The sequence below is a fragment of the Methylobacterium sp. J-118 genome (assembly GCF_057836565.1).
Window position 1 is genome coordinate 1 of record NZ_JBYQFA010000003.1, and the last position, 53631, is coordinate 53631.

The 53631-nt window shown below is 64.0% G+C and carries 62 protein-coding genes, 1 tRNA gene and 5 pseudogenes; 39 read left to right on the forward strand and 29 right to left on the reverse strand.

Going from position 1 to position 53631, the window contains the following annotated elements; genetic code table 11:
• On the reverse strand, positions 1-1618 hold a 1618-nt coding region (locus tag AC3IF3_RS29090), incomplete at its 3' end, for a porin (protein ID WP_489231543.1).
• A 382-nt stretch (positions 1619-2000) separates the two neighbouring features.
• Here AC3IF3_RS29090 and AC3IF3_RS29095 point away from each other — a divergent pair.
• Entirely contained in the window at positions 2001-2387 is a 387-nt protein-coding gene (locus tag AC3IF3_RS29095) for a transposase (protein ID WP_489231485.1), read from the forward strand.
• Positions 2388-2446: 59 nt separating this feature from the next.
• Here the strand turns inward: AC3IF3_RS29095 and AC3IF3_RS29100 are convergent, their stop codons facing one another.
• A complete protein-coding gene (locus AC3IF3_RS29100) occupies positions 2447-4630 on the reverse strand; it encodes a TonB-dependent siderophore receptor (RefSeq protein WP_489231486.1) in 2184 nt (727 codons plus the stop codon).
• A gap of 1502 nt (positions 4631-6132) precedes the next feature.
• Between AC3IF3_RS29100 and AC3IF3_RS29105 the strand changes: the two genes are divergently transcribed.
• The 3 genes from AC3IF3_RS29105 to AC3IF3_RS29115 all read left to right on the forward strand — a co-directional run bounded on the left by AC3IF3_RS29105 (position 6133) and on the right by AC3IF3_RS29115 (position 9520).
• The gene (locus tag AC3IF3_RS29105; protein WP_489231487.1) at positions 6133-6792 is read left to right on the forward strand and encodes a nucleotide-binding protein; all 660 of its coding nucleotides are present in this window, start codon (positions 6133-6135) and stop codon (positions 6790-6792) included.
• A 1172-nt stretch (positions 6793-7964) separates the two neighbouring features.
• Complete coding sequence (locus AC3IF3_RS29110; RefSeq protein ID WP_489231488.1) at positions 7965-8468, forward strand: hypothetical protein; 504 nt, start codon at positions 7965-7967, stop codon at positions 8466-8468.
• A 677-nt stretch (positions 8469-9145) separates the two neighbouring features.
• Entirely contained in the window at positions 9146-9520 is a 375-nt protein-coding gene (locus tag AC3IF3_RS29115) for a hypothetical protein (RefSeq protein ID WP_489231489.1), read from the forward strand.
• A 98-nt stretch (positions 9521-9618) separates the two neighbouring features.
• Here the strand turns inward: AC3IF3_RS29115 and AC3IF3_RS29120 are convergent, their stop codons facing one another.
• Complete coding sequence (locus tag AC3IF3_RS29120; RefSeq protein ID WP_489231490.1) at positions 9619-10212, reverse strand: recombinase family protein; 594 nt, start codon at positions 10210-10212, stop codon at positions 9619-9621.
• A gap of 299 nt (positions 10213-10511) precedes the next feature.
• Between AC3IF3_RS29120 and AC3IF3_RS29125 the strand changes: the two genes are divergently transcribed.
• Positions 10512-10823, forward strand: a complete 312-nt coding sequence (locus tag AC3IF3_RS29125; protein ID WP_489231491.1) for an AbrB/MazE/SpoVT family DNA-binding domain-containing protein — start codon at positions 10512-10514, stop codon at positions 10821-10823.
• On the forward strand, positions 10813-11205 hold the full coding sequence (locus AC3IF3_RS29130) for a PIN domain-containing protein (protein ID WP_489231492.1): 393 nt from the start codon (positions 10813-10815) through the stop codon (positions 11203-11205). The genes AC3IF3_RS29125 and AC3IF3_RS29130 overlap by 11 nt, the downstream gene beginning before the upstream one ends.
• A gap of 382 nt (positions 11206-11587) precedes the next feature.
• Here the strand turns inward: AC3IF3_RS29130 and AC3IF3_RS29135 are convergent, their stop codons facing one another.
• The gene (locus AC3IF3_RS29135) at positions 11588-11788 is read right to left on the reverse strand and encodes a hypothetical protein (protein WP_092046589.1); all 201 of its coding nucleotides are present in this window, start codon (positions 11786-11788) and stop codon (positions 11588-11590) included.
• A 159-nt stretch (positions 11789-11947) separates the two neighbouring features.
• Here AC3IF3_RS29135 and AC3IF3_RS29140 point away from each other — a divergent pair.
• Positions 11948-12814, forward strand: a pseudogene (locus AC3IF3_RS29140) (IS3 family transposase); the annotation flags it as partial.
• A 310-nt stretch (positions 12815-13124) separates the two neighbouring features.
• Here AC3IF3_RS29140 and AC3IF3_RS29145 read toward each other — a convergent pair.
• A complete protein-coding gene (locus AC3IF3_RS29145; RefSeq protein WP_489231493.1) occupies positions 13125-13499 on the reverse strand; it encodes a hypothetical protein in 375 nt (124 codons plus the stop codon).
• A 228-nt stretch (positions 13500-13727) separates the two neighbouring features.
• On the opposite strand from AC3IF3_RS29145, the gene AC3IF3_RS29150 reads away from it, so the two are divergent.
• Positions 13728-15287, forward strand: a complete 1560-nt coding sequence (locus AC3IF3_RS29150; protein WP_489231544.1) for a sensor domain-containing diguanylate cyclase — start codon at positions 13728-13730, stop codon at positions 15285-15287.
• Positions 15288-15314: 27 nt separating this feature from the next.
• Here AC3IF3_RS29150 and AC3IF3_RS29155 read toward each other — a convergent pair whose 3' ends face one another.
• Entirely contained in the window at positions 15315-16448 is a 1134-nt protein-coding gene (locus AC3IF3_RS29155) for an EAL domain-containing protein (protein WP_489231494.1), read from the reverse strand.
• A gap of 210 nt (positions 16449-16658) precedes the next feature.
• Between AC3IF3_RS29155 and AC3IF3_RS29160 the strand changes: the two are divergent.
• Both AC3IF3_RS29160 and AC3IF3_RS29165 read left to right on the forward strand, forming a co-directional pair.
• Positions 16659-17014, forward strand: a pseudogene (locus tag AC3IF3_RS29160) (hypothetical protein); the annotation flags it as partial.
• A 507-nt stretch (positions 17015-17521) separates the two neighbouring features.
• Complete coding sequence (locus tag AC3IF3_RS29165; protein ID WP_489231495.1) at positions 17522-19216, forward strand: methyl-accepting chemotaxis protein; 1695 nt, start codon at positions 17522-17524, stop codon at positions 19214-19216.
• On the opposite strand, the gene AC3IF3_RS29170 is transcribed toward AC3IF3_RS29165, so the two are convergent.
• Positions 19204-19548 (reverse strand): hypothetical protein, encoded by a 345-nt coding sequence (locus tag AC3IF3_RS29170; RefSeq protein WP_489231496.1) that lies wholly within the window; start codon positions 19546-19548, stop codon positions 19204-19206. The genes AC3IF3_RS29165 and AC3IF3_RS29170 overlap by 13 nt on opposite strands.
• 336 nt (positions 19549-19884) lie before the next feature.
• Between AC3IF3_RS29170 and AC3IF3_RS29175 the strand changes: the two genes are divergently transcribed.
• Positions 19885-20238 (forward strand): cupredoxin domain-containing protein, encoded by a 354-nt coding sequence (locus AC3IF3_RS29175; RefSeq protein WP_489220697.1) that lies wholly within the window; start codon positions 19885-19887, stop codon positions 20236-20238.
• Positions 20239-20270: 32 nt separating this feature from the next.
• Here the strand turns inward: AC3IF3_RS29175 and AC3IF3_RS29180 are convergent, their stop codons facing one another.
• Positions 20271-21344, reverse strand: a complete 1074-nt coding sequence (locus AC3IF3_RS29180) for a hypothetical protein (RefSeq protein ID WP_489231497.1) — start codon at positions 21342-21344, stop codon at positions 20271-20273.
• Positions 21345-21589: 245 nt separating this feature from the next.
• On the opposite strand from AC3IF3_RS29180, the gene AC3IF3_RS29185 reads away from it, so the two are divergent.
• Complete coding sequence (locus tag AC3IF3_RS29185) at positions 21590-21880, forward strand: hypothetical protein (RefSeq protein WP_489231498.1); 291 nt, start codon at positions 21590-21592, stop codon at positions 21878-21880.
• Between the two features lie 236 nt (positions 21881-22116).
• Here the strand turns inward: AC3IF3_RS29185 and AC3IF3_RS29190 are convergent, their stop codons facing one another.
• The 3 genes from AC3IF3_RS29190 to AC3IF3_RS29200 form a co-directional block, all read right to left on the reverse strand.
• Positions 22117-22605 (reverse strand): GAF domain-containing protein, encoded by a 489-nt coding sequence (locus tag AC3IF3_RS29190; RefSeq protein ID WP_489220657.1) that lies wholly within the window; start codon positions 22603-22605, stop codon positions 22117-22119.
• 75 nt (positions 22606-22680) lie between these two features.
• A complete protein-coding gene (locus AC3IF3_RS29195) occupies positions 22681-22911 on the reverse strand; it encodes a hypothetical protein (protein WP_489231499.1) in 231 nt (76 codons plus the stop codon).
• 29 nt (positions 22912-22940) lie between these two features.
• Positions 22941-23705, reverse strand: coding sequence for a hypothetical protein (locus tag AC3IF3_RS29200; protein ID WP_489231500.1), 765 nt, complete (start codon positions 23703-23705; stop codon positions 22941-22943).
• A gap of 309 nt (positions 23706-24014) precedes the next feature.
• Between AC3IF3_RS29200 and AC3IF3_RS29205 the strand changes: the two genes are divergently transcribed.
• The 5 genes from AC3IF3_RS29205 (at position 24015) to AC3IF3_RS29225 (ending at position 27188) form a co-directional block, all read left to right on the forward strand.
• Positions 24015-24278 (forward strand): hypothetical protein, encoded by a 264-nt coding sequence (locus AC3IF3_RS29205; RefSeq protein ID WP_489220705.1) that lies wholly within the window; start codon positions 24015-24017, stop codon positions 24276-24278.
• 214 nt (positions 24279-24492) lie between these two features.
• Positions 24493-24753: a hypothetical protein gene (locus tag AC3IF3_RS29210; protein WP_489231501.1), complete on the forward strand. Its 261-nt coding sequence runs from the start codon at positions 24493-24495 to the stop codon at positions 24751-24753.
• A 271-nt stretch (positions 24754-25024) separates the two neighbouring features.
• Positions 25025-25357 (forward strand): integration host factor subunit beta, encoded by a 333-nt coding sequence (locus AC3IF3_RS29215; RefSeq protein ID WP_489231502.1) that lies wholly within the window; start codon positions 25025-25027, stop codon positions 25355-25357.
• 96 nt (positions 25358-25453) lie between these two features.
• The gene (locus tag AC3IF3_RS29220; RefSeq protein ID WP_489231503.1) at positions 25454-26614 is read left to right on the forward strand and encodes a YihY/virulence factor BrkB family protein; all 1161 of its coding nucleotides are present in this window, start codon (positions 25454-25456) and stop codon (positions 26612-26614) included.
• Between the two features lie 319 nt (positions 26615-26933).
• Complete coding sequence (locus AC3IF3_RS29225) at positions 26934-27188, forward strand: hypothetical protein (RefSeq protein ID WP_243970265.1); 255 nt, start codon at positions 26934-26936, stop codon at positions 27186-27188.
• Here AC3IF3_RS29225 and AC3IF3_RS29230 read toward each other — a convergent pair.
• Positions 27185-27490 (reverse strand): hypothetical protein, encoded by a 306-nt coding sequence (locus AC3IF3_RS29230; RefSeq protein ID WP_489231504.1) that lies wholly within the window; start codon positions 27488-27490, stop codon positions 27185-27187. The genes AC3IF3_RS29225 and AC3IF3_RS29230 overlap by 4 nt on opposite strands.
• 336 nt (positions 27491-27826) lie before the next feature.
• Between AC3IF3_RS29230 and AC3IF3_RS29235 the strand changes: the two genes are divergently transcribed.
• From AC3IF3_RS29235 to AC3IF3_RS29270, 8 genes are all read left to right on the forward strand, one after another.
• Positions 27827-29050, forward strand: a complete 1224-nt coding sequence (locus AC3IF3_RS29235) for a flagellin N-terminal helical domain-containing protein (protein WP_489231505.1) — start codon at positions 27827-27829, stop codon at positions 29048-29050.
• Positions 29051-29231: 181 nt separating this feature from the next.
• Positions 29232-29489, forward strand: a complete 258-nt coding sequence (locus AC3IF3_RS29240; protein ID WP_489220714.1) for a hypothetical protein — start codon at positions 29232-29234, stop codon at positions 29487-29489.
• Entirely contained in the window at positions 29486-29650 is a 165-nt protein-coding gene (locus AC3IF3_RS29245; protein ID WP_489231506.1) for a hypothetical protein, read from the forward strand. Before AC3IF3_RS29240 ends, AC3IF3_RS29245 begins: the two co-directional genes overlap by 4 nt.
• Positions 29651-29817: 167 nt before the next feature.
• Positions 29818-30105: a hypothetical protein gene (locus AC3IF3_RS29250; protein WP_489231507.1), complete on the forward strand. Its 288-nt coding sequence runs from the start codon at positions 29818-29820 to the stop codon at positions 30103-30105.
• A 260-nt stretch (positions 30106-30365) separates the two neighbouring features.
• Positions 30366-30767, forward strand: a complete 402-nt coding sequence (locus AC3IF3_RS29255) for a hypothetical protein (protein WP_489231508.1) — start codon at positions 30366-30368, stop codon at positions 30765-30767.
• 6 nt (positions 30768-30773) lie between these two features.
• Positions 30774-31238, forward strand: a complete 465-nt coding sequence (locus tag AC3IF3_RS29260) for a tellurite resistance TerB family protein (RefSeq protein ID WP_489231509.1) — start codon at positions 30774-30776, stop codon at positions 31236-31238.
• A 152-nt stretch (positions 31239-31390) separates the two neighbouring features.
• On the forward strand, positions 31391-31639 hold the full coding sequence (locus AC3IF3_RS29265) for a hypothetical protein (protein WP_243947355.1): 249 nt from the start codon (positions 31391-31393) through the stop codon (positions 31637-31639).
• Between the two features lie 126 nt (positions 31640-31765).
• Positions 31766-34186, forward strand: a complete 2421-nt coding sequence (locus AC3IF3_RS29270; RefSeq protein ID WP_489231510.1) for a PAS domain S-box protein — start codon at positions 31766-31768, stop codon at positions 34184-34186.
• A 96-nt stretch (positions 34187-34282) separates the two neighbouring features.
• On the opposite strand, the gene AC3IF3_RS29275 is transcribed toward AC3IF3_RS29270, so the two are convergent.
• Positions 34283-34645: a CsbD family protein gene (locus tag AC3IF3_RS29275; protein ID WP_489231511.1), complete on the reverse strand. Its 363-nt coding sequence runs from the start codon at positions 34643-34645 to the stop codon at positions 34283-34285.
• Positions 34646-34809: 164 nt separating this feature from the next.
• Here AC3IF3_RS29275 and AC3IF3_RS29280 point away from each other — a divergent pair, with 164 nt between their 5' ends.
• The 6 genes and pseudogenes from AC3IF3_RS29280 to AC3IF3_RS29305 all read left to right on the forward strand — a co-directional run.
• Complete coding sequence (locus tag AC3IF3_RS29280) at positions 34810-35253, forward strand: hypothetical protein (RefSeq protein ID WP_489231512.1); 444 nt, start codon at positions 34810-34812, stop codon at positions 35251-35253.
• A 9-nt stretch (positions 35254-35262) separates the two neighbouring features.
• Positions 35263-35658 (forward strand): phage holin family protein, encoded by a 396-nt coding sequence (locus AC3IF3_RS29285; RefSeq protein WP_489231513.1) that lies wholly within the window; start codon positions 35263-35265, stop codon positions 35656-35658.
• On the forward strand, positions 35655-36074 hold the full coding sequence (locus tag AC3IF3_RS29290; protein ID WP_489231514.1) for a hypothetical protein: 420 nt from the start codon (positions 35655-35657) through the stop codon (positions 36072-36074). Before AC3IF3_RS29285 ends, AC3IF3_RS29290 begins: the two co-directional genes overlap by 4 nt.
• A 220-nt stretch (positions 36075-36294) precedes the next feature.
• Entirely contained in the window at positions 36295-36507 is a 213-nt protein-coding gene (locus AC3IF3_RS29295; RefSeq protein ID WP_489231515.1) for a hypothetical protein, read from the forward strand.
• Positions 36504-36920, forward strand: a pseudogene (locus tag AC3IF3_RS29300) (recombinase family protein); the annotation flags it as partial. The gene AC3IF3_RS29295 and the pseudogene AC3IF3_RS29300, both read left to right, overlap by 4 nt.
• Positions 36818-37168 (forward strand): annotated as a pseudogene (locus AC3IF3_RS29305) (hypothetical protein); the annotation flags it as partial. The pseudogenes AC3IF3_RS29300 and AC3IF3_RS29305, both read left to right, overlap by 103 nt.
• A 35-nt stretch (positions 37169-37203) precedes the next feature.
• Here the strand turns inward: AC3IF3_RS29305 and AC3IF3_RS29310 are convergent.
• From AC3IF3_RS29310 to AC3IF3_RS29330, 5 genes are all read right to left on the reverse strand, one after another.
• The gene (locus AC3IF3_RS29310) at positions 37204-38058 is read right to left on the reverse strand and encodes a BLUF domain-containing protein (RefSeq protein ID WP_489231516.1); all 855 of its coding nucleotides are present in this window, start codon (positions 38056-38058) and stop codon (positions 37204-37206) included.
• A gap of 134 nt (positions 38059-38192) precedes the next feature.
• Positions 38193-40472 (reverse strand): putative bifunctional diguanylate cyclase/phosphodiesterase, encoded by a 2280-nt coding sequence (locus AC3IF3_RS29315; RefSeq protein WP_489231517.1) that lies wholly within the window; start codon positions 40470-40472, stop codon positions 38193-38195.
• Complete coding sequence (locus tag AC3IF3_RS29320; protein ID WP_489231518.1) at positions 40429-40731, reverse strand: hypothetical protein; 303 nt, start codon at positions 40729-40731, stop codon at positions 40429-40431. The genes AC3IF3_RS29315 and AC3IF3_RS29320 overlap by 44 nt, the downstream gene beginning before the upstream one ends.
• A 7-nt stretch (positions 40732-40738) precedes the next feature.
• On the reverse strand, positions 40739-42430 hold the full coding sequence (locus tag AC3IF3_RS29325) for a methyl-accepting chemotaxis protein (protein WP_489231519.1): 1692 nt from the start codon (positions 42428-42430) through the stop codon (positions 40739-40741).
• A 432-nt stretch (positions 42431-42862) separates the two neighbouring features.
• Entirely contained in the window at positions 42863-43654 is a 792-nt protein-coding gene (locus AC3IF3_RS29330) for a helix-turn-helix domain-containing protein (protein WP_489231520.1), read from the reverse strand.
• A gap of 345 nt (positions 43655-43999) precedes the next feature.
• Here AC3IF3_RS29330 and AC3IF3_RS29335 point away from each other — a divergent pair, with 345 nt between their 5' ends.
• The gene (locus AC3IF3_RS29335) at positions 44000-44266 is read left to right on the forward strand and encodes a hypothetical protein (protein WP_489231521.1); all 267 of its coding nucleotides are present in this window, start codon (positions 44000-44002) and stop codon (positions 44264-44266) included.
• A 64-nt stretch (positions 44267-44330) separates the two neighbouring features.
• Here the strand turns inward: AC3IF3_RS29335 and AC3IF3_RS29340 are convergent, their stop codons facing one another.
• A complete protein-coding gene (locus AC3IF3_RS29340) occupies positions 44331-44849 on the reverse strand; it encodes a PAS domain-containing protein (protein WP_489231523.1) in 519 nt (172 codons plus the stop codon).
• A gap of 219 nt (positions 44850-45068) precedes the next feature.
• On the opposite strand from AC3IF3_RS29340, the gene AC3IF3_RS29345 reads away from it, so the two are divergent.
• The 4 genes and pseudogenes from AC3IF3_RS29345 to AC3IF3_RS29360 all read left to right on the forward strand — a co-directional run bounded on the left by AC3IF3_RS29345 (position 45069) and on the right by AC3IF3_RS29360 (position 46259).
• A complete protein-coding gene (locus AC3IF3_RS29345; RefSeq protein WP_489231524.1) occupies positions 45069-45275 on the forward strand; it encodes a hypothetical protein in 207 nt (68 codons plus the stop codon).
• Positions 45276-45331: 56 nt separating this feature from the next.
• Positions 45332-45490: pseudogene (locus AC3IF3_RS29350) on the forward strand (HU family DNA-binding protein); the annotation flags it as partial.
• 260 nt (positions 45491-45750) lie between these two features.
• Complete coding sequence (locus AC3IF3_RS29355; RefSeq protein WP_489231525.1) at positions 45751-45960, forward strand: hypothetical protein; 210 nt, start codon at positions 45751-45753, stop codon at positions 45958-45960.
• Entirely contained in the window at positions 45957-46259 is a 303-nt protein-coding gene (locus tag AC3IF3_RS29360; protein WP_489231526.1) for a hypothetical protein, read from the forward strand. Before AC3IF3_RS29355 ends, AC3IF3_RS29360 begins: the two co-directional genes overlap by 4 nt.
• Before the next feature lie 71 nt (positions 46260-46330).
• On the opposite strand, the gene AC3IF3_RS29365 is transcribed toward AC3IF3_RS29360, so the two are convergent.
• Together AC3IF3_RS29365 and AC3IF3_RS29370 are read right to left on the reverse strand one after the other, a co-directional pair.
• Positions 46331-46654 carry a chemotaxis protein CheB gene (locus AC3IF3_RS29365; protein WP_489231527.1) on the reverse strand — a complete coding sequence of 108 codons (324 nt, stop codon included), beginning with the start codon at positions 46652-46654 and terminating at the stop codon, positions 46331-46333.
• A 59-nt stretch (positions 46655-46713) separates the two neighbouring features.
• Complete coding sequence (locus AC3IF3_RS29370; RefSeq protein WP_489231528.1) at positions 46714-46974, reverse strand: DUF6894 family protein; 261 nt, start codon at positions 46972-46974, stop codon at positions 46714-46716.
• Between the two features lie 348 nt (positions 46975-47322).
• Between AC3IF3_RS29370 and AC3IF3_RS29375 the strand changes: the two genes are divergently transcribed.
• The gene (locus AC3IF3_RS29375; RefSeq protein WP_489231530.1) at positions 47323-48069 is read left to right on the forward strand and encodes a Crp/Fnr family transcriptional regulator; all 747 of its coding nucleotides are present in this window, start codon (positions 47323-47325) and stop codon (positions 48067-48069) included.
• Between the two features lie 73 nt (positions 48070-48142).
• On the opposite strand, the gene AC3IF3_RS29380 is transcribed toward AC3IF3_RS29375, so the two are convergent.
• From AC3IF3_RS29380 to AC3IF3_RS29400, 5 genes are all read right to left on the reverse strand, one after another.
• A complete protein-coding gene (locus AC3IF3_RS29380; protein ID WP_489231532.1) occupies positions 48143-48547 on the reverse strand; it encodes a hypothetical protein in 405 nt (134 codons plus the stop codon).
• Positions 48548-48634: 87 nt separating this feature from the next.
• Complete coding sequence (locus tag AC3IF3_RS29385) at positions 48635-49168, reverse strand: hypothetical protein (RefSeq protein ID WP_489231533.1); 534 nt, start codon at positions 49166-49168, stop codon at positions 48635-48637.
• A gap of 496 nt (positions 49169-49664) precedes the next feature.
• Positions 49665-49799 (reverse strand): hypothetical protein, encoded by a 135-nt coding sequence (locus AC3IF3_RS29390; RefSeq protein ID WP_489231534.1) that lies wholly within the window; start codon positions 49797-49799, stop codon positions 49665-49667.
• 74 nt (positions 49800-49873) lie between these two features.
• A complete protein-coding gene (locus AC3IF3_RS29395) occupies positions 49874-50320 on the reverse strand; it encodes a hypothetical protein (protein WP_489231535.1) in 447 nt (148 codons plus the stop codon).
• Between the two features lie 50 nt (positions 50321-50370).
• A complete protein-coding gene (locus tag AC3IF3_RS29400) occupies positions 50371-50622 on the reverse strand; it encodes a hypothetical protein (RefSeq protein ID WP_489231536.1) in 252 nt (83 codons plus the stop codon).
• 53 nt (positions 50623-50675) lie between these two features.
• Here AC3IF3_RS29400 and AC3IF3_RS29405 point away from each other — a divergent pair, with 53 nt between their 5' ends.
• Entirely contained in the window at positions 50676-50948 is a 273-nt protein-coding gene (locus AC3IF3_RS29405; RefSeq protein WP_489231538.1) for a helix-turn-helix domain-containing protein, read from the forward strand.
• Between the two features lie 23 nt (positions 50949-50971).
• Here AC3IF3_RS29405 and AC3IF3_RS29410 read toward each other — a convergent pair whose 3' ends face one another.
• Positions 50972-51163, reverse strand: a complete 192-nt coding sequence (locus AC3IF3_RS29410; protein WP_489231539.1) for a hypothetical protein — start codon at positions 51161-51163, stop codon at positions 50972-50974.
• 194 nt (positions 51164-51357) lie between these two features.
• Here AC3IF3_RS29410 and AC3IF3_RS29415 point away from each other — a divergent pair, with 194 nt between their 5' ends.
• The gene (locus AC3IF3_RS29415; protein ID WP_489231540.1) at positions 51358-51711 is read left to right on the forward strand and encodes a hypothetical protein; all 354 of its coding nucleotides are present in this window, start codon (positions 51358-51360) and stop codon (positions 51709-51711) included.
• 90 nt (positions 51712-51801) lie between these two features.
• Here AC3IF3_RS29415 and AC3IF3_RS29420 read toward each other — a convergent pair whose 3' ends face one another.
• Both AC3IF3_RS29420 and AC3IF3_RS29425 read right to left on the reverse strand, forming a co-directional pair.
• On the reverse strand, positions 51802-52254 hold the full coding sequence (locus AC3IF3_RS29420; protein WP_489231542.1) for a cupredoxin domain-containing protein: 453 nt from the start codon (positions 52252-52254) through the stop codon (positions 51802-51804).
• Between the two features lie 734 nt (positions 52255-52988).
• Positions 52989-53064 (reverse strand) — tRNA-Cys (locus tag AC3IF3_RS29425).
• Positions 53065-53631 lie beyond the last annotated feature (567 nt).

Here is a 53631-nt window from a genome sequence, read left to right on the forward strand (position 1 = left end):
GGAAGCGGACCTGGGAGACCGAGTCCTGCGTGGCGGTCCGGACCGCGAAGGTGCCGGCGTTGATGCCGGCGATGTTGGCGTAGGCGGTCGGGCTCTTGTCGAGATCGATCGCCCGGCCGTTCTTCAGGCCGATCTGGGTGTAGAAGCCCTCGACGCCGATATCGAGGTCCTTCACCGGCGACCAGATGATGCTCGCGCCGGCCACGAACTGGTAGGTGTCGCGCAGCGCCTGGCTCAGGTTGTAGAACCGGGTGCCGGGGACGCCGACGGCGTTGGAGCCGAACGGGTTGCTGCCGGCCAGACCGCTCACGAGGCTGTAGATCGCACCCTGGGCGAGACGGGCGCTGTTGGAGAAGCTCTGCTCGCCGTAGGAGCCGAAGAACGCCGAGCGCCATTCCGGCGACCAGTAGTGCAGGTACGAGGCGACCGCCGTGAAGCTGGTCGAGGTCTGTAGCTGACCCGTGAACGGATTGACCGTCGCGTCAGCGAAGTACTGGGCGAACTTCTGACCCTGGATCGTCGTGGTGCTCTGCGTGTACGAGCCGGTGTACGAGGAATAACCGGTATAGAGCTGCGCGCCCTCGCCGTAGGCACCCTGCAGGTACAGGGCGTCGCCCGGCGCGATGAACGGGGCGTTGATCTTCAGGCCGCCCTGCACCGCGAAGCCCTGGACGTTGCTGGTATGGGCAGGGGCGACGATGGCGCCCGTGCCGGTGCTGGCGGCGGTCGAGAGGTTGCCGACGTTCAGCTCGTGCGTGGCGGCGGAGAGCTGGGCCGAGCCCCAGGCCTGGTCGAGGCGCACAACGCCGACGAAATCGGGCAGACGCGAGCGCTCGATGCTGTCAATGTTGCCGTAGCGGTTCGGGCCGACGAAGATCGGGGTCGGCTGGTTGGTCACGCCGAAGTTCTGCGTGCTACCCGTGTTCAGCGTGGCGGCCACGTTGAACGGCGAGAAGATCGGGGTCCGGCGGAAGACCGGATCTTCGATCGAGATCGTCGCCGACAGGCCGTTGCCGACCGTCGCCGTGTAGGCGAGCAGGTTGGTGGAGAAGTTGTCCGAACCGGCGGTAGCACCGGCGAACTCGAAGTCGTGGGCGTAGAAGTCGAAGAACGACGACGCGCGACCGGCGGTCAAGCCTGCGAACTGGATGAACGCCTTGTCGACGTTGGCGAACTGCTGGTCGCGGCCGAAGCTGTCGGTGCCGATGCCCGGGTAGGCCTGGCCGATACGCTGCTGGGTGCCGGAGGTGCCGACGCCGGAATAGCCGGTCCGGGCGCCGGCATCCAAGCGCACGAAGGCGCGCAGGGTGCCGTAGGCGGTCTGAGTGCGGGCATCGAGGTTGATGCGCATCCGGCCCTGGTAGCCCGACGTGTCACCGGCAGCGCCGGCCTGGCGGGTGTAGCTGGTCTGGTAGCCACCCTCGAACCGGGCGCGGCCCGAGATACGCAGGCAGGTGTCGGTGCCTGGAATGTAGAAGAAGCCGGCACCGTAGGCGGTGCAGACGCGGACGTACTCGATCGGCACCGCCTTCTTGACCGGGAGGTCGGCGGCGTGCGCGGCGCCCACCGCCGCGAAGGCGGCAGCGGAACCGAGGAGGGAATTCTTCAGGAAATTCATCAGCAACCCCAAAACTTCGAGACCCGTAACTGCGGCCATGCCTGATTTTTCAGGTCACACCGCCCATTCTTGTTTGGGCCCGCGTCTTGGTGGCTGGCTCCAGCAGGCCCGCGTTTAGAAGAACCTTGCTGGTGCAGGACCATGCCGGAATTGCTACGCTCAGCAAAATGATTTCAACTCAGACACAATCGGTTCGAGGAAACTGTGCCGGTTCTGCCACACATTTGACAGTGGCTTTCGATCAACAGCGCTGCTGCGGTAGGCAGCTAGCCGGGTGGCCACATCATCACGGCTCGCCCGGCCCCACGCACCAGCGTTCGCTATTGTCACTTGATTAGAGCCGTTCTAATTCAAACGAGTATCGTCGGATGGAGCGAACCGCATGCTTGATCAGGATGGCTTATTCTGGCTCAGCGATGCGCAGTGGGCTGTCATTGCCCCCCATCTACCAGCCAATCCCGAAAGCCGCAGCGACGATCGACATGCGCTGTCCGGCATAATCCATGTCTCGTTCAGCGGATGTCGCTGGCCGGATTGTCCGAAAGTCTACGGCTCCCCCGGCGGCATCTATCAGCGCTTCAGCCACTGGCGTCACCGCCCGTTCTGGTCGTCCATGCTGAAGGCGCTGTCCAACGCTGGTTGGACAGACGAGGCTCGTGCCCTCGACCCCGTCGCGATGGCGCGAGCTCGACCACGGCGTCGTGGCCTCAGGATTGACCGCAATTGGCGTCCCCAAAGCCAAGCAGGCATTCGATCCAACACCGATTAGCTTCGCCTGCTCTGCGCTGGCTTGACGATCCGCCTCAGGTTCGAACCGTTAGGCTGTCGTCACCACTTGTAGCTGATCTTCGCCAGAACGCGTCGGGCGTCGCCATAAAAGCATGACGTAGCCGACTGGCAGGATGAGACAAAACGCTTATCGGCGATGTTCGTGGCATTCACTTGGAAGCGCCAGTTCTGGTAATCATAGTGTATTTGCGCGTCGAAAAGCACGTATTCTGACACCTTCAGAGTGTTGGGCACATCAGCGAACGAACGCCCCACGTAGCGCACGCCGCCGCCGAAGCCAAAGCCGCGCCAGTCGCCGGTCTGGATCGTGTAGTCAGCGAACAGCGAGGCGAGGTTTTCGGGGATATTGACGGGGGTCTTGCCGATCCGCGTTGGGTCAGCGTCCTTGACCGTGGTGAACCCGAAGTCCGTGAACGAGGCGATGAGGTTGAGGCCGTCGAACAGGTTGGCCACCAGCTGCGCCTCGAAGCCGGTGGAGCGCACCTCGCCGACCTGGGTGTTGAACAGCGTGTTCACCGGGTTGGGGGTGAGCACGTTGTTGCGGTGGATGTCGAAGCCCGCCAGCGTCAGGAAGTAGCCCTGGCCCGGGGGCTCGAACTTCACGCCGCCCTCGATTTGCTCGCCGGTATCGGGCTTGAAGGCCCGGTTGTTAATGTCGGTGCCGATCTCGGGCTGGAACGAGGTCGAGTACATCACGTAGGGCGCGAGACCGAAGTCGAAATTGTAGATTGCCGCCACTCGGTAGGTGAAGGCGCTGTCATTGCGGCCATTGGTATTGGACGGTGTCAAACGATCGTAGACCGTATTCTCAACGAAGTCCTGACGGCCACCGACGACCAGAGTCAGCTCCGGCGTGAGCTTAATCTGGTCCTGGAAGTAGAGGCCGACCTGCTGGAACGAGTCGGCGTTGACCAGGTACGGTGTCGCTGAGACCGTCTGCGGACCGTAGGTCGGCGCGAGGATGTTCAGGTTCGGGCCGGGGAAGCCGGAGGCTTGGTTGTCGTGGACCTGGAAGTTCCGGTACTCCACGCCCATCAGGAAGTCGTGCCGGAAGAAGCCGTCGGAGAACTTGGCCTCGGCCTGAGTATCGACGTCGAGCTGCGCGACCTTGGCGTGGTCCCGGAATAGGTAGCGGGCGAGCTGGGTCTGCTGGGCGTCGGCGTAGCCGAGCTGGCCAATATAGGAGTTCTGGAAGCTCTCGGTAATTCCGTAGCGGGCGTTCTGGCGCACCGCCCAGGTGTCGTCGAAGACGTGCTCAAACTCGTAGCCGATGAAAGCCTGATCGCGCTGGAAGGTGTTGAAGCCGGCGTCACCCACGTTGAGCGAGCGCGGGATGCGTAGACCCTCAGCCTGTGGTCGGACGGTTCCATAATAGGGCAGGAAGTTCGAGGTCACCGCCGTGTTATCGTGCTGGAAGCTCGACAGGATAGTGAGCTTGGTCGACCCGTCCGGCTTATAGGTGAAGGCCGGAGCGATGTAGTAGCTGTCGTCCGGGGCGCCCTGGACCTGCGTGCCGCCGTTGCGGGCGTAGCCGGTCAGGCGGGTGAACCAATGGCCCTCCTGGTCGGCCGGGCCGCCGACGTCGAAGGCGGCGTAGCGCTGATCGAAGGACCCACCGCCGACCTCGATGTAGCCGAATGGGTCCTCGGTTGGGCGCTTGCTGATCTGATTGATCAGGCCGCCGGGATTGCCGGCGCCAAACAGCACGGCCGAGGGACCGCGCAGCACCTCGACCCGCTCCAGCCCGAAGGTGTCAACTCGACTGTAGGCGAAGCCGTAGTTCAGGAGCTGCAGGCCGTTGAGGTAGAGGCCGTAATCGCTGACCACGAAGCCACGCAGCTGAAAGTAGTCGATGCGCGTGTCGGCGCCGAAGGTGCCCGCATAGGTGCCGGCGACGTACTGGGTCGCCTGCGTCAGGGTCTGGGCGTTCTGGGTGTCGATCTGCTGGCGGCCCACCACGGTGATCGATTGCGGGGTCTCGATCAGCGGCGTGTTGGTCTTGGTGGCGGTGGCCGAGCGTCGAGCCACGTAGCCGTCGATCGGACCGGTCGGACTCTCAACGGCGCGCGAGGCTGCAGTGGCCCGGGCAGCCGAGACCGGCCCTCCGCCGCCCTGGCTCTCGACGCTGAGCTCTTGAAGCTGCACGCTGCCCTCGGCCGGCGGGTTGGAGCCGCCGTGGCGCGGCTGCGTCGCCTGCTGGGCTTGCGCGACCTGCATCGCCATCAGTGACACACTAGCGAGGACGAAGACCCGCAAGACTCTGGGCCGGAGAGAAGAGATAATCATATTACGCAAGCCCCAAGCCTACTTTGGGCAGCCGTCCGCTATCGCCGCAGAAGGGTTGCAGCGTGGCCGCCGTGCTGTTTAGAACAATGATAAACTACTGTTTTTGCTAACTTTTCTGACCCACCGTTAAGGTGAAGGTTGCAGGTGAACAAGCCGCCCAAATCATAACGATGGGGGTTGTGGCGCCGCAGTAACAGCAGCTTGTCGCGGCGATGATGCCTGCAGAATGTCAGTCGTGGGTCGAGCGCCCATGCAGACGGCTGGGACAAGTCGACCGACTGCATCCTAGCCTCGCGCACCTCCCGACCGCTCCCCGGCGAATAATCCTGAAGAGGGTTCTCAAGTGGCCCTGAGGAAGCCCTGGTGTGTCCACGGTGTCATCGCTAGGGTGTGTTTCATCCGGTTGAACGTCGGTCACACCAGCCGCAACTCTCCTGGACCGAGCCGGATGCGCTTCACCAAGGCGCGCGACAGGCTTCCGACCATCTCGACCTTCGTTTGAGATGGGACGCTCAACGCCACAGCTGCCGCGTGGCCAAGGGCGAGCGTGCACTTGCTTCGCTTCCCGACCTCGAGCGCAACCACAGCCAAGACGGCCTGCTCACACGCGGCTAAGGCGGCAGCGAGCGCCGGAGGCAGATAGCCGGCAGCGGCCATACGGCGGCGGCGAGCGAGGCTATCGGGCGTAGAGTGCGAGAGCCTGTACGATGCTGCGTGCGGGCAGGCGGCGCCCCCCTCCCCTTGAGGGAAAGGGGCGACCATTGGAACGAGTTGCGCCGCTACGACCACGAAGGGCTGAGCCTTTGTAGGAACTGATCGAGCTGCGCCCCGCCGGGCGTTCAGCAAACCGTCCAGCGTCTGGGCTTGCTCGTCTGAGAGACCGCCGGCAGCATCGGCCTTCCAGACGGCCGCGGCGATTTCGCCCAACCGGTCGGTTGCGGCAGCCTCAACCGCCCCTCGGATGGACGATCTGCCCTGACCACCCGGCCGGTACGTGACCCGCCCTCGTGGCGGGTTTCGTATTTCTAGGTCATCAACTCGCCGCTTATGCAGCATGCCGCATAAGTGGCTTGGCAGTTCTCCTGGCAACCGGCCAAGACGGCTGCCGATGACCGCCCCTTGCCAAAGCCTGCACAATTGCACGGTCGATCCGCGACGAAAATCCCTCTGCGCCAGCTTGCTACTGCTCCTGCAAGGCGATCTCTTGGCTGAGGCCATTGCCCCGAAGCCCAAGAACCCGTTCACGCCTTGGCCCTAACGCCTTTTAGGCCGCATGCCCAAACGCACTCTAGCCCGCGAGCACAAGAAGGCCTGCGTGATTTTGCCCGCCACCCCAAAAGGGCATTTGGCCTTCAGGCCGCTCGGGTTAAGGGTCCGTTGGCTATTTGGGCCTCAGCTCGCTTGGGCGCTGGGGAGGCGCACAACAGGGAGCTAGGGCAATGGCAGTTATTTCCGTTTGCTCAACTAAAGGCGGCGTCGGGAAAACTACCCTCGTGATCTGCCTGGCGGACGCCTATGCGCGTCAGGGCGGCAGCGTGGCCATCATCGACGCGGATCCGAACGGACACGTTTCCTCCTGGCGCGAGCGGGCCGGCGAGGATTGCGGCGTGGACGTCATTGCAGAAGTAACCGAAAAGACCGTCCTCGACCGGATCTCTGACGCCGCCTCGCGCTACAGTCTCGTGTTCGTAGATCTCGAGGGTGCCGCCTCACAGGCGGTCACGTACGCCATCGCCGAAAGTGATCTCGTGCTGATCCCAAGCAAGGTGTCGGGCATGGATCTGCAGGAGGTCTTCCGCACCTACGAGGTCGTGCAGCGTGCGGAGAAGATGCTGCGCCGGCCGATCCCGGCCCGGGCAGTCTTCACTCAAATGTCGCCGTTGGGCAGCCGCGTCGCGCAGCACGCCCGCACGGAAATTCAGGCCGCTAGCATCCCGGTACTTCGGACCGAGATCATTCAGCGAGCGGCCTATCAGAGCATCCATTTCACGGGCGCCACACCGGCCCATCCAGACGGCGACCCCAAAGCCTTGCAAGAAGTCGTCGGCACGCTCGGCGAGCTCCTTGAGGTCTTGGCGGTTCAACAGGAAGCGGCTTGAGCACGATGATGAAGCCCACCTTTCAGCCTGCCCCTCGCCCTCGGCCTCGCATCTCGCCCGAGGACGCGCAGCAGCTTGCCGCGGCAAACGGCGACTTGGGCTTCACGCGGCCCTCGTCCGCACCTGAGGCGCGGGCCGCGGAGCCAATGCCGCCCGCCGACCCAGCCGAGCCGATAGCTTCATCTACCCCGACAGCCCAAGAGCCCAAATCCTCACTTGCCCCTATGAAGGGGACCGCCCTTAAATTCGAAGTGCCAGATACGGTGTGGACAGCACTGCGGCAGGAGGCGCTAAACCGCAGGGTCACAGTAAAATACTTGGTCCTCGAGGCCTTGGCCGCGAAGGGCTACAACGTTGATCTGGCGGCTGTACCTGAAGACGGGAGACGTCTGCGATGATCCAAATGGCCATCGTTGCAGTTCTTGCGGCAGCTCTCAGCGCCGCTACAGCCGGTGCAGGCAGCGCCCCGGGTTCTGGATAATCGCCGTAGCTTTCCTGGACTTTGTGGGCTTACCGGTAGAAGGCCGTGCATCGGCTCCGGCGATCGCTCTTAGCCTCCGAGCCGAAAGCGCCGGGCGATGAGCTCTCGGCCGAGGAGCGGGTCGATAATTCGTCGCTTTCCGACCGTGCGGCGGCACGGATGTGCGAGCTGCAGGCGCAGCGCGCACATCCGCGGTGCGGCCAGTGGCGCGAGATTAATCCTGCAGCTCGAGGGCTAGCGACAGGCCATACCCAGCGGGTGGGAGCTCTTCCGGTGCGAGAAGAGGACTTGCCAGACGGTCGAGCCCCCCGTCATGCTCGGATCTGCCGGATCGGCGCTCGAAACCTACGGTTTTCCGCGACCATTGCGACCAATCGCGACCAATTTTCAAAATGGTCGCAGCGCTAAAAATCGAGCTTCACCAATCGCTTAAGCGATCCCGCGACCATTGCGACCAATTTTGCGCCCGCCTGCGCATAGGAACGTTTTTGCGAAAACGCCCCGTTTTCTCTCTCATTATCACACGAACCTAGAAAATTGGTCGCAATGGTCGCATGAGCTATATAAATATCTAAAAGGAAAAGGGAATTTGGATCGCGACCAATTTTCAGAATGGTCGCAATTGGTCGCAATGGTCGCAACCTCCGGGGTCAGACCGTGAAAAAAATCGTGAGACGATCGACGTCGAAGCTTGATTGCTCGCGCCTACCGGGAAAAGGCCGTGCATCGGCTCGGGAGCGCCTACTCGATCGCCCTCGGGCTCACCGGGCCGAAGGCACCCGGCGGTGGATTCTCGGCCGAGGAGCTGGTTGACATCTCGTCGTTTTCGGCCCGTGCGGCGGCGTGGACGAGTGAGCTGCAGGCGCGGCTCGCCACGGCGTCCAAGGCACGCCTCAATCTCCTTGATGCCGAGCTCGGTCCGGTTGCTTTCCATATCGAGCTCGACGTCAGGACGGACATCCTCGGTCGAGGTGCGGAGAAGGCCGCGCCGAGCACTGGGTCGACGTCCACGCGGAGAATAGCGCTCCATCCGCCAAAATCGAGCGTAGAGGCGAGTGGGCCGATCTGCGCAACTTCTTCTCCCTGCCCGCACGTGGTATGGCGCCTGACGGCCCTCCTAATGGCATCGATGATGGGGCTGGATGACCAGCCCGGCTGGCCGGCCTTATCGACATCCAGCACATGCACGCGGTGATCGTCACCACGACACTGCGGATCCGCGTTACGTGCCGGTAAGCTACCCGACTTTGCCCATTGCTCATGTGAGACAGGCCAAGGCGGCCTGCTGCGGCACAGCGTCAGCGCTGCTCAAGACGCCTAATGGGTTCAAAGGCTCGAGCATCGCGAAAGCGGTATGAAAGGCGGCTCGGCCATGAACTTCACGGTGTCGGCCGACTCAACGGTCGGGGCCACCGTTATCCGGCGGCTTAAGTCGACCCTGCTCCGTGGCTGCAACGCACCGCCGGCACCAACTCGGCCGGGCAAGACACACTTCAGCGCAGGTCATGCACCTGCGGCGGCCCCAACCTGCATCTTGGCCGTATGAGGCGGGTCCCTCCCCAGCCGATCTACTTCGCGGGGCGCAACCACCCGAGTTTTTTCCAGTAAATCAGTTTGAATTTCAGGGCTAACGCCCCCTAACACTCATAAAAAGCACCTAACGACTCTGCTTTCATCCCACATCCTCGATCATGATGTAGTAGGCGGATGGACAGGACGGTATTGTGGAAGGCGTTGCGACAGACCGTCGGACTAGGCCCGCGCGAACAGATCTAGCTGCCTCGCCTCAATGCGAGCTCGCGACCGGGACTTCGGAGCGGGGTGCTTCTGCCTCGACGTAGGGCAGACGGGCAGACCAATGCCTGGCTTGCCATGGAGCACGGCACCGACGATCCAGCAGCCGTCACCGCGATGAAATACGTTGGCGGTGTGAGGTCCGGCCCGCACGATCTCCTGCACGAGCACCTCGTCGACGTCCATGCTGAACACCGCCGTAAGCAGACACGAGAGCCCCAGCGCCTCTACATCGAAGGATTGAAACTCCGCAGCGCGCTGCCGCCAGACCTGGCGCACGGCACCGACGCTGGTGTGGGGGAACGGGTTAGGAGCCGGTTGCGTCGCGGTATCCGCGATGAAGGCCGCGATCGCGTGCCGGTCGGCTATGTCGATGGCCGTGAGCAGAGAAGCGGCGAGCGGGCGTCGGCTAATCGGCATCTGACCCCGGATCATGTGGCATCGCCCTTATAGGCCGCTTCGCCACTCTTCGCTAAGCTCGGAGGCATCGGACTTAGGGAGAGCGCTCAGGCCACAGCCGGTACCTGCTTGCCCTACTGCAGGCATGAGCATCACCGATGCTCGGCTCCGCGCATCGCCGCCTCCACCCGCCGGATCGTCGCTCGGCTGACCCTGAGTTCTCGTGCTACCGCCGAGGCTCCCTGGCCCTCACGCAGAAGCTGCTCTGCCAGCCGTCGTTGCTCCGGGGTGAGGCTCGCTGGTCTCCCGATCGCTTTGCCCTCAGAGCGTGCCCGTGCCAGACCAGCCTGGGTGCGCTCGATCAGAAGGTCACGCTCGAATTCGGCGACTGCGTTGATCACCCCCATCGTCAGCTTGCCGGTCGAGCTGGTGAGGTCGACGCCACCGAGCGCCAAGCAATGCACGCGTACGCCGATGTCAGCCAATCGCGCGACCGTGCCGCCGACATCCATCGCGTTGCGGCCCAACCGGTCGAGCTTGGTCACCACGAGGACATCACCATCCTCGAGCCGATCGAGCAGGCGGACAAAGCCGCGGCGCTGAGAGGTCGTGACGCTGCCCGACACGGTCTCCGTGATCACGCGCTGTGGCTCTACTTGGAAGCCTGCGGCTGCGATCTCCTGGCGTTGATTGTCGGTGGTTTGCCCGAGGGTGGACACGCGCAGGTAGGCGAAGGTGCGAGGCATAGCCAAAATCTGGTCGAAAGTGGTGGCCGAAACTAAATGCTGGCTGAAACCACCGCAAGCCTATGTTTCGGCCAGATCTCGCGCCGCTGGCCGAAACCGTTCGGTTTCGGCCATCCTGCCGGGGGGAGAAAATCCCGCGGCAGGCCGATGAGCTTCCAACACTTACGAAATGCCATATCGCGGTTTTGTGGCAGCTATCGCGGAGCTGCCATCTTTCTGAGTAGCGGCACCTACTGAAGTATGGCTAAATATCCCTCAATCGCCATAGGATGACATCAGGCTGATCGGATCATATTGCCATGAACGCGACTCTATCTAAGATCGACGCGGGTGGTCGACTGATCATCCCAGCCCAGGCGCGAAAAGCCCTCCATCTTGAGTATGGTGGGCCCGTCGTGCTGACACTGGTGGACGGTGAGCTTCGGGTGCGCTCGGTGGCGTCCGCCATGGCCGAGCTTCAAGCCCAAGCTTTCCCCTTCCTGTCCGGCGATAGCGCCTCGGTGAGCGCCTTCCTCGCGGCGCGGCGCGCAGAGGCTGCTAGGGAGGAGGGCATGCCAGTAGACACAGATCAGACTGCCCCATCCTCGAGGGAGCTGGATCGTGGCGCGTAGCGTTCTGGATGCCTCGGCGCTGCTCGCCTACCTGCGCCAGGAGCCCGGATGGGACCAAGTGCTTCAAGCCTTCACCGGCTCCACCACGATGACGACCGTGAACTTCGGCGAGGTGGCTGGGTGGTTGGTCCGCAACGGCGCCGACGAGGCGGCCGTACGGGGTCTACGGACCGGCCTTGTGTTCCCCCTCACGCCGGTCGACGATGATCTTGCCATTCGCGCAGCCCTGTTCGAGCCGCTGACCCGCTCTAAGGGGCTTGGGATCGGAGACCGGCTCTGTCTCGCCTTGGCCGCCCGCTTGGACGCTGTCGCAGTCACCGCCGATGCCGCATGGCAGGAGATCGCTGAGGCTTCCGGCGTCGAGGTGCAGCTCATCCGTTAAGGTTTGCCAACCAAACACGACGTTTGGCCGACAGTAGATTTACCGACGCGTGTTACCGACAGCGGCGGAGCTGTCTGGTTGATTTTCACCCCAACCCGCCGGGCTGTCGGGAAAACGGTCGTTTTTCGCACACAACCGATCGCGCTACCTGCCGTTGCATTCCAATAGGGCTCGCTGACTGGAACTATCCCGCTGGAACGTGGTCGTTCCAATAGGGCAAGCTGAATGGAACGGCCGTGCTGGACCTTGGCGGTCTGAATGGACGTTGTGCCGGTGTGAAATCCCGTCTTGTGCCGATCCACAGCCCTGACGACACGGCAATAAAAAAGGCCAGCCCGAAGGCTGGCCCTGCGTTCCCCTGAGGGGATGCGACGGGAGTGGTTTACTCGGCGGCAGTCATCTCTGCGGTGAAGTGACCACACCAGTCCTCTGACGACACGACCGGCCACAGTCCCTTCGACTCCGGCGCCGGCTGGCTCACAGGCGGGTTGAACCGGCACAGACCGGCATCGCCCTGCGCAGCAGCGCCATTGCCCTTGTGCTCGTCAAAGAACTTGCAGCTGTCGCAGTGCGCGCTGGTCATATCGGTGCTCCTATCTGACAGTCGATCCGCTCTGCTACGAATTAGAACAGATCCAATCTGAGGGGTCAACGACCGCGGCATCGGCGAGTTCCGGCCTTGCTGATGGCTGCCTGTGGATGACAACCAGATCGGAATAGCTATGGAGGCTGTCTCACTCGTCGGCGCGCCCGAAGCGTTCGCGACACTGCACAGCGTGCGGAAGGGTGCCGCGTTCTCGGTCAGCACCGCTCGACACAGCGCAAGTGCGCCGTGGTGGTCGAGAACGAGGCCGCACTGACCACCGCCATCGTCGCGCTGGCTCTCCAGTACGGGCGCTACGGCTACCGTCGGATCACCGCGCTGCTCAGGCGCGATGGCTGGACGGTCAACGTGAAGCGGGTCGAACGGATCTGGCGGCGGGAGGGGCTCAAGGTTCCAGCGCGACAGCCGAAGTGGGCCCGCCTCTGGCTCAACGACGGCTCGTGCGTGCGACTGCGGCCAGAGCGACCCGACCATGTCTGGTCGTACGACTTCGTCGAGCACCGGACGCATAACGATCGCAAGTACCGGATGCTGAATGTCCTCGATGAGTTCACCCGTGAGTGCCTGGCGATCTGCGTATCACGTAAGCTGAAGGCGCACGATGTGATCGATGTCCTCTCGGATCTCTTCAGCCTGCGCGGCGTGCCTGGCCATATCCGCTCGGACAATGGGCCTGAGTTCATCGCTCGATCTGTCCGAGATTGGATCGCAGCGGTCGGCTCAGAGACCGCCTACATCGAGCCTGGCAGTCCGTGGGAGAACGGGTACTGCGAGAGCTTCAACGCGAAGCTGCGGGATGAACTCCTCAGCGGCGAGGTGTTCTACACCCTCAAGGAAGCCAGCGTCGTAATCGAGCAGTGGCGGACGCACTACAACAGCATCCGGCCGCACTCGTCACTCGGCTACTGCCCGCCTGCGCCGGAGGTCGTCATTTGGCTAACCGAACCGAGCGGCTCTGTGCCGTCCGCTCACCCGGCCATCGTCACACGACCGACGATGCACTAACTTCGAACCCGGGCCACCAGATGGGGGCAGGCCACTCAGAGGCTCGAAGCTGCGAGAATGAGGCTGTATTCCGACCGGACGCCTTGAGACTTTCTGCAATTTCCCCTCGGATCTCCTTGGGATATTGCTTTAGCTGTCGACAAAGAAGCCATTCGACAATCAGACCTTGAGCCATGTTGTCAGCGGCCAAGTTGCGGAAAGCCTCAACTAGGTCCTGAAATTCATCGTTCTCTTGCTGTTTGGGCAAAGGCAACCTCCTCGCCGACTCAGTACGGGAGGCTGAGATTACCCATAGTGAGCTCGTCCGTCGTCAGGTCGCGAAGATGGCGCCGATCACGCCAGCTGTGAGCACGATGGTAAAGAACATGGGCGCCGCCCGCTCGGACCACGGCCGCGCTCGGGACAGGATGAAGCTGTAGACCAGACCGTAGGTGATGAGCACGCCTATGCCTTCACCCACCATTGCGTCGCCGAAGAGGTCGTAGCTTCCTGCAATAGGATGATCCCGGCGTAGGTAGATGAGGAGGCCGCCTATCGCGGCGTAGGCCGCGGCTCCAAAGCCAGCCCACCACGGGGCCGTGCCGGTTTTCATCTGGGTCTGATGTCCACGCCACATCAGCGCTAATAGGAACGCGTTGAGGATCGTGGCCGCGGCGATCGGCCGATAGAGGCTGGCGTTGGTCACGGGGCGCTCGGGGGTGCCCGGCAAAGATGGCGAGCGTCGGGTCTGGTGTCGAGGTGTCAGGCTGTTCGCGCCGAACGCACCTGCACCCGCTCAGCCCTCCCGCCACGCATCCCGCTCGGTTCGCATGGCCTCGACGAGGGCGTGCATGTTGCCGGCGTCGATCGCGGTCTCCATCGGCAGGAAAGAATTGATTTAGAGGTGGCATGCCACCATCCCACCACAGTGGCCATGACCGCAAGGTTTCTAATTCCTCCGATGCAGCGATGGGCGCGCCCGTTCCGATCGGCCCGAACCTGGATCGCCCTCGGTGTTCTGGCTCCGGCCGGCATGGTCGCGCTCTCCGGGCTGATGCTGTTCGATCTGCGGCAGGACGCCTGGGACAAGGCCGAGCAGACGTCCAAGAACCTTCTGCAGGTCCTGGAACGCGACATCGCCCGCAACATCGAACTGTACGATCTCTCGTTGCGCGCTGTCGTCGATAATCTCCGGGCCCCCGGCATCGACAAAATCAGCCCAGAACTACGTCAGCTCGTTCTATTCGACCGTGCCGCTACGGCCCGCGACATGGGCGTAATGATTGTCACTGATGAGAACGGCGACAGCATCATCGACGCGAGTGCAGTACCAGCACGCAAGGTCAACTACGCTGATCGCGCTTACTTCCGGGCACAGAAGGCACAGAACAATCTCGGTCTGTACATCAGTCAGCCATTGTTCTCGCGTCTGCTTGGTAGCCGCATGATCGTGCTGAGCCGCCGCATCAACAAGCCCGATGGTTCATTCGGCGGTGTGGTGCTGGGGACCCTCAACCTGTCCTACTTCACGCGTCTCTTCGACCAAATTGGTCTCGGCCCAGACAGCGCGATCAACCTGTACCTGCGTGATGGCACGCGCATCATGCGGTACCCCTATGCCGAGGCCGATATCGGCGTGAATATCGCCAGCGCCGCGACCTTCAGGGGCTTCCTGCGTGAGCGCAACGGCAGCTTCGTCGAGACGTCGGTCCGTGACGGCATCGAGCGCCATTACACTTTCACCCAGGTGGGCGATCTACCGCTTATCCTCAACGTGGCCCTCTCGGCACGGGAGATTGGCGCCGAATGGCGCTCGAATGCCCTCGTCATCGGTAGCATCGTCGTGGTGCTGTGCGGCGTGACGATCGCTCTGTCGCTGCTGTTTTGGCGCGAACTGCGCCGACGCGAAGCTATGCAGGCTGAACTCGAAAGGCTGTCGCTGACCGATGCTCTCACCGGTCTGCCGAACCGTCGAGCCTTTGAGGATACCGGGTCACGTGCCTGGGAGGCTGCGCGGCTCAGCCGCAAGCCGCTGTCTTTGCTCATCGTCGACGCTGACCACTTCAAGCGCTTCAACGACCGCTATGGCCATCAGGTCGGGGATGAGGTGCTTCGAGGGTTGGCACTTTGCCTATCTGCGAGTGTCCATCGCCCGCACGACCTCGTCAGCCGGATCGGCGGCGAGGAATTCGCTATCCTCATGCCGGATACGGATCAGTCGGGCGCGCTCCGCATCGCCGAGAAGGTTCACGCCGAGGTGTCCACCCTAGCAATCGGATCTGCCGGCATCGGAGCGGGTGCCCTCACGGTGAGCATCGGTGTCGCGGCCGTCATGCCAAACGGTGGGCAGACCACGGGGCTGACGGACCTCTACCGCCTTGCGGATGGCGCGCTCTATGAAGCCAAATCGGGAGGTCGCAACCAGACCCGCTGTGCGAAGCAGCAGGATACCCCGACCATTCAGCACAAGCTGCAGCTTGTAGGGGGCCCGTAGCCGGGCAAACCGTTGGGACGCTCTTGCTCATGCGGCGACGGCGTCACAGCGGAAGCGTTGCGAGGGATCCGCAAGTGCCTGTTCCAGTTCCTGCCGAAATCCCTCGGCTCCGTCCCGCCAGCTAGCCGGATCGGCTTCGTACAGCGCCATGACCTCGTGGAAGCGCTTGTGCGCGCGCCCGAAGTTAGTGTCGTGCAAGCCGTGTTTGTCGAAGAACACGCCGATGCCACATGCATGCGGGTCTTTGGACGCCTCTTCCCACGCGACTGGAAGAGGCTGGCCCATCAGCGTGCGGCACGCTTCCACCACCCGCAGGTGACCGGCATAGGCACCCAGCAGCGATTTCGGCGTCTGCTCCACTGCCCTAGTCGCCCTGGGACGACCCGCCACCCATGAGGCTATGGCTTCCCTCGGCATCGGCCGCGCGATCCCGTACCCCTGACCAAGATCGACCCCAAGTACGCGCAGGGCATCACGGATCTCGACCGTCTCCACGCCCTCGACGACGAGCCGCTTGCCGATGCTGTGAGCTAGGTTCTGAAGGCTGAGCACGAAGTGCAGGTCTCGGGGCTTCTGTCGGAGCCCGCGCGCAAACGACTGGTCGAGCTTCATGATGTCGACGGGCAGGTCGCGCAGATTGATCAGGGACGAGTAGGCGCTGCCGATATCGTCGAGTGCGATGCGGATGCCCAGCGCACGTATGGCCTGCAGGCGTTCTGACATTCGAGCAAAATCCGGGGTCGCGTGGCCTTCCAGAAGCTCCAGCACCACTGCGCCGTCCGGATTGAAGGTGTGACGATCAAGTACGTCGCGCAGAAGATCGACGAACCCGTCCGTGAGAACTAGCGGCACCTCGACATTGACGCTGACGTAGGGGCCTGGGCCATCACCTGCCAGGCTCTGTCGCATCGAGACCGCTTGCCCGAGCATCGTGCGAAATAGTTCGATGAGGTCGTCCTGCGGCAGGCCGGACAGAAAATCCGCCGGCGGTAAGAGCCGGTCGCCACGCATGAGGCGAGCGAGCGCTTCGTAGCCGACGATCTCGCCTGTGCGCAGATCCTCGATCGGCTGAAAGGCAGCCTGAACGTTAGCATTCAACTGGTTTGGCTCGAGGGCACTCCGGTTACGTGGCTTGTAGACCCGACGTGGGCGCTTGATCATCAACTTTCCTGGTTGAAGGCGAGCTAACCGGGGTTGAGTACGACCCAGGATTGCAGCCTGATCCAAGTTAGATTTATCAGCCGTTAACGGCTGCGACAAAGCGGCACATATTTACTAGGTCTGCTTGACCTGCCGAACGCTGACAGATCGTGTCCGCATAGCTCGGCCAGCTCTCTCCTGGCCACGGTCGCTAGACCTAAAATGGTCAATGGCCGGGCGAAGGGCTGCTGCGAGGGCTGCGGACGGCCGCATGGGCGGGGATGGTCTACCACCTAGGCGACGGCCGTTGGTGGGACGCTGAGGCTGGGCGGTGGCGCGACGAGTGGAGTAGGCGGATCCGGATCGCTGCGGAAGCTGACATCCTTGGACGAGCTCGCCGGACTTGGGTGGTGTTGGCTGCAGCCCATCGGGACCACGACACCGCGAACAACGCCGACGCCAACCTCGCGGCCTTCTGCCAGCGCTGCCACATGATCCACGACCGTCCGGAACATCAGAGGCGACGCTGGCGCACGCTGTTCCGGCGGAAAGCGCTCGGTGACCTGTTCGGGGGGCCCTATGCTTGAGACGACAGCGACGTGATCGTGTGCATCATCGGCACCAAGAGGCGGCACCACACCACCGGATAGGACCTTTATCGATGGCGCCTGTTGTCGTGGGATCAGCGGACGGCAGGTGCGCGATCGCTCGTTCAGTAGGCCTGTTAGCCTCCATCAGCATCACGGCCGAGAAGCAGCAGAGCGCCAGGGCGGCAATCCAGAGAACGCCTCTCAGGGTTCGGGTCGTTCGCTTGGACATATCGACGACGGCGACGGTCGTCGGTTAGCGAACCCTTGCACGCTCACGATGCGTCCGGCGAGCGCTCGGGACCGGACCTGCGCTTCGGCGCTTGTCGAGGGCCGTGGGCCGGCACCTGCGGTCTTCAGTCCCGCCGCCGCGTCTCACGCGACCATGCAGCGGGTTGATGACGCGCCAGTTGTAGGCGCCTCATGCCGGATGTGAGAGATCTCGGGTTCCCCGATCCACCTGTCCCGTCTTGGGTGCCCCTCGGACGGTCGTACCTAGAGGTCACGGTGTCGCTCTCAATCGCCCAACGCATCCTGCTCGGCTTCGCTGCCGTAACCCTGATGATGGTGGCGCTGGGCGTCTACGCGATCATCCAGCTCGGTTCGGTACGCGAGGCCACCGATGGCATCGTAGCGCGCGACCTCAGGCTCGCCCGCCTCATCGACGATCTTGGCAACGACACCCGCGCGATCGGCAACCTGCGCCGGAACGCCGTCATCGACTTCTTGGTGCGCGAGCGTGGCGGTACCACCGACCCTGCCCTCGTCGGCAAGCCGATCGGCGAGACCGCGGCGGCTTGGCGGCAAACCGCCGATCAAGTCGAGGCTGCGCTGAGGGCGCTGGTCCGGTCGGCCCAAGAGTATGAGCCCTTGGCCTTATCGAGCGATCGGGCATCCAACTGGAAGAAGCTCGGCGCGCGAGCGACCGAGACCGCGGCTTTCTTCACGGGCCTACGCACTACAGCCGAGGCATTGTTCTCTGCCGTAGCCGCCAAGGACGTCGCCGCGGTCATCACTCGGAATGCCGAACTCAACCAGACCCAGGCCGCGTTGCTGAAGCGTGTAGACGGAACTCGCGACGTGCTCGACGACAATTTTGCAGCTGGCCAACGCAGGGTCAGAGAAATCCAAGAGAACTCAGGCTTGTCGATCTATCTCACGCTGGCAGCCGCAGTTCTGCTTGCAATGGCCATCACATGGCTGATCAGCCGCTCGGTGGTGCGACCACTCAAGGGCCTGATGACCTTCGTCGATCGAGTCGGTGAAGGCGACCTCTCAGGCCGGCTGGAAGCGCGTGGGCGTGACGAGGTCAGCCGCTTGGCCACCACCATCAACGCGATGGTCTCGGGCCTGTCGGACCTGGCGCGGACCAACCGTGCGACGACGGCCGACCTGAACGCGGCGGCGGCGGAGATCCGGGCGTCGGCGCAGGAGCAGGCGGCCTCGGTGGAGCAGCAATTTGCGGCCGTTCAGGAGACCGCCGCCACGGTCGACGAGATCACGCATTCGGGGGCGCAGATCAGCAAGCGGGCGACCGAGGTGATCGCCACCGCCCAGGCGACCGCGCAGACCTCGCGGCAGGGCCTGCGCGCGGTCTCGGACACCGCCCGGGCGATGGAGGCGATCCGCGAGCAGGCGGAGGCTGTGGCAGGCAACATCGTCGGCCTGTCGGAGAAGACCCAGACGATCGGGGACATCATCGAGACGGTCAACGACATCTCGGAGCGCACGCACCTGCTGGCGCTCAACGCGGCCATCGAGGCGGCCGCGGCCGGGGAGAGCGGGCGCAGCTTCGCGGTGGTGGCGTCCGAGATGAAGCTTTTGGCCGACCAGGCGAAGGCGGCCACCGGGCAGGTGCGCGGGCTTCTGGGGGAGATCCAACGGGGGATCAACACCTCGGTGATGCTCACCGAGGAGGCGGTCAAGCGGGCCGCGTCGGGCAAGACCCGCTCGGACACGACGCAGCGGACCATCGAGGAGATCACCGCCCGGGTGGAGGAGAACGTGCAGACCTTCCAGCAGATCGTGGCCTCGACCAACCAGCAGCAGCTCGGCATCGAGCAGGTGATGCAGGCCCTACATGGCATCCGGCAGGCGAGCCAGCAGACCGCGGCCGGCACCCGCCAGGTCGAGACGGCTTCGGCCAACATCACCCAGCTGGCCCAGTCACTTATGGGTCTGGCCGAACGCTACCGGCATTGACTCTCCGGGTGCGTGGCTTCCGCCGTGAAGAGTTGCGCACGGGCGATGAACAGGTCGATCTGCACGATGCCATCGTTGATCGCCGTGATGAGATTGGCGTAGGCCGCGTCGAGCTGAGGGTCGGCGGTCGGCTGGCGGCTACGCAGATCGGCGAGCACCGCCATCATCTGATCCCGCTGCTCTCGCATATCTACGAGGATCACCTCAGCCCGTGCCGCCTGCAGGCTCGTCGCTTGGCCGCTAGCAAGCAGCTCCACAGCAGCGGTATCGACCTGGTCGAGAGCAAATTGCTGCTGACCTTTCCTGCGTAGCGGGACGATGCTTTCGGTCATGATCCTTCGCCCACGGGTGTCCAGCATGCCGACTAGACGGATTGATACGCCGTCAGGGCGCCCGACCTGTAGCATGCGCTCAACAACACGTTGTCTAGGTCGGTATTGCGGTAACCGCGCTGCACGGGCATGCCGCTAGGATGGCGAACAGTGGGGCTAGCGTCGAGCGGCGCTCAATCTGCCTGGAGATCCCCTCCCTCGCTCTGCCATCGCTTCCGCTTGAACAGCACGTGATCACAACCTCGTCATGATATGAAAACTTCAGGTATCTTGAGGGGCGATTAACCGAGTTAATTCAATCTCAGCTGAAATTGTGATCTACTTTTGGTGGCCAAAATGTTCAATAACAACCGGAACTTGCTTCCGGTGATTATGCTCGGGACCGTGATCTTGCTGGCTGTGGCCAGCGGCGCCATCGCGAGCCTCCCGGATGCGGATCACATCGTATCGCAGAAGGGCAAACGTTTCGGGCCGGGGGACGTCGCACTCCACGTCGGTGAGCACATCACGGTGGTCAACGATGACGACAACTTCGTCCACCAGGCCTACGTCGAAGCCGAGACGTTTGCCTTCGACTCCGGTGATATCGAGCCCGGCGCCAAAGCCGTCATCACGTTCCCGACGGAGGGTGATTTCACCGTCCTGTGCGGCGTTCACCCGAAGATGAAGCTCGCCGTCCACGTGCGGTAGGCGCGTATTTCGACCCGTCTACCGGTAGCGCTTCAGATCGTGGGGATGGCTGCTAGGCCCGCATACAGGGCTTCGTGGCCGACGTAGTACAGTGCCAGGAAGGTCGCGAGCGCACCGCCGTAGTAGGCCGGCGTCCAAGCCGCATCGCGGACCCGCACCACGGACCGCACATCGTCTGCGGCGATCCCGAGCAGCACCACGATGATGCCCGAGTGGCCGATCGCGTCGACCTTGCCGAACTCGAACACCGCCGAGACGAAGATTGCCGCCAGGATGATCGCCGACATCCGACGCACCAGGGGCGTCCAGATCAGCGCGAAGGCCAGGGTGAACTCGATGACGCCGGCGGCCTGCATGAACAGCTCGGGGGTCGCGCCCATGGTCATCTGCGGCTTGGCGGCCAGCAGCGGATCGGTCCACTGCGGGTAGGCCCACTTCTCGACCGATGCCCACATCAGCGTGATCGCGGCAGCCCACCGCACGATGTCGAGGGGGCGAACGCCGAAGGGCTTCAAGCCGAGGCTCTGGCAGATCAGGTAGGCGGCCACGCCCAGGAAAACCGGATAATCGGCGAGGTGGAAGACGCCGTACTGCGCCGTGGCGTAGCTGAACAGGAAGACGATACCGAGCCCGGTGAGCGGCATGGTCCGGCGCCAGATCAGGCACGCCGCCATGGCGAGTTGCAGCCCCGGGATCCAAGCCACGTCGGTCTTCAGTTCCGGGGTCAGGATGATGCCGCCGAGGTCGAAGAGCGAAACCAGGAAGAAACCCAGCGTGGCGCGGACCAGCAGCTCGGTGTCGATGCGGATCCGCGTGGTCACGCGGTCGAGGGCGTTGAGCAGCACGCCCCCCAGGGGCGTACCCTCGGCCAAGCATCCGAACATGAGGCACAAAAGAGCGAGCCCGGTCAGCCACTCAAAGTCCAGGCAGAGCACCTGTTCGAGGCCACGCGGTTGGCCGGCGACGTCGTAGGCGCAGAACCACTTCACGTGCGCGCTGGCCGAACCTGTGCCGGCGAGCAGAAGTAGGGTCGGCGGCGCAGCGAGGCTCGCGAGAGTGCGCAGACCCAGGCGGAGTGAGAGCCTGGGCGCCGTGACCCGAACCATGTTGACCTCGGAGGGTGAGACGGGCGGCCAGCCCGCCTACGTATTTCCTCACAAAGCTGAGCTTCGCGCCAACGAATTATTAACCTCTGTTACACGATGGTTAATACGGTGGAATGAGTTGGATAAAGAGCCGGCAACTGTGCAGATCTGCGCTTGGCGTCGTAAATGTGCTTACAAGATAGGCAAATCCGCATCAGCTGCAGGCGGCCCTATCCGTGCAACTGCCCAAGTGACCTGAGGCGACGATGAGCCCTGTGGGACCCCATTCCATCGTTCCATTTGATGAGGTTCAGGGTCTCAGAGCAGCCCTGGCCGGTGCCTTTGCTGAGGGAGTGGATCTGGGGCCCCGTGAGGAACAGATCCGCGCCCTGGGGGAATCGCTGGAAACGATGATCGAGGCCTTGCGCCTAGAGCTTGTCGGCCTCGGCGAGCTACTGCAGGTCGATGACGTGAAAGATGCCGTGGAGTTGGATCTCGAGCAGCTCATCCGTATGGCAAAGGCCGCTCGCACCTACGGCATAGGCGAGGCTGGTTGAGGTTGCTGATATGCAGAGACAGGCCGTGAGCCGGCGCTTGCGGTCTCTAGTCCCGCCGCATCGCACTGACCCTCACGAGACCGCCCGGCCGAGGCGTCACGGGCGAGCCCCGGTGAACTGGACCGGATGCGCCTGTCGTCGCGTGCTTACCCACGCCGGGCCGTGTGACGTCGCGAACGCCTCGGGCACGTATGCGGGAAGGATCAGTGCTGTAGCAGCCGGGCGTAGCGATGTCGCTATAGGCCTCGTATGCGGGCTAGGGCAGTCCCTGCGCTCTCTGCCAATGCCTCTAGCCGATAGACCGTGCCCGGATCGATGGTGACAAAGCTGCACCAATACGCCCCGAGAGCGGCCACGGACTCGGGGGAGCCAATCGGCACCATCACAAGGCTGCGCATTGAGGTATGATGGTAGGCGGCAGCAGACAGACGCGGATCAGCCTCGATATCCGGTACGATCGCAGTCTCATTGTTGAGCATCGCCCAACCCGAGATACAGGCATCCAGTGGAAAGCGGTACCCGCGCCACAGGTAGCCAATCCCATCCTCGGCGACGTAGTGGCAGCAGTCGCCTTCCCGCAGCACGACGGCGATGCTATCGGACCCGGCGATCTGCCGCGCTGTATCGCGCAGGATCGTCACGATCTCGTCCAGCGAACGCGAAGCTTCAAGCCTGCGATTAATCTGGATGAGCGGTTGATCAGACTGAAGACGATCCTCTGACATCCGCTCAAGCTACAGGATCAGCCCTCAACGGTCCACGCGCCGCATCACTGACGTGGCTTGGCGGCAGCAATAACCTTAAGCCGCATCATCCGTAGCTTCGGCGATCCGCAACGACCAGGCGACATGCCCGTCCGAGTTGACGAGGTAGATCGCGTTCGCCTTCAAGCTGGCCATATCCAGTTCAGTGGCTTTGGCACGAGCGACAGCCTCAGAAGTATCCTTGGCCGTGATCGTCTCCTCGTACACCGGTGTGCTCAGCAAACCATCCGGGGCTCGGTAGGCTGCGCAGAGGCGATAGTTTCGCATCGTTCGTCAGATCGTCCAGCTACATGTGCTCAAGACATAGCGTCGCCTAGCTTTGCCGGACCCGCGACAGAATCGCGCCTGGTCGCGACGGTGGCCCGAACCACTGCCTCCCGGCAGCCCTTCCTCGATTCCGCGTCCACAACCTGCCTCTGTGGATCTCCCTTATCCGTGGGGTGAATCGTTTTGCACCCTATGCCGCCCAACAGCGCCAGGGCCACGGACCGCCCTCCCCGCCGGAGCCACTGCAGCCATTCCCGGCTGATGATCCGGACCACGTTCGGTTCGTTCTTCCGGCCCTGGTGGCGCCGCTCCTGAATGGTCAGCAGGCCGTCACCCTCGGCCAGCCGGATCGCGGCCTGAGCGAGTCGCCGGCAGACACCGGCCCGCGCCGCGATGGCGTCGATGCACAGCCCGCAGGCGCCGTTGCGGGCCATCTCGTCGCCGACGATCCACAGGACCGCGAGCTGCCCGGTGGTGAACCGCAGGCCAAGGGCGGGCGGCATCGGACCGGAGAAGGCCAGTCGGCGGCGACGCGCAATGGCCACGGATCGCTCAGGAGCCCGCTGGGGGCTTTTCGGCGGGAACAGCGTCACGCGGCCGAGCGGAATGCCGACTGGCACCACGGCCTCGCGCACGGCGCTCCTGCGGGTGTGCAGCGCCTCGGCCAGCCCTTGGGCCTCGGCATCGGTGACGGTCTCGGCGGCGTGGGCCTGCCAGATGGTGCGCGACAGGTCGTCGAGCTGCGCGAGCGTGCGCGCGCCCTCGATCGCCGACCGCATGGTGGCGTGAAACATCGTCCTCGGTCCCTCACGGGCCGCGGCTAGGGTCCAGGCAAAGCCTTCCCGTTGACGGAAGCGGGTTCCGTCTTGACTCCCGAGGGGAATTCATGGCTTGTGAGGAGCATCGTCTGCGGCCTCACATGGCCTCTGGGTTTTCAGCAGCCTCTTCCTTGCCGGGAAGGGGCTGTTGGCTTTTTAGGGTCTATCTCGCGGCGATGGTCTCCTGAATGGCGGCAGCGACTCGCTATGGCGAGTTCAGCCGTAACGGTCCATGTCGGCCGGGCGGCACGGTTAAGTCAACGTCAGGGAATGATCAGCGCGACCATGCCGGCAGGACCTTCGACCCTCGCGGACCTGCGCAAGGCAGGTATCATCACGAGCCAGGAGATCGTCGCGGCGATCGACGTCTACCTGCGGGATCCAATGGCTGGCCCCTACCGCTTCGACAGCGGCCACAGCGTGGACATCGCAGCTCTCGTGAACGCGACCCCCGCCTTCGGGGCGGTGGACCGATCAGGACCGCAGGAGAAGGCGTTCCGGACGGTGCTGGCAGCCGCCGTCATGTCGGCTCACCCGACCCTGCCGTGATCCTCGGCCGCTCGGCCCCGCCCCGATCTGCTCACGGGGCGGGGGAGCGTCCGATCTCACCAGCGATGAGCCGGGCCGATACGCAACGCGGCTCTAGGGCAGGATGCACGCGGCCTGTTAGCGAGGCATCAGCAAGCTGACGTTGAAGGCATCCTGGGTCGGGACCGTTTCAGGTAAGCGCGTCCCCGAAGGTGAGCACCAAGGTAGCCCGGGGATGAGCGAGGAAGACGTCGAGTTCGAGCACTCTCCGCTGTCCGGCCCAGTCACGCGGGATGGCGAGACGGTCGAGGTCGAGATCTATCGTTTCCCTGGCACGCCAGAGTGTTGGCGCATGGAGGTTGTCCACCTCTCCGGCTGCACCCGATGGGACACGACGTTCGCGACCGATGCGGACGCACGGGTTGCCTTCGATGAGATGGTCGACGCTGTCGGCATGGCGCCCTTCGTCGGCCATCGGCCCACGGCGTGGAACTGATCACGTCTCCGCGGCTCGAAAAAGCCCGCGCCGGCGACCCGGGCGGGCTGATCCAGATCCGAGCATTGGGGACGAAAGATCGAACCTCCGCGCGTCATACCATGGCGCGGTTAAAGAAAAGCCCGCCGCTGGAGGACCGGGCGGGCGAGGCAGGGAGGCGTCCCGAATGGCTACCGGACGTCGAAAGCATTCCTCACGCCGCACGGTTAATGAAACCTTAGCTCGTCCCGGCGCGGTTGCTGCCTGCAGAATGACGCGGCATCGCTCACGCATGATCCGATCCGAGCTTGTCGCCCGCATCGCGGAGCAGAACCCGCACCTCTACGCGAAGGATGTCGAGGCGGTGGTCGACGCCATCCTCAACCGGATCGCCGACGCGCTGGCGGACGGCGACCGCGTTGAGCTGCGCGACTTCGGTACGTTTGCGGTAAAGGAACTCGGCGCTCGCACGGGCCGCAATCCGCGGACGGGCCAGAGCGTCGCCGTCGCGGCCAAGCGGAATGTCCAATTCAAGGCGGGCAAGACCCTGCGTGCGCGGCTGAACCTCAGGCCGGCACACCAGGAGCGCGAGGCAGAGCGTCTGGTGCACGCCTCTAGGTCTTAACCCCAGGAATAATGCGATATCTTCTGCAACGCGGTTTGACGGCTCGTTGTTGTGGCGGCGATCTTCAGCATCCGTCCGCGAGGCAACGAACCGCCAATGGCTCCCCTCCCCTCGAACCCCGGACCATCCCGCGACCCTGTTGGACAAGCTTCGACAGTCTGGACGCTGGCGCTCGCCACCGCCCTTATCGGCCTCGTCGCGTTGCCGAGGCGCTCGACGACGCGCAAGCCCAGCGGGGCCCAGGGTGAAGGTGATGCACAACAGGCGTCGCCCTCACATTCCGGCCAAGAGGCCCACGAGGTAGCCCGTACTCAGGCCGACCGCGGACGCCAGGCCACACGGCCAACCGAGATCCCGGCCAAAGGCTGGAAAGACATCGCCCTGCGTACCTACCGCGACGTGGGCGAGAACCGGATCATGCTGGTGTCGGCCGGCGTGACCTTCTTCGCCCTGCTGGCGATCTTCCCCGCGATCGCCGCCCTGGTGTCCGTCTACGGTCTCGTGGCCGATGCCTCGACCATCAACGCCCAACTCACCAGCCTGCAGGGGATCCTGCCCCAGGGCGCGCTCGACATCCTCAGCGACCAGGTCAAGAACCTGAACGAGAAGGGCAACGCGACGCTGGGCCTGAGCCTGCTCGTGAGCGTCGCTCTGTCGGTGTGGAGCGCCAACGGTGGCATGAAGCACATCTTCGATGCGCTCAACCTCGTCTACAACGAGCGCGAGAAGCGCAACTTCTTCGTGCTCAACCTCGTCTCGCTAGCGTTCACCGCTGGTGCGCTGCTGTTCCTAATCCTGGCGCTCGTTGCGATCGTCGTACTGCCGGTCGTGTTCGAGTTCATCGGCATCGGCAAGGACGCCTGGTGGCTGGCATTGCTGCGCTGGCCCGTGCTCCTGGTCGCCGTGCTCGGCGGCCTGGCAGTGCTGTACCGCTATGGCCCTAGCCGGGATGCGCCACGCTGGCACTGGGTCACCGGGGGGAGCGCGGTAGCGGCGGTTCTCTGGCTCGGAGGCTCGCTGCTGTTCTCGTGGTACGTCGCCCACTTTGGCAGCTACAACAAGACCTACGGTTCGCTCGGGGCGGCGATCGGGTTCATGACCTGGATTTGGATCTCGACGACGATCGTGCTGTTAGGCGCGCAGATGAACGCCGAGATGGAACACCAGACGGCCGAGGACACCACTGTAGGCGAGCCTCAGCCCCTGGGCTCGCGGGGAGCGAAGATGGCCGATAGTGTCGGGGCCGCCGCAGAGTAGGTGTGCGCTCCTCAAAGCTCAGGGTCGCACCTCCGTTTCTGTTCAACCGCCTGAGCGGAGCGTTCGGCGTACAGAGGCTGCCCCTCGGCCCGGTTCGCGAGGATGCGCTCGCGCAACAGAACTGCGCGGCGTGCGATCGCTTTAGCGTCGCAGGTACGGCAGGGACCGCCGCGACCGGCAGCGCGGCAGTTGTTGGGGTTCTGGCAGGAACGGCGTGGCACAAGGCCGATCATAGGCATCTCACGCGACCGCCGTCACGCTCAAGCCGCTACAATCCAACGACCTAGTCCTGCCGAGCTCGCTAGCGTACCTGCCCACCATGGCCAAGCGCATCAAGCTACTCCCGCAGGAGCGGGGTACCGTCCTGTTCGATGTCGTCTTTGAAGACGGCAGTCGCGCCTCGAACCGGCGCGTGCCGATGGATATCCTAGGCGGCCTAGATGGCGATCAGCCGGCCCGCGATCTCATCGAGCAGCAGGAGGCCGAGATCGCCCAGAAAGCCGGCCGATCGCCGCGAGCGATCCAGAACCTAATGCGCGCTGCCAAGCCAGAGCCGAAGCCTACGCGGGACTAGCGGGACTTTCGTTCGGCGCCCTTCTGCACCGTCGCCCGCACCTGCGCGACGTGCGACGGCTCAGGGCGACCAAGTAAGGCGCCGATCGCCTCGTGGCAGGCGAGCCAGCGCTGCATCGTCAACGCCAGATCAGTCCCGGCTATGTCAAAGCCGTAACGAACCACCCGCCGATTGACGGCCTGCAACCGGCGGTTCAGCCAGCGGACACGGGCCAGCAGGATCAGAAACCGGGCCATGTCAGGCCAGGACAGGAGCTGAGCGGCTGCGGCGATCTCGGGGTGGGTCGGGATGACGGTCGGCATCAGCGCACCTTGGCGAGGTCAAGGAGTACAGCGCCTGCTGCGGAGATAACGTTCCCGCGGTCGCGCCAGCGCAGCGGCTCCACCTCGATCACACTCCCGGTGCTCTCGGCCGCCACACTCGACAGAGCTGGCCTGGCCGCCTTTCTACTGGATACCATCGAACTCAGGGTTGAGCGACTTTGAGATCACACCTAAGAGCTGTGTAAAAACAGATACTGTTAACCAGTATAGTGTGAGTACAAGTGATATTTTGCGGACTTAACCTGCATTCAATTCGGAATTGTTCCTGATGAGGAACCCCGAAAAACGGGTTGCTACAACCAGAAAGTTTGATCGATGTCGTCCATCACCCTCTCGGCCGCGACCCGTCAGAACCTGCTTTCGCTGCAGGATACGGCCTCGCTCCTGTCGACCACCCAGAACCGCCTGGCCACCGGCAAGACGGTCAATTCGGCGCTCGACAACCCGACCAACTTCTTCACCTCGCAGGCCCTCGACAGCCGCTCCACGAGCTTGAACTCCCTGCTCGACGGCGTCTCCAACGGCGTCCAGTCGATCCAGGCCGCCAACCAGGGCATCACCTCGATTCAGAAGCTCGTGGATCAGGCCAAGTCCCTCGCCAACCAGGCGCTGTCGACCCAGCTCACCACGACCGGCACGGCGACCAACGCCTTTCCCACCACCACGAGCACTGCCTCCACGACGGCCCTGTTTACGATCAACGGTACCTCCGTGTCGGCGACCTTCGCCGCATCGTCGAGCATCACCGCCGTGGTATCGGCGTTGAATTCCGCAGTCAGCTCGGCCAGCACCACGTCGAGCGGATCGTTCGGCGCCGGCGCGATCTTCTCGGTCGATAGCACCGGCACCAAGATCGTCCTGAACGCGCAGGCCGACGTGGAATTCCAGAACTCCACCAGCCAGGCGGCGCTCGGCTTCGCGTCGTCCTCGACCACAGCCTCGACCTATGGCACTGCGGCCAGCACGGTGGTCTCCAGCGACCTGGCCGTGTCCGGCGTCAGCCAGCGCAAGTCCCTGGCGCAGCAGTACAACAATCTGCTCAACCAGATCACCCAGCTCGCCGGCGATGCCAGCTACAACGGCGTCAACCTGATCGCCGGCACCGGCAACAACCTGACCATCAAGTTCAACGCCACCGGCAGCTCCAAGCTGGACGTCTCGTCGGTGGACGCGACCGCCAGCGGCCTGGGCCTGACCTCGGTCACCAACTCGAACAGCTCGACGAGCTCGAACGGGCTGGGCAACTTCCTGCTGAACTCCGACGTCAACTCCACGCTGACCACACTGACCAACGCCGGCAGCGCGCTCGACTCGGCGGCGAGCAACCTGGGCTCGAACCTCTCGGTGGTGCAGAACCGGCAGGATTTCTCGAAGCAGCTCATCAACGTGTTGCAGACCGGCTCGGCCAACTTGACCAACGCCGACCTGAACCAGGAAGCCGCCAACTCGCAGGCGCTGTCGACCCGTCAGTCGATGGGCATCTCGGCTCTCTCGCTGGCCAACTCGGCGCAGCAGGGCGTCCTGACGCTGCTACGGTAAACCTCAGTACCGTCACTGAAACGACGGCCGGGGCACCTAACCCCGGCCGTTGCATGAAAGCGTGGTTGTCATCACGCTCGCTCCAGCAGGTCGATGAGTAGCGAGACGAGGGGCTGGATGGCATCGACCCGGAGGGCCTGACATGTTTTCTCACTGCTTTTTGGAAAGAGAAGCGACAACAGTGACCTACACCGTCGACCAACTGGCACCCGGTAGCTACGACGTGCTACGCGACGGCGCGGTGGTGGCGGGTCTCGTGCGCAGCGTCCACCGCAACGGGCCAGGCGATACGTGGCAAGTCGAACTGCTGGATGAGGTGGCGCCTGCCGAGCGGCCTGCACCGTTCATAGCTCAACGGCACGTCTTCAAATCGCGCTCGGCCGCCCTGGAATGGCTCGGCATCCAAGAGGCTGATGCTACTGCCGAGCCGAGCGGATGAACGCCATCAAAGGGCGAATGCTGGCGATCGGCGTGGCTGTCGTGCTCGTGAGCGTCGAACGAGCGCTTGAGGTCGCGGGCTTGGAGTACGCGTTCGAGGACTGCGCCATTGCTGCGGTCACGGCAGCCGTCATCGTAACGGTAGTGGACTGCACGCTATGACCGCCGCCTCTACCTTCATCCCCGAGAATGGCGGCGGGGCCGGGATCCGGTTTCGAGGCGGAAGGGTTAGGGCCTGCCTCACCGCACGCAAACAGCTGCCGTGTGGGTCGACTGGAACAACCAGCGGCAAATACCCTTTTATTCAGGTTTAAGAACCTGGAGGAAACATGTCCAAGATCCTGAAGATCGCCACCGCCACCGCGATGCTTGCGCTGTCAGCGAGTCTCGCTGTCGCTGCGCCGTGCAATGTCGGCATGACGACGAATGCTGCTACTGGTAAGGATACCAGCTCGAATGTTGACGGTGGTTCGACCGCCAAGGTGACCCCGGGGGCCAAGGGCGAGTCTCCCGGTACGGTCGGCGCGATGAACAACACCGGCGCAGCCATGAAGGATAACGGCTCGAAGAAAGCCCCCGAAGGTGAGCCTGTGAAGCCCGGCGCCGACAACTGCTGAGTCTGCATCACCGGCCGGGGCCATCTCCACGACGTGCTGAGCTTGGTGCGGCCCCTGGTTGGTAATGCGGGATCGTCCAAGTCCATGCCCATCCTGCATCACGGGCCACGTCGCGTACCGGCACCTCGCCCTAAGGAACGGCACCGAGCCCCGTCAGCCCAAGATAGGATCGGGCGGCGGGGCCGAGCCCGCCCATCCACGTAAACCTTCGTTAACCACAGTTTCGGCACGTTGCTCGCTATCAGCCTGCAGGTGTCGTCATGAACCATACCCGTTCGCTTAGTGTCGACGATCCTGCTCTCGATTGCCCCGTTCCGCTGGAAACCCTGGGCCAGCTCGCCAAAGCCGACCCCGAGGCAGCACTCCTGCTCCTCGACGGCATCACGGAGGCGACCCGGGCGCAGCTCGCCGTCTGGCTCTACGGCCGCAGCCACACCCATGAGATCGCCGTGCGCGTCGCCGCAACGTGTGAAGGGGCGGCCCTACGCCGGGCCGCCGGTCTCGTCGGCAATGTCCTCTACGATCTATCCCGGCGCCCCTACACAGCACCAGCTCATGGCATGCATGGCGGTGGCGGACGGCGACAGGTCAGCCTCTCGGCGGCTCTCGCGGCTCCGCGGCCCGGGCGGTCGCTTAATGGCCCACCACCGTCACCCCGTTGAAGCACGATGAACGCTCTCAAGGATCTGCTGACCCGCTTCGGCCGGACTTTCACGGCCTATGCCGGCGATGAAGCGCTGATGCAGGCGGGGATCTCGGCTGCCGCCAACGTCATCGTAGCTGACGGCGAGGTGGCGGGTGACGAGTTCGAAACCGCGCTGGTCGGCCTGCGCGCCAACCCGATCATCGAGAAGGGCTACGACCTCCTGATGCTGGAGGAGGCGCTGTACGCGGCGATCGCCCGGGCTCGGACCCGAGCGGGCCGCGTGGAGAACCTGCGTCGGGTGACGGCGATCGCGGGTCGCCCGATAGAGCAGCGGCAGGATGCGTTCCTCGTGGCCGCCGATGTGGCTGACCATGAGGGCATCAGCGAAATTGAAGACAAGGCGCTGACCGAGATCGCCGTGGCCCTCATCGTCAATAAGTCCGAGCTGATGCAAACTGTGGCGACTCGGGTTACGCCTCGGCAGTGAGCCATGGCGTAGTGGCATCATCGTTCGAGAGCAGGTCGATCAGCCGACCCAACACCTCGCATAGACGTGATCGAGCCGCGTGCACCCGATTAACCTCGTTCGGAGCACGGCGTTCGTGGAATGGCTATGGCGCCGGTATGGCAAACCGGCTCATGACCCTAGACCTGCTAGCCACCCTCGACATCGTGGATGACGATGTCGCTGCCGTGGTGGACGCATACATGACTGACCCGGCCTCCGGTCACGTCTCGTTCGGCGAAGGCTATCGCATTGACCCGGCTGCCGCCGTCGCCGATCACCCTTTCGCTAACACGCTGATCCGTCAGCCTTGGGCAAGCCCGGAGCTTCGACGGGCTGCCGTCCGTGCCGCCATCATGCTTGCCCAGCCAGAGCGGCTGTAGCGGTGGAGTCTGCCCCTGACCGCATGGCCTAGCGCCTTCCTGCCTGGAATGAGGTGCTCTGATGACGATCGCCGTCAGACGATCGTCAAAACCTAACTTCCGCCTCAGAAGCCGCTACACGGGGCTATGCCTGTCCGTCACCACCTCCAGCACATCATCGAAAGCGCGATCGATTTTGCCATCATCGGCACCGACCTGAATGGGGTCGTCACGGACTGGAATGCTGGAGCTGAGAACATCTTCGGCTGGAGGCATGACGAGATCGTAGGCGTGTCAGCCGAACTTCTCTTTACCGCTGAGGACCGTGCCGCTGGCCGCCCCCATGAGGAGATGGGTCTTGTGGTTGCCGATGGTCGGGCGAGCGATGAGCGATGGCATCTCCGCAAGGATGGCACCCGATTTTGGGCATCGGGCGAATTGATGCCCCTGCGCATCGAGGACGGCACACACCAGGGTTACGTCAAGATCGTCCGCGACCGCACGCACCAGCATGAAGTTGGCGCGCGCCTACGCGAAACCCGCGATCGGTTCAAAACACTCCTCGAAACCGTCGAAACAGCCTTCGCCATCGTAGAAGTTAAATTCGATGCCAACGATCGCCCAGTGGATTACCGCTTCCTCGAAGCCAACCCTGCCTTCGAGCGTCAGGCTGGCGTCAACCTACGCGGAAAATGGGTCACCGAGTTCGCACCGAACTTGGAGCGCTTCTGGTTCGAGACCTACGGACACGTCGCATGGACCGGTAAGCCAGCGACCTTCGAGAGCTACGCCGAGGCTTTCGGGCGCTGGTTCGATGTGCGAGCTATCCGCGTCGGCGAACCCGCCGAGCGGCAGATCGCCATTTTCTTCAACGACACCACTGAGCGACGGATCGCAGAAGAGCGCCTGCGCACCAGTGAAGCGCTGGCCCGCGAGAACGTGCAGCGCGTGCAACTCGCCCTCGCAGCAGGGGCGATCATCGGTACCTGGCACTGGGATTTGCCCACCGATCGGTTCACCGTCGATGAGGGGTTCGCACGCAGTTTCGGGCTAGACCCCGCGCTCGGGCGAGAGGGCATCCCACTCGCCCAGATCGTCGCGACCGTTCACCCCGACGATCAGGCGGGACTCGCTGCGGCAATCAATGACGCGATCAAGCGAGGTGGTGCTTACGCGCATCAATATCGCGTGCGGCGCACCAATGGCAGGTACTACTGGATCGAAGCGAACGGACGCGTCGACCACGATGCGAATGGTGCGCCGTCGAGCTTTCCCGGCGTGCTCATCGACGTCGAGGAGCGGCGCGCCGTCGAGGCAGAGCGCGATTGTGTAGCCTCGGAGTTGCGCGCCCTCAATGAAAGCCTTGAGCAGCGCGTGGCTGAGCGGACAGCCGAGCTAATGCGGACCGAAGAACAACTGCGGCAATCGCAGAAGATGGAGGCTGTAGGTCAGCTAACCGGCGGCGTCGCGCACGACTTCAACAACCTACTTACCGTCATCAAATCATCGACCGACCTGCTGAAGCGTCCTAACCTCGCTGAGGAGCGGAGGACACGCTACATCGCAGCGATCTCTGACACCGTCGATCGAGCGGCCAAGCTGACCAGCCAACTGCTCGCCTTCGCGCGACGACAGGCGCTACGGCCCAGCGTGTTTGACGTTGGTCAGAGTGTGCGGATGCTGAGCGAGATGGTCAGTACCCTGACAGGGGCGCGCATACGAGTTGCAACCCATCTGGACGAAGAAGCGTGTTTCGTGAACGCCGATCCGAGCCAGTTCGACACCGCCATCGTCAATATGGCCGTGAACGCCCGTGATGCGATGGATGGGGCGGGGGAAATCACGATCCGGGTCAAAGCGGTCGAAGAGATCCCGGCTGTCCGCGCGCATCCGGTCGTTGTGACGCCCACTGTAGCCGTGTCGATCAGCGATACCGGCAGCGGCATCGCACCCGCGGATTTGGAGCGGATTTTCGAGCCGTTCTTCACGACCAAAGATGTCGGTCAAGGAACAGGGCTGGGGTTGTCCCAGGTCTTCGGTTTCGCCAAGCAATCGGGCGGTGAGGTGATCGTCGAGAGCGTGGTCGAGCAGGGCACGACGTTCACGCTCTATCTGCCTCGCGTGCCTGCGCCGGTCGAGGTTGCCATTGAGTGTGATGACGAGGCAACTGCCGATGGCGGGAACCTGTGCGTGCTCGTAGTGGAGGACAATCGGGACGTCGGGGACTTCGTGACCCAAACTTTGAAGGAACTCGGGTATCGCACGCACTGGGTCGAGAATGGACAAGCTGCACTGCTAGCCCTGGCTGAGGAGCCGAACGCCTACGAGATCGTCTTCTCGGACGTCGTGATGCCGGGAATGACCGGGATTGAACTCGGCCGCGAAGTACGGCGCCTCTACCCCGGCCTGCCCGTCATTCTGACGAGCGGCTATAGCCACGTCCTGGCCCAGGAAGGGGGGCACGGCTTCGAGCTGCTCCAGAAGCCGTACTCAGTCGAAGCCCTGTCACGGGCCCTGAGCAAGGCGGCATCCAAGCGACGGCGCAAACGCTCGACGAGAACGCGATGAAGGCCAACCGGTCTCACCTTCAGCCTTAGGCCTAACCGGTGGCCGGGCGGCCATACCATCACGGCTCGCCTGGCCTCGCGCACTGACCACGCCCTTCTATCGGCGGCCGTGAATGACCAAGGCGAGCAGATAGCCAATCGCGCCGGCCAAGATGGCAAGACCTAAAGGTGACTCCTGCGCGTGCGGCCTTAACGCCTCGTTGCCGCGCTGGTACACCCGCTGCGCGTCTGGATAGCGCTCGCGAGCCTTGTCGAACGCATCGCCCGCGAATTCCCGCGCTTGCTCGGCCGCATCGCTGAGCGTGTCCTTGGCCTGCCCGTACAGGTTCTGAGCCGAGCCCTTCAGCTCGGTGACCTTAGCTTCAGCCTGGGTCTGCTTGTCCCCGGTCAGGTCGCCAGCCGCGCCCTTGACCTTGCCGCCGAGTTCTTTCGCGGCGCCTTTGACACGATCTTCGTCCATGGCTCTCCCTCCTCAGTATCCGAACGGATTGGGGACATCGGGCCAACAACGCGCCAGGAGCGCCTTTCGTCTCGACGGTAAGACCACGCAGTCGGCGATGCAGCGGAACCGTATGAGGTACTTATGGTTCCTCCTCATCGAGAGTGCCTCGGAGGAGCGGCCCAATGCCGAACGGTGCTCAGAATGATCAGGGGCGCGCGGCCGATCCAGGTTTTGGCGAAGCGCAAAGCTTTGCCAACGCGCTGCGCGATCAAACTCAGGGCTATGTCGAGAAGCGCAAGACCGACGCGGCACGCCTAGTGTCGGACATCGGCAGTGCCATCCGCGACACGGGTGCCAGCTTCAATAGCCTGCCGCAGTTGAAGGAGTTCTTCGATCAGGCCGCACTCGGCGTCGATGTGCTGGCCGAGGACATCTCGCGCCGCAGTTTCAACGAAATGTACGACGAGGTCCACGCTGCGGTTCGACGCCGGCCCGCTCTGGCGACAGCGGCGGCTGTTGCTGCCGGCTTCGCGCTTTTCCGCATTTTCAATGCATCCAAGCTTCGGGCGATCCCGCGCTCTCATGCAGTCGTGCCAGTCGACGCCTTCCCGCCGCCGGACGCATAGGGGGATAGAATGGCCGAGCCAGGATTGCGCAGCATCCCGATCCTTGTCGGCGATGCGGTCCGCGAGCTGCGGGATCTCGTCGGCGGCGAGATCGCCCTGTTCCGTACCGAAATAGCGCAGGGCGTTCACCGGATCAGCCTCGGTCTCAGCCTGTTGATCGTAGCGGCCGTGTTCGCCATCGCAGGCCTGTTCACGCTGCTCCTAGCCCTGGTGAAAGGCATCGCCGTCCTCATGCAATCGGATGCGCTCGCCGCGCTGATCGTGGGTGGCGTCTTCCTCCTTCTTGCGATCGGTCTTGGGCTGTTCGGACGCAACAAGACGTCCCTGTCCACGCTGGAGCCGACCCGGACGGGGCGGCAGGTCAAACAGGACGCCCAGGTTCTCACGGATCGGATCGACACATGAGCGACTCGCCAGACAAACTGGAGCAGGACGTCGAGGCGAGCCGTGGGCGGCTGGACCGGACGCTGGCCGATCTGCAGGCCCGGTTCAATCGCCCTGGGATCCCACGTGACTTTGCCGAACTCCGCCGGTCAGGGCAGGCGGCAAGCGCAACCGTCGAGCGGTTTGTGGAGGATGTGCGGGTCAATCCAGTGCCGGCGCTGCTGATCGCGGCTGGCTTTGGGCTGCTCGTCTACGAGACCTTCCGAACGGCGGCGGAGCGGAGACGTCTGGTGGATATCACCGCTGGAACAGCAGTGGCGACGACGGATCGCCATCTACCGGAGAACCATCCAGACCGCATGCACGCAAGGCTTGACGACGCGCTGGAAGAAAGTTTCCCTGGCAGCGATCCGGTCTCGGTTCGGATCACAAAGTAAGCCCTTCGGGAAGCCGGCATGAAAAGCCGGGACCAGCCGTTGGGCTGCATCCCGGCTTCGCGCGCTCCCGACCGCACCGCCGCGGATAATCCTGAGATGAGTTTGAGACCGGTTCCAGGAAGCCGTGGTGTGTCGCCGGCGTCATCGCGGGCCGGTGTTTCATCCGGTTGAACGTCCGTTCGTGCATCGGTCACTCAGGGCCACAGGGAACGGGAAGCCCATGAGCACGGCCGTTTGCCCGCGCTGCGGCCTCACGGAATTCCGGACGGATCAGGAGGGGGCCGCCGATGCCGGAGCCTGGGCCGAGAAGTTCGTGCGCATGTGCGAGCACGTACACGAGCGCCGACACCTGAAGGACCTGCGGACCCACACGTGCCCCCATTGGGCCAAGGCCATGCAGGACGCCGCCGAGGCTCAAGAGAAGCGCCGGTGAGCGCCGGGGCCTTCGTCTCCTACCTCCGGGTCTCTACGGGCCGTCAGGGGCGCTCAGGGCTTGGCCTCGAGGCGCAGCGCCAGGCCGTGGCCGACTTCCTCGCCGGCGGATCCTGGCGGCACGTAGCCGAGCTCGTAGAGGTCGAGAGCGGGGCGCGGGACACGCGACCCCGCCTCGCCGACGCCCTAGCGCTCCGCCGGATCCACGGGGCGACGCTCGTGATCGCGAAGCTCGACCGCCTCTCCCGTGATGCCGCCTTCCTGCTGAACCTGCAGAAGGCCGGCGTGCGCTTCGTGGCGGCCGACATGCCCGAGGCGAACGAGCTGGTGGTCGGCATCATGGCCGTCGTCGCGCAGGCCGAGCGGAAGATGATCTCGTCACGCACCAAGGCGGCGCTGGCAGCCGCTGGCGCGATGGCTGGGGCAGGCGGATCCGGATAGCTGCGGAGGCTGACATCCTTGGACGAGCTCGCCGGACTTGGGTGGTGTTGGCTGCAGCCCATCGGGACCACGACACCGCGAACAACGCCGACGCCAACCTCGCGGCCTTCTGCCAGCGCTGCCACATGATCCACGACCGGCCGGAGCATCAGCGGCGGCGTTGGCGCACCCTGTTCCGGCGGAAGGCGCACGGCGATTTGTTCGGTGGGCCTTATGCCTAATCGAGCAAGCCGACCTGAGCCGTGGTGTATGTGGCCTAAGCGACGGCGCGGTCTGACACAGCCACCATACTCTGTCCGGCCGGGACCTCGGGGCCACGAGGGGCGCTACGGATCTCCTGCGGATCCTCGTTGAGGACCGCAACCAGGGTTCGGGCACGGTGCATCCACAGATCGCGCTCGGCCCGCAACCGGTCGCATGCGACGTGGATCTCAGCCATGGCGACGCGCAGCTCGTCCACCGTACCTCGAAGCTCCATTGTCCGGCCGCGCTCGTCCGCTAAGGCAGCCTTCAAGATCGCCAGGGCAGCAACGGGAACGGCGCCTTTCTGGTCCGGGCTCGTGCTATCCCGTCCGGCTCTTGCCACCGCCTCAGGCCTGAGGCGCGCCAACTCCTCGCGCAGCTGCGACACATCGAGCGACCGCGGGGCGGGAGCGTCGAGGGCCGGAGCGTCGATAGGACCGCCAAGTGCCTCCTCCTCCAGTACGAGATCGTGCAGCATCGTGAACACCGCATCCGCGTCCAGACGCTTGAGCTCGAACCCACTCTCCACCGCCAGCTCATTCCACAGCGCCTGACCGCGTGCCGACTGCCCGACGAAGGCCATCGACCAGTTCACGAAGCCGCGCACCTTAATCGGGCCACCCTCCAACACCGTCACGTCGCCGTGGCGAGGGTCGCGCTGGATGCGCTCGAACGTCTCCTCGACGCCCTTCTGCGGCCCTTCCAGCACCTGCGCGAAGGCGCCGCCGTTGAACATCAGCGCGCCGGTGACTCCCACGCGCTCGTTGTTCCGGCGCGATGCTGTCAGGATGTGTTCAACGGCAGCCTCAGCCTCAGTCCCTGTCAGGAGGTTCCTGCTGGCATAGACGAGGCGATACAGCATGCTCATGGTCAAGATCCGAGGATGGTCCATTAAATAGGAGAGGTCTGGTCAATGGAGCACATAAAGCAACAAATTATCAGTCACCATGCCTACATTAAACAGTCTGAACATGCTGTATCGGTTATTGTCATTACACGCTTCTATGTAAAAGTCGACATGCGGCGCATATGATCTTGGCATAAATTGAAGCGCGCGGCGAATTCCGCCGGTGGCATTGGGCGGCCAAACAGATAACCCTGCGCCTCTTGGCAGCCCTTCGCGAGTAGACGCCGGCGCTGCTCCTCGGTTTCAACACCCTCGGCGATTACCTCCAGCCCGAAGCTGCGGCTGAGATCGATCACCGCCCGCACGATGGCTGCGTCGTGCCGGTCCTCACACAGGCCGTTCACGAAGCCGCGGTCGATCTTCAATCGGGTCAACGGGAAGCGCTTGAGCAAGCTGAGCGAGGCGTAGCCGGTGCCGTAGTCGTCGAACGCGATGCCCACGTCCATGGCGCGCAGGGCCTGCAGGGCGGCGAGCACCTCCGGATCGTGACGCAGAATGATCGTCTCGGTGATCTCCAACTCCAGGGCGTGGGCCGGCAGCCCGGTCTCGGCGAGCGCGGCTGCGACTCGCTCGACCAAACCGCCGCCTCGGAACTGGGCCGCGCAGAGATTTACCCCGATCCGGAACGGATGTACGCCATCTTGCCGCCAAGCCTGTGCTTGGGCGCAGGCGGTGTGCAGCACCCAGTCGCCGACCCGGGCCGCGTCCGGACCGTTGTCGAGCACCTCCAGGAACGCGGCCGGCATGAGCAAGCCGAGTTCAGGATGTTGCCACCGGATCAGGGCCTCGGCGCCCATGAGTGCCCCGTCGGACAGGCTTACCTGCGGTTGATAGTGCAGCACGAACTCACCCAGCTCGAAGGCGCGGCGCAGCCCGTCGCGGCATGCCCGCTCGCGCTGTGCGACTTCGCGCAAGTCCGGCGTGAACAGGTAGGCACGCCCGCGTCCATCCATCTTCGCGCGGTAAAGGGCGGCATCGGCGCAAGCCAGCAGTTCGTCTTCTCGCACCCCATGGGCGGGACTTAGCGCCACGCCGACGCTGGCGCCGAGTCGCAAGATGGTTTCCTCGACGCGGTACGGCTCGGAGAGGGCATCGATCGCCGCTTTGGCCGTGGCATCCGCCACCAAGGGATCACCGACGCCGGGCAGCACGACCGCGAACTCGTCGCCGCCATAGCGGGCTGCGACGCCCGTGGTCCCGACACAGGCGCGAAGGCGCTGGGCCGCCAGCCGAAGCACGGCATCGCCTACGGCATGACCGTGCGCGTCGTTGACCTCTTTGAAGCCGTCGAGGTCGAGCATCAGCACCGCCGCCGGGCGATCCTCCAGGATCGCAGCCTCGATCCGGCCGCGCAGGACGGCTCGGTTCGGTAGCTCGGTCAGGGCATCGAGATGCGCGAGACGGAACAGGCGTTCCTCGACCATGTGGCGCTGGCTGACGTCGCGCGCGATCACCCCGAAGGCTGCGTGGCCGTTCTCGGCCCAGGTGCACAAGGACAGCTCGACGGGGAACTCGCGGCCGTCCTTGTGCCGGCCGATGAGTTCGACAGTGCGGCCGAGAAGCCGCGTCGCCGCCCCGCGCGCGATCCGGCACAGGTCACCCTCGTGGCCGCCGCGCATTCGCTCGGGCACCAGGATGGCGAGGGGCTGGCCCAGAGCCTCGGCGACCGTATGCCCGAACAAGCGCTCGGCGGCCGTGCTCCAGAAGCTCACCCGCCCGTGCGCGTCCGCGCAGATGATGGCGTCCGACGAGGTGTCGGCGATATGCTCGAAGCGCGACTGCGTCGCGCGCCGGGCCGCCTCGACGCGGCGCAGCTCCAGCCGGTCGAGTACGAGACGGGCGAGGTCGGCGAGGATACGCCTGTCTCGGCCCGTGAAAGCGCGTCGCGGCTTGGGACCGGCGAGGCAGAGCGTACCGATGGCATGGCCGTCCCCGGTGCGGAGCGGCACGCCGGCGTAGAAGCGGATGAACGGGGCGCCGGTGACCAGCGGATTGTCGCGGAACCGCGGATCCTGGGATGCGTCGAGCACGACGAAAATGTCGGTCTGCGCGATGGTCCGGGCGCAGAAGGCGATGTCACGGTCGGTCTCGCACAAGCTCAGGCCGACCTTGGCGTGGAAGACCTGCCGATCGCGATCGACAAAGGAAACGAAGGCAGCTGGCGCGCCGAGCAGGCGGGCGGCGAGTTCGACGATGTGGGCGAGCGACGGGTCTGGCTCGGCATCGAGGATCTCGTGCTCGGCCAGCGCCTGCAGCCGAGCCTCCTCGTCAGTCTGCACATGTGAAGGTGGCACGGGAGGGCTCCGGATCGAACGGGTGAGCGCGGCCGAGTCAGCGGATGGGGTCGCCTTCCATGTCGGGCGCTGCGCCGACATTCGGATCGGGGTAGGCGCGGGCGAGGGCGGCGAGCCGCTCAACCGTGGCGAGGCAATCGCGCAGATCATCGCTCGCGCCGATCCGCGCGAGTTCATGGCGCAGCGTCCTCGCCAGTGTCTCCAACGACAGGCCCAAGCTGCGGATCTGCGGCCCACGCGGGCCAGCGACGCCTTGCTCGACCATCTCAGTCAGAGACGCGCTCAGCCGACGAGCGCCTTCAGGGTTGATCCGAGGGCTGATCGGGAAGATCTCGGCCATGACCGCCTTACGCTGCCCGAACGGTGGCGAGGAAGCGGCCGACCTCGGCTGCGAGGTGCTCGGACTGGCGCGACAGCTCCGAGGCCGCACCCAGTACCTGGCTGGCTGCTGCGCCCGTGTCCTCGGCCGCACTCGCGACACCCGCGATGTTGTGTGTCACCTCGCCGGTGCCCATCGCGGCCTGGCTGACGTTGCGCACGATCTCCTGGGTGGCAGCGCCCTGCTCCTCCACGCCAGCTGCGATCGAGGTCGCCACACCGCTGATCTCGCGGATCCGCCCAGTGATACCGGCGATCGCCGTGACCGCCTGACCGGTCGAGGCCTGGACCTGAGCGATCTGTCCGGAGATCTCATGTGTGGCCTTCGCGGTCTGCTCGGCCAGGGCCTTCACCTCGGAGGCGACCACGGCGAAGCCCTTACCAGCCGTTCCCGCGCGCGCCGCCTCGATCGTAGCGTTGAGCGCCAGCAGGTTGGTCTGCCCGGCGATGGTCGAGATCAGCCCGACTACGTCGCCGATACGCGCGACCGCGGCGCTCAGCTCCTGCACCAGAACACCGGCCTGGTCGGCTTCGCTTACCGCGAGGTGCGCGAGGCTCGCCGATCCATCCACCTGGCGTCCGATCTCCTGAACCGACGATCCGAGCTGCTCGGCGGCGGCGGCGACGGTGTTGACGTTGGCGGCGGCCTCTTCGGCTGCGGCGGCCACCGCGCCGGACTGGGCGGAAGTCTCACCCGCCATCGCCGACATCGAGCCGGCCGTGGCCTGCAGCTCGGTCGCAGAGGACGACACCATGCCGATGATGCCGCCGACCGCGGCCTCGAAGCCGTCGGCCATCTGGCGCATCCCGGCCTTGCGCTGCTCCTCGGCGGCCAGTCGCGCCTGCGCGGTCTCAGCCTCCAGCTGGCGGGTGCGGATCAGATTGTCCTTGAACACCTGCACGGCGGCCGCCATTGCGCCGATCTCATCGCGGCGCGCACGGTACGGCACCTCGGCTTCTGCATTGCCGCCGGCGACCACATCCATCGCCTGGGTCATGGTCTGGATCGGACGCGAGACGCGCAGCAGGCCAAAGGCGGCGGCGGCGCAAGCGGCGGCGAGCGCTAGTGTCACGGCGACGTAGGTGGCCAGTGAGGCGGCATCGGCTTCAGACATGGCTGCATCGGCATCCCGGCGAGCCCCCTGCTCGTTCAGGGTGACGTCGCGCGAGAGATTGGCGCGGGCCTCGTCATAGAGGTTTGCAGTCTCGGGTGCGCTCATCAGCTTGAGAGCAGCCGGCTGCTGACCGGCCTCCATCAGGCGCCGCATCTCGGCATCTGCCTGCTCGAAGCGTCCCCAGGCAGAAGCAAAGGCATCATAGAGCACGCGCTCCTCCTTTGAGGAGATCAGTGGCTCGTAGGTCCTTCGCGCCTGAGCAAGCTTCTCGTGGGTTGTGACGAGCTTGGCCCCGTTCTCGGTCAGATGAGCTGGCGTATCGGACAATATGAGCAGACGCAGCTGCTTGATCCGGACCTCGGAGGCTAGCTCTCGCATTTGACCGACAGCGACGACGGACGGCAGCCAGTTCGCCGCGACCTCGGTGACGGAGTGTCGGATCCCTGCGAGCTTGAAGATCGAGAGTGCGCCCTGGCCGGCGGCGATGAGGGCGAGCAGGCCGAAGGCGGCCGAGAGTGCCGCCTTGAGGGAGAGGTGCAGGCGCATGGTTCATGCTTCTCGCAGAAATATAGATAGTCCTCGCTCTGCAGTCAGCGGCGAGATTGACAACAATATTGAGTGACTTCGTTAATTGATGGTTTATTTCCTTCTATATCGAACTAGCTGGACAACATAGGTCTTCAAATAGACGCTAAACCACATCAAATGACTGTTTTTTACATCTGCCGCATCAAGATGCAACCCCTAATTGCGCGTTTACTCGCGGAATAAGGCCTATCACCTCGTCGTCGACAACTGCGTCATTTGATAACTTTCCGACGTATCGCTCAGGATGGAATGTGAGATCTGACGGAACGCTGCACCTTCCCACATCTGCGGATGCCACGATCCTCCGATCGACTGCCTTGCCGCAAAAGCACAGGCCAATACGGAAAAGGACCATCGGATCTGTTCGTCAGACCGTCCGCCCGCAGACCGTCACTGCATGGCTCGACCGCCTCCACCACCCGCGCGGATTCTTGCACGGTCTGATCGGTCGGGGTCGCCCGCCGCTTGTCGGCAGCCCTTTTTCGGCTCCGTTTTCCCCGATTCTGACAGGACTAGAACTTCAGTAGGCGTGCGCTGCGGGGATTTGCACCCTCCCCCCTGAGGGACGGATCCCTTCCGGGCCAAGCGCAGCCAGGCAGTCCACTCAGCCGAGACGATCCGAACGATGTTCGGCAGGTTGCGAAAGCCGGTGACAGGGCGCTCCTCGACCGTGACCAAACCGAGCTTGCGAGCCTCCCGGATGGCGTTGCGCACCGTGGTCTCGGACACGCCGACGATCGCCGCGATGTGCCCGACCGCCAGCCGGCAGTCGCCCCGGCGCGCGGTCTCGGCAGCGACCAGGGCGAGCACGCCTTGCTCGGCGTGGGTGAACTTGGCGGCGAGACCGAGCGGCATGCGACCAGAGGCTGCCCAGCGGCGGCGGCGCTCCATCGAGGCGCCCGTGCGTGGCCGGGAGCCGACGCCGAGCCTCCTGGGGCTTCCCACGCATTTTTGCGCGGGCAGGTTGATCGAATGCTTGGCTGTTCCCCCTGAGTTCGGGCTCTGTCCGGATCGCGGTCCATTTTTGGACAGCGTTCGCGTTTCGATCAGCCCAGACAGAGCTTCGGCCTCGGCCTCCGTGACCTTCCCCTCCCCATAGGCGCGCCACAGCAGCGCCGTGACGGATGGCAGGGTGATTCGGTCGGCCGCCTCGATCGCGCGGCGGATCTCGTCTGCGAACACGTGTCTCGGCCCCGTGAAAGGGCCGCAACAGGTCGTTCCGGGCCGCCACGGGGGCGTCCGGTCCACAAGGCAAAGCCTCATCGTTGCGGGAATTGGCGTTCCCGCTTGACGCCCGGGGGCGTCTCATGGCTTGTGAGGGGTAGCGATACCGGCCTCACAGGCCCTTTTGATTTCGACGGCCCTCCAGTTTGGCGACTGGGGGGCCGTTGGCTTTTCAGGGGTCGACTTGCGGCGGCGGTGTCTCCTGATGGTGCCGGCGACTCGCGCGAGGCGCGCGCCAGCCGGACATGGCATGTCGGCCGGGCGGCACGGTTAAGTCAACGTCAGGGAATGATCAGCGCGACCATGCCGGCAGGACCTTCGACCCTCGCGGACCTGCGCAAGGCAGGTATCATCACAAGTCAGGAGATCGTCGCGGCGATCGACGTCTACCTGCGGGATCCGGCGGCTGGGCCCTATCGCTTCCCGAGCGGGCACAGCATCGACATCGCAGCGCTCGTCGCTCTCAAGCTCAGTCGCGAGGAGATCAGAGACCGGGCTGGCCCGCAGGATAAGACATTCCGGACGGCCGTGGCGGCGGTCGTCATGGGGGCGCAGCCGACCCCACCGTAACCCTCGCTCGGCCCCGCCCCGATCTGCTCACGGGGCGGGGGAGCGTTGATATTACGGACCACGCTCAGTGGATCCTGGCGCTCCGCGGCCGTTTCGGAGCTGGCGGATCGTCCTGCAGCGAAGTCGCGAGCTGGCAACCGACCTCATGCAAGAGGGCATCGATCAGCAGACGGAGATGAACCGACTTGTCCGCCTCCAGGGTGCGGATCAGCTCGCAGGCTTCGATCGCGCGATCAGCGATGCGTTCCAGAACAGCACCCGGCGCCTCGTAGGCCGCGACGAAGCTTGCTGGCCCATCGATCTGTCCATCGGTCCGGCTGTCGGTGATGTCGATGACGATCCCGCGCCCACGCATCCGACTATCTGTGTCCTTTTGGAAATGACCACGTGCCAACACCCAACGGACGGTGTCAGGTACGGGCACGATGCGATGCTCCCACACGAACAGACCACCTTCCTGGCGCACGTGACGCTGGGGGCTTGGATCCGCTCGCAGGTCATCCGGATGGAAGCGTGTGCTGAGATGCGCCCACGAAAGCCCTTGCTCTGCCTCATCCTCGGACAGCCCGTACATCGCAGCCATGACCGCATCGCCACGGATGCGGTCGGAGAAAACATCATCCTCCCATATGCCGATGTTGAGGGTCGTTAGCGGTAGTGAGGCTGAAGATAGAGCGTTCTGCGACGACCGACGCGGCATTGAGTACCTATGCCATTTACGACCATGGGAGCTGCATTTTCACAACTTTCCGTAGCATCGCAACTGGGGTACTCAATCAGAGGATCGTGAATACCACGGGGCATGATGGGCGAGGGCGACACAAAGAGCGGCCGCGACATCCGCCTCCCTTCGGGGGAGCAGGCCGCTGCGACACGTGAGCGCGAGCACAAGCTGCGGACGTTAAAGCGCCTCGCGGACGTCCTTGGCAGACCGGTCGAGGATTTCTTCAAGCCCGACTCCGATGGCAATGCTGTCGGGAGCAAAGTGGACGAAGAGGAGCGAAAGTAAGGGCCGCTGCCGGGTCGTGCTTGCACCTTCTCCGGGATCTCGGCAACTAACCCGGCATGATCCGATCCAAGCTTGTTGCCCGCATCGCGGAGCAGAACCCGCACCTCTACGCCAAGGATGCCGAGGCGGTAGTCGACGCCATCCTCAACCGGATCACCGACGCGCTGGCGGACGGTACCCGCGTCGAACTGCGCGACTTCGGTACTTTGCCCGTACCGGCCGCGAACACGTAGCTGTGCACCTCACGCAGTCGCTCGCGTTGTGCGACGGGGAGGGTGATCAGGTCTCCCATGACAGCGCTTCCGTCAGGATCCGCGAGCCTACCGTACGCTGTGTGACTGTCGGCGGATAGCTGGAGCTGGATCTGATCTGTGTAAGTGTACGCGGGCTCAACACAGTGCAGTCTGCCCAACTCCGGGTGCGGGTGGTCAGGCGCATGCAATCTCCTGCCGAGACGGTTCTACCCTCCTTGCTCATGGTCGAGCTCATCGGCCTACTGGGCGACTTTCCACCCGACCAGAACCGGCGGCGGGCCGAGGTGCTCGGCATCCGCTTGGCGGACTTGGAACACCGTGCGCGTTCGCAAGAAACAACGCCCGAGACGGTGGCGGCGATCCGAGGCGCGCGCGTGCTGCTGGATCTGGCGGAGCTGCCGCCACTGCCGCCGTCGGGCACAAACACGTGACGGCCGATCTCGCGCCGACCAACCTGCACACCCTGGCGATAAGCTCGGAGGCGACGGAGCGACTGCTTGGTCGCCGAGCTCCGGACGGAACGCTCGTGCTGGTCGATCCGGCCCTCATCAAGGCCGCTATTGAGGTTGGACGAGAGCAGGTGGCCAGCGTCAGGACGATGCTGGCGGAAGTGCCGCACGGCCTGGCGGACCCGTGGCGAGGATCCGTCGACAGCCTCGTCGCTGCAGTGGCCGAGGTCGACGATCTGCTCGACATGCTCCGGAAGGTGCTCTTCCTGGCGGGTGGTTGAACACGTCGAACTCATCTCACGCTCCTCCCGGCTGCGGCGGCAGCCCAGCTCACGCCGCGGTGATGGCGGTCTCACGTGCGTCGGCCCGGTCGGGCCGGACGCGCGAAGTGTACCTTGATCCCCTGATCGAGAAGGATCGCACCGAAACCCAAACGCATGTGGTAGTCGGGTGGGGCGACATAGATGTGGTCGCGCTCAATGATCTCCCCGTGCCGCCCGAAGGTGGCCGGAAGACTGGCGCGTTGGCTAAGGACTTCGAGAAGGACGCTCGGGTTTACCCCAATGTGCTGCACGACGAACACGGAGACGCGGAAGTTTGACGGCAAAGCCTCGACGATCCGCTTAAGCGGTTTGCGGCCGCTAGCAGAGCTGGCAATGACGACGATGGCGCCCATTTCCTTGCTACAATCAACCGGGCAAGCGCAGCTCAGTCACGCCTGGCCGAATGTCCGAGCTACTCGGCAGCTTCGGCTGCCTTCCGCTCCGGCGCCTTATCGATGACGATGAGCACAGAGGCGGTGAGTATGTTCATGCCAGCTTCGTCGCGAACCTCGGCACGGTACTGAGCAGCGGGCCGTCCCTTATGCTCGGACCCGAGCATGTCGGCCAAAGTCTTGCGGACAACCTCCCGCACAGCAGCCTCGTCCGGCAACTCCTGGCCGACGTCATCTATGGCGACAATGCTGTCGAAAGTGTCGATGAAGAAACGGGGCATCAGGCCCTCCGCGTCGCAGGCGGGAGCGCTCGCCTCACCCAGCCGTCAGCGCCTACGGTCGATCAGCCAACGATGCCTTTCTGTGCCGTGTCCGACCGAGAGGCGCCACAACACACATTTGATTTGCAAGCCACATGACTGCGCAGGCTGAATAGATTGAGGCAGCAACCCAGAACCGAGCGATAGCAGTTAAAATGACCCACATATGTAATAAATCGGAACTTGATTTGGGTTGGGGATTTGCCCCGCACATACAGCTGTTCGGTCTCGGACCGACGTCCGACTGATGGCGGAAGGAAGCCTCACGGTTCCTCGTTCTCAGCGCGGCCGAGCCGCGAGAGAGCACGAATGTCCAACCCGCTGATCATGAAGCTCGAATACGGAGCGCGTCTCACCGACGAGGACCGTGCCGTCCTACACGACCTCATCAGAAGAACTCGTCGCGTCGCGCGGCGTACGGACATCAGCCCCGAAGGCGAGCGGCCAGAGAACGTGCACCTCGTCGTGGAAGGCTTCGCCTGCCGCTACAAAACCCTGACCGATGGGCGGCGCCAGATCATGGCGTTCCTGGTACCGGGCGACTTCTGCGACCTGCACGTGGCTATCCTCGGCGAGATGGACCACAGCATCGGCACCAGCTGGGGCTGCACCATCGTGGATATCCCGCGCTCGGTCATCATGCATCTAACGGCTCACCACCCCCGCATCACGCGAGCGCTCTGGTGGGCGACCCTGGTCGATGAGGGCACGCTGCGGGCGTGGCTCGTCAACATGGGGCAACACGAAGCCAACCGGCAGATGGCGCATCTCGTCTGCGAGTTGCTCGTGCGCTTGCGAGTCGTAGGCTTGGTGAGCGAGGATAGTTTCGAATTTCCAATGACCCAGGACGATCTTGCTGACGCGTTGGGTATCACCAGCGTGCACGTGAACCGGGTCCTTCAAGATCTGCGAGGTCAGGGCCTGCTCGAATGGAAGAGCAAGCGCCTGCGCATTCCCAACGCTTCGCGATTGATGGACTTCGCCGAGTTTGATCCGAAGTATCTCCACCTGAACCCACGCGACGATGACGAACGTAGTCTCTCGGGTACGTCGTAGACTGGCTTCTGCGGAACGTCCCATCCTGGGCGAAGGTTCAAGGTCCACTCACCACCCCAAGCGAACCTCAGCATCAGGCTCGCTCCAGCAATTCGAGGAGCGCCACGCCGGCCGCCGTGATGACGTTGCCGCGGCCACGCCAGGGCAGGATGTCCGCCTCGAGCAACGGCTCGGCCGCCACCCCCGGCAGCACGGTCTCGGGCGCCTCGGTCTCGCGGTCCTGGTCGTTCCCGCGCATGTAGACCACCTGCGAGCCGGTGGCGTTCTCCGGCGCGGCCAGGGACGGCTCAGCGTCGGCGCCGTCCTCGTGATCGGCATCGCCGTCCATGAGGTCGAGCACGGCGATGATGCGGTCCGCCGCGTCGAGGGCGATCTGTGCCGCCTCCTCCAGGCTGGCGCGGAGCGCGGGCCCGGTCAGCGGCTCCAGATCTGGAGCGGCCGGTTTCGGACGGAGGGTGAAGGTCAAGACATCGCCCATGATGTGTCTCGGGTCACGACGAAGGGAGGGCCCGGCGGGATCCGGCCGGGGCGGTACGCACGGCGACAGAGGAGTGGGGAGCCGCTGTCAGCGGTCCCGGCGCTCGGCCTCGGCGATGTCGACGGTGCGGCCGTCGTCGACCACGGGCGGACCACGCTGCATGTCGCGCCAGAGCGAGTGCGACAGGGATTGATCCGGGTCGGGAAGGTCGCAAATTTCGCTCAGCAGCGCGTTGCGCCTGTAGTGCGAGAGAACCCGAAGCTTGACCCGGAAGCCTTCTGCCGTGAGGGCCGGTTGGCTCGCCAACTGGTGCGCTAGGGTAGCGGCGGCGTCGCCAGCGTCGGCCGCATCGGCTTCCAACCGTAGATCCTCGGCGGGTAGCACGACAGTCCAGGCAGCGATGGCTGCGGCCTCGCGGGCACGGGCCGCCTCGAACTGGTGCCCGAGCCGCAGCAGCTCAGTATCGTCGTTGGGCTTTGCGGGAGGCAGGGGCGGTTCGGAAGCGGCCTGGGGGCTCCCGACGTGCTGGCCGAGATCGGCTTTCAGATCAGCGGCGCGCTCCTTGAGGGCCTGGTGGGATTGGTCTCGGCGGAACAGGCTGGGCAGCTTGAGAGAGGGCACGGGCGGCCTTCGGGATCGCAGGATGACAGGAGGCGCGGCAGGGTGAGCGCCGCGCGGTGGCGGCAGTCAGGCGGCGTGTTCGGCCTTGGCTTGGGCGATGGCCCATGCCGGTAGGGAGCCGGCACCGGTGTAGATGGCTTCGTCTCGGTCCTCGTGGTCCGGCTCATCGCCGAAGCCCACGAAGCCATCGGGAAGAGGGGTGCCGGTGAGCGCTAGAACGGCACGCGTCAGCCCGACCGCGGCGGTGATGGCCAGGTCATTGTTGGTGTATTCGGCCTCTGCCAGGATCGCGGCGGCCAGCGCCGCGAGAGCGAGACCGTCAGTGGTGGCGGGCGGCGATAGGGCGAGAACTTCCCGGGCTGTGAGCCAGAGGCGTTGCCCAACAAGATCCGCGGCGCGCTCCTCGACGGTGCCGAACCCCGCGGTGTTGCTGATCCGGCGCCGTGCCCGGTCCTCCGCATAAGCGGCCAGCAGGCGGGCGCGGCGCTCGGCGCGCTCAGGCTGCGTCGTCCGGCAGGTTGCGGTAGCGGCGATCCACCGGGAGTCGGCGGCGCTTGGCGGGCGCGTGCGCCGCGGTAGCGCGCCGGACCGGGGCGGGCTGGCTGAAATCTGGGATGCGGACGTGCGTCATCGTTCGGGCTCCGGTGAGGGCTCGTGGGGTCGGCTTGGTGGTGAAGGGGGCGCCCCGCGGTGGGGCGCGTCAGGTCAGGCGGTGGGCGGCGCCATGCCTGAAGTCAGGGCCCAGGCGGGGTGATCGCCCTCGGGGCCGTAGAGGTCGGGGAACAACACCCACAGCCGCTGCTCAATGCGGGTGAGCAGATCGCTGCCAGTGTCCATGGCGTCGTCGCGCAAAGCGTCGTCGTAGAAGCGATCGTGGTCCCCATGCATGTCGCCGGAGACGTACTCGGCCAGCACCATGCCGATGACGGCCGCGCCGATCTCGGCCTGCGTGGCGGGCGAGAGCCGGTGCCACGCCTCGGCGGGCGTGAACGGGAGCGGCATGCGAGCCCAGAGCGCGGCGTGGTCGGGGAGCCGGGCGGTATCGTCGCCGCGGAGGGTAGGCAGGCTGTGCCCACCTTTGGCAGCAGCGGGAGCGGCCGTGGCGGCGAGGAGGCCGGCGGCGAGGGCGCGGCGGTTGATGCGGGTGGACATCGGTGCGGGCCTCAGTGAGCAGCGGCGCGGCGGGCAGCCTTAGCGATTTGTCAGGCGGCCTTGAGGGCGGAGGACATCGCCTCGCGGCGGGAGACGCCGCAGCGCTCCATGATGCCGGGGGCGGCCTTGCAGGCGGCGGCCATGATGGCGGCGCGGTCGTACTGGCCGGCGGTGGCGAGGGGGCGGGTGCGAGCGCTGAACTGGATGAGGGCGCGGGCCGAGAGCAGGCCGGCGGGGATTACCGGCTTGCTGTCGTGCAGGCTGCGGGAGAGGCGTGTCCAGGAGACGGTGCGGTGGGGCATGGCATTGATCGCTCAGTGACCGTGTGATAGTCTGAATATCACTCCATCATTCAATGATCAACTGGCGCTCAGGTGATATTTTGAAAATCACAGGCCAACAGCTTCGCGCTGCCCGCGCTATCCTGCGCTGGACCGCTCAGGATGTGGCCGACGCGGCCGGTGTCGGGGTCGCTACCGTGCGTCGAGCTGAGATGCAGGAAGGTGCCCTTGGGGTGACTGCAGCCAACGAAGCCGCAATCCGGCGCACCCTCGAAGCAGCCGGCCTGGAATTCATTCCCGAGAACGGCGGTGGTGCCGGGATCCGGTTTCGGGAGCGGAAAAACTAACATTTTGTCGGTGTGGGTAGTTGTCACACCGCATAAGCAGGAACAACGCCGACTAGGTGCGCTTCCTTCATGATTGAAAATTCTTGAGGAAGCATGTCCAAAATCTCAACTATCGTCGCCACTGCTGCGATCATTGTACTATCAACCGGCGCCTCGATTGCTGCCCCATGTAATGTGGGCACAACTACAAACATGTTGAGCTCGACCAAAGACACCAGCTCAAGTGTCGATGGTCATGCGACCGGCATGGTATCGCCCGGTGCCAAGGGCGAGTCTCCCGGCACAGTCGGAGCGATGAACAACGTTGGGGTGTCCACAAAAGATGATGGATCGAAGAAAGCCCCCGAAGGACAGCCTGTAAAGCCTGGCAGCGACAATTGCTGAGCGATAGGCACGAAGAGGGCTGCCCATGAAACCATATCTTATTCTCCCAATAGCATCTTTCCTCCTTGCAGGTGGTTCGGCCTTCGCGTCTTCATGCTCAGAAGAAGTGACGACACTGCAAAAGCGCTTGAACAGTTCCGGCGCACGCACGGTCGCTGGTGAAAGCCAAGTTGGCGCAACACCGCTCGGCACCAATAAGGCTTTGGATAAAGCTCCAACATCCATGCCAAGCAATGCGGCTGATCGTTCCTCCGCTGGAGGCGTGGAGGAAGCGCGTAGCTTGGTGGAGAAAGCAGCCGCTCAGGAAAAAGCCGGCGATGCTGAGGGTTGCCGCGATACCATCCTGAAAGCAAAGGAAATCGCTGGCGCTCTGCCGTAGAGGACAGATGTCAACGGTGTACCCCCTCGCCAGCCCAAGGTTGGATCGAGCGAGGGGAAACAAAACCGAAGGCGGATCAGATCGTCACATTCAGCCCGCGGGCGGGGTCAAAGTCAGCTTACCCTTGAACGGGTCGTTCGCATTCCGATTGCTGGTACAGGCGTACTCTTCCTGTCCAGGCTTCATCGTCCTTAGGCGTAGTATTCCCTGGCCCTTCTGCTTGATTGTATAGCCCTTCTCGCTGGCAATGTGAATAAGGTCTCCGTCGGCGTGTAGGACTAAGCCGTTCTCAAACTGACCAGGCGCTGTAATTGTGATGGGTGCGTCGGCGCTGCTTATGATGTGTAGAGAGACATTGGTGTTGGCCGGCAGAAGGATCTCTGCGGGATCACAAACTGGTTTCCCGTCTTTCATGCTGATGACCAATTCTACTGGCGGCATCGCATCGCTTGATGGCGCTTCTAACGACTTGCTCTGAGCGCAGGTGGAACTGATGAGAAGGAGGGTCGCCAGGGAAGCCGTACCAGCGAGAATACGCTGCATGATGATATGCTTTCTTTCATGATGCGCAGCTAAAAACAAAGGCTGGCATCAGCGAAAGCATTTTCGCTGACTGACGTTCCCAGACACAAGGTCGCAGAACTTAGTAATTATGGACAGAGGTTTGTGATACTGACTTATGATTGTTTTATCAATAAAATTATCTATCTAACAGGACAAAATTTGATTTAATGGTTCTTTTGGTGGTCATCGCGCCGACTATAGCTGTGGTTGGTGTTGCCGGAACCCTCAGCACCGACCAGCTCACCCTAGTATCGAAGCGCATCGCAAGTTGAGAAGTGGCCTTCCTTGGCGGTATCAGCGGAGCTGCGTAGGATATTCGCGGCGCACTCCCGCTGGTATTTACCGCGTGAGGTAGCTCGGAGAAGTCACCTGCAAGCTGTGACCGGATCGAGCGGCGGGAACAATTCGCGTCTCCGTCGTCCCCATGAGAGACGGGCCGACGCGGCCGTCAATCATTCATAGGAGCAGATTAGGGTGATCACAGGTCTGCAGCTCCTCGCAGCATGGCTTTCTATCCGCTGAGCGCCTGGAGATCTGACCCGGCATGCCAAGGTGCCTGTGAGCGTTGTGGAGCGGGCTGAAAGCAGCCCCGGCGAGCCGGCGGTCACGATCGCACATTTGAACGCCCTAATGCAGGCCCTGCAGGCTGCGGGCGCCAGCTTCCCATCTGCTGATCCTGGTGCGCAACCCAGCGAATGAAAGAGAAGGCAGCTTGGAGGCCGGGGCCCGGAGTTGAACCGGACGTGCGGAGCTTTGCAGGCTCCTGGCTGGACACTCGCCCACCTGGCCATCGCCTTTGAACCATAGCGCCTATGCAGCCTCAAGGTAGCGCGGTGAGGGATCCTCAGATGGCTGCTAAGAAGCTTAGTGAGCTCCTACCTACCATGCCCATTGGCCCAGAGCTCATCCCCGAGAATGGCGGGGGGGGGCCGGGGTCCGGTTCCGGGAGCGGAAGGGGTGAACGCGTGATCAACGGCTACATATGGCTGGTCATCGGCGTTCTGATCGCTATCGGGGTCATAGGGGCGATCGTCTACTTTATAGCCGCACGGCACGATTGACCCTGCGGTGACGGACGCGGCAAGGTCAGGCTGAGGATAGACACGACCAGGAGCGGAAGGGGTGATCACCGGTCCTCAACTCCGTGCAGCGCGCTCCTCAATCCGCTGGGACCCTAGGAAACTCGCAACGCGAGCGAAGGTACCTATCAGCGCCGTGATGCGGGCTGAGGCCAGTCCCGGTGAGCCAGCGGTCACGATCGCACAGTTGAATGCGCTGGTGCAGGCTTTGCTCTCCGCAGGCGCCAGCTTCCCACATTCTCAAGCGGACGACAGTGAGGCGCCGCCGTGACCGTCT

Coding starts and splice junctions, on each gene's coding strand:
- AC3IF3_RS29375 (WP_489231530.1), top strand. CDS start 47,323: ATGTCCAACCCGCTGATCATGAAGCTCGAATACGGAGCGCGTCTCACC.
- AC3IF3_RS29180 (WP_489231497.1), bottom strand. CDS start 21,344: ATGGTTCGGGTCACGGCGCCCAGGCTCTCACTCCGCCTGGGTCTGCGC.
- AC3IF3_RS29175 (WP_489220697.1), top strand. CDS start 19,885: ATGTTCAATAACAACCGGAACTTGCTTCCGGTGATTATGCTCGGGACC.
- AC3IF3_RS29365 (WP_489231527.1), bottom strand. CDS start 46,654: ATGGGCGCCATCGTCGTCATTGCCAGCTCTGCTAGCGGCCGCAAACCG.
- AC3IF3_RS29105 (WP_489231487.1), top strand. CDS start 6,133: ATGGCAGTTATTTCCGTTTGCTCAACTAAAGGCGGCGTCGGGAAAACT.
- AC3IF3_RS29245 (WP_489231506.1), top strand. CDS start 29,486: ATGAACGCCATCAAAGGGCGAATGCTGGCGATCGGCGTGGCTGTCGTG.
- AC3IF3_RS29415 (WP_489231540.1), top strand. CDS start 51,358: ATGAAACCATATCTTATTCTCCCAATAGCATCTTTCCTCCTTGCAGGT.
- AC3IF3_RS29400 (WP_489231536.1), bottom strand. CDS start 50,622: ATGCCCCACCGCACCGTCTCCTGGACACGCCTCTCCCGCAGCCTGCAC.
- AC3IF3_RS29420 (WP_489231542.1), bottom strand. CDS start 52,254: ATGCAGCGTATTCTCGCTGGTACGGCTTCCCTGGCGACCCTCCTTCTC.
- AC3IF3_RS29120 (WP_489231490.1), bottom strand. CDS start 10,212: ATGCCTCGCACCTTCGCCTACCTGCGCGTGTCCACCCTCGGGCAAACC.
- AC3IF3_RS29190 (WP_489220657.1), bottom strand. CDS start 22,605: ATGTCAGAGGATCGTCTTCAGTCTGATCAACCGCTCATCCAGATTAAT.
- AC3IF3_RS29115 (WP_489231489.1), top strand. CDS start 9,146: ATGGAGCACGGCACCGACGATCCAGCAGCCGTCACCGCGATGAAATAC.
- AC3IF3_RS29150 (WP_489231544.1), top strand. CDS start 13,728: ATGACCGCAAGGTTTCTAATTCCTCCGATGCAGCGATGGGCGCGCCCG.
- AC3IF3_RS29195 (WP_489231499.1), bottom strand. CDS start 22,911: ATGCGAAACTATCGCCTCTGCGCAGCCTACCGAGCCCCGGATGGTTTG.
- AC3IF3_RS29170 (WP_489231496.1), bottom strand. CDS start 19,548: ATGACCGAAAGCATCGTCCCGCTACGCAGGAAAGGTCAGCAGCAATTT.
- AC3IF3_RS29235 (WP_489231505.1), top strand. CDS start 27,827: ATGTCGTCCATCACCCTCTCGGCCGCGACCCGTCAGAACCTGCTTTCG.
- AC3IF3_RS29290 (WP_489231514.1), top strand. CDS start 35,655: ATGAGCGACTCGCCAGACAAACTGGAGCAGGACGTCGAGGCGAGCCGT.
- AC3IF3_RS29225 (WP_243970265.1), top strand. CDS start 26,934: ATGGCCAAGCGCATCAAGCTACTCCCGCAGGAGCGGGGTACCGTCCTG.
- AC3IF3_RS29390 (WP_489231534.1), bottom strand. CDS start 49,799: ATGACGCACGTCCGCATCCCAGATTTCAGCCAGCCCGCCCCGGTCCGG.
- AC3IF3_RS29125 (WP_489231491.1), top strand. CDS start 10,512: ATGAACGCGACTCTATCTAAGATCGACGCGGGTGGTCGACTGATCATC.
- AC3IF3_RS29265 (WP_243947355.1), top strand. CDS start 31,391: ATGACCCTAGACCTGCTAGCCACCCTCGACATCGTGGATGACGATGTC.
- AC3IF3_RS29405 (WP_489231538.1), top strand. CDS start 50,676: ATGATCAACTGGCGCTCAGGTGATATTTTGAAAATCACAGGCCAACAG.
- AC3IF3_RS29345 (WP_489231524.1), top strand. CDS start 45,069: ATGATGGGCGAGGGCGACACAAAGAGCGGCCGCGACATCCGCCTCCCT.
- AC3IF3_RS29230 (WP_489231504.1), bottom strand. CDS start 27,490: ATGCCGACCGTCATCCCGACCCACCCCGAGATCGCCGCAGCCGCTCAG.
- AC3IF3_RS29295 (WP_489231515.1), top strand. CDS start 36,295: ATGAGCACGGCCGTTTGCCCGCGCTGCGGCCTCACGGAATTCCGGACG.
- AC3IF3_RS29155 (WP_489231494.1), bottom strand. CDS start 16,448: ATGATCAAGCGCCCACGTCGGGTCTACAAGCCACGTAACCGGAGTGCC.
- AC3IF3_RS29270 (WP_489231510.1), top strand. CDS start 31,766: ATGCCTGTCCGTCACCACCTCCAGCACATCATCGAAAGCGCGATCGAT.
- AC3IF3_RS29310 (WP_489231516.1), bottom strand. CDS start 38,058: ATGAGCATGCTGTATCGCCTCGTCTATGCCAGCAGGAACCTCCTGACA.
- AC3IF3_RS29325 (WP_489231519.1), bottom strand. CDS start 42,430: ATGCGCCTGCACCTCTCCCTCAAGGCGGCACTCTCGGCCGCCTTCGGC.
- AC3IF3_RS29395 (WP_489231535.1), bottom strand. CDS start 50,320: ATGTCCACCCGCATCAACCGCCGCGCCCTCGCCGCCGGCCTCCTCGCC.
- AC3IF3_RS29320 (WP_489231518.1), bottom strand. CDS start 40,731: ATGGCCGAGATCTTCCCGATCAGCCCTCGGATCAACCCTGAAGGCGCT.
- AC3IF3_RS29250 (WP_489231507.1), top strand. CDS start 29,818: ATGTCCAAGATCCTGAAGATCGCCACCGCCACCGCGATGCTTGCGCTG.
- AC3IF3_RS29215 (WP_489231502.1), top strand. CDS start 25,025: ATGATCCGATCCGAGCTTGTCGCCCGCATCGCGGAGCAGAACCCGCAC.
- AC3IF3_RS29380 (WP_489231532.1), bottom strand. CDS start 48,547: ATGGGCGATGTCTTGACCTTCACCCTCCGTCCGAAACCGGCCGCTCCA.
- AC3IF3_RS29200 (WP_489231500.1), bottom strand. CDS start 23,705: ATGTTTCACGCCACCATGCGGTCGGCGATCGAGGGCGCGCGCACGCTC.
- AC3IF3_RS29285 (WP_489231513.1), top strand. CDS start 35,263: ATGGCCGAGCCAGGATTGCGCAGCATCCCGATCCTTGTCGGCGATGCG.
- AC3IF3_RS29315 (WP_489231517.1), bottom strand. CDS start 40,472: ATGTCGGCGCAGCGCCCGACATGGAAGGCGACCCCATCCGCTGACTCG.
- AC3IF3_RS29340 (WP_489231523.1), bottom strand. CDS start 44,849: ATGGCTGCGATGTACGGGCTGTCCGAGGATGAGGCAGAGCAAGGGCTT.
- AC3IF3_RS29210 (WP_489231501.1), top strand. CDS start 24,493: ATGAGCGAGGAAGACGTCGAGTTCGAGCACTCTCCGCTGTCCGGCCCA.
- AC3IF3_RS29275 (WP_489231511.1), bottom strand. CDS start 34,645: ATGGACGAAGATCGTGTCAAAGGCGCCGCGAAAGAACTCGGCGGCAAG.
- AC3IF3_RS29255 (WP_489231508.1), top strand. CDS start 30,366: ATGAACCATACCCGTTCGCTTAGTGTCGACGATCCTGCTCTCGATTGC.
- AC3IF3_RS29260 (WP_489231509.1), top strand. CDS start 30,774: ATGAACGCTCTCAAGGATCTGCTGACCCGCTTCGGCCGGACTTTCACG.
- AC3IF3_RS29370 (WP_489231528.1), bottom strand. CDS start 46,974: ATGCCCCGTTTCTTCATCGACACTTTCGACAGCATTGTCGCCATAGAT.
- AC3IF3_RS29205 (WP_489220705.1), top strand. CDS start 24,015: ATGCCGGCAGGACCTTCGACCCTCGCGGACCTGCGCAAGGCAGGTATC.
- AC3IF3_RS29335 (WP_489231521.1), top strand. CDS start 44,000: ATGCCGGCAGGACCTTCGACCCTCGCGGACCTGCGCAAGGCAGGTATC.
- AC3IF3_RS29100 (WP_489231486.1), bottom strand. CDS start 4,630: ATGGCGATGCAGGTCGCGCAAGCCCAGCAGGCGACGCAGCCGCGCCAC.
- AC3IF3_RS29135 (WP_092046589.1), bottom strand. CDS start 11,788: ATGACCAGCGCGCACTGCGACAGCTGCAAGTTCTTTGACGAGCACAAG.
- AC3IF3_RS29280 (WP_489231512.1), top strand. CDS start 34,810: ATGCCGAACGGTGCTCAGAATGATCAGGGGCGCGCGGCCGATCCAGGT.
- AC3IF3_RS29355 (WP_489231525.1), top strand. CDS start 45,751: ATGGTCGAGCTCATCGGCCTACTGGGCGACTTTCCACCCGACCAGAAC.
- AC3IF3_RS29220 (WP_489231503.1), top strand. CDS start 25,454: ATGGCTCCCCTCCCCTCGAACCCCGGACCATCCCGCGACCCTGTTGGA.
- AC3IF3_RS29185 (WP_489231498.1), top strand. CDS start 21,590: ATGAGCCCTGTGGGACCCCATTCCATCGTTCCATTTGATGAGGTTCAG.
- AC3IF3_RS29095 (WP_489231485.1), top strand. CDS start 2,001: ATGCTTGATCAGGATGGCTTATTCTGGCTCAGCGATGCGCAGTGGGCT.